72 protein-coding genes (2 of these 72 only partly in view) are annotated in these 53,385 nt (G+C 67.2%); 55 read left to right on the top strand and 17 right to left on the bottom strand.

The annotated features are described in order from the left end of the window. Positions 1-1,510, bottom strand: partial view of an ABC transporter ATP-binding protein gene (locus tag EV192_RS03385; RefSeq protein WP_132110953.1) — the 5' portion only. 239 nt of this gene lie to the left of the window's left edge; the window shows 1,510 of its 1,749 coding nt (coding positions 1-1,510); it begins with the start codon at positions 1,508-1,510; the stop codon falls past the left edge of the window. After that, the gene (locus tag EV192_RS03390) at positions 1,507-2,994 is read right to left on the bottom strand and encodes an ABC transporter transmembrane domain-containing protein (protein ID WP_132110955.1); all 1,488 of its coding nucleotides are present in this window, start codon (positions 2,992-2,994) and stop codon (positions 1,507-1,509) included. The genes EV192_RS03385 and EV192_RS03390 overlap by 4 nt, the downstream gene beginning before the upstream one ends. Positions 2,995-3,141: 147 nt before the next feature. Here EV192_RS03390 and EV192_RS03395 point away from each other — a divergent pair, with 147 nt between their 5' ends. From EV192_RS03395 to EV192_RS03405, 3 genes are all read left to right on the top strand, one after another. Beyond that, complete coding sequence (locus tag EV192_RS03395; protein ID WP_132110957.1) at positions 3,142-4,017, top strand: phosphoribosylaminoimidazolesuccinocarboxamide synthase; 876 nt, start codon at positions 3,142-3,144, stop codon at positions 4,015-4,017. A gap of 72 nt (positions 4,018-4,089) precedes the next feature. Continuing rightward, the gene (locus EV192_RS03400; RefSeq protein ID WP_132110959.1) at positions 4,090-4,785 is read left to right on the top strand and encodes a DUF2334 domain-containing protein; all 696 of its coding nucleotides are present in this window, start codon (positions 4,090-4,092) and stop codon (positions 4,783-4,785) included. Positions 4,786-4,795: 10 nt separating this feature from the next. Then, on the top strand, positions 4,796-5,203 hold the full coding sequence (locus EV192_RS03405) for a VOC family protein (RefSeq protein WP_132110961.1): 408 nt from the start codon (positions 4,796-4,798) through the stop codon (positions 5,201-5,203). Positions 5,204-5,379: 176 nt separating this feature from the next. Here the strand turns inward: EV192_RS03405 and EV192_RS03410 are convergent, their stop codons facing one another. Further along, on the bottom strand, positions 5,380-6,015 hold the full coding sequence (locus EV192_RS03410) for an MBL fold metallo-hydrolase (protein ID WP_132110963.1): 636 nt from the start codon (positions 6,013-6,015) through the stop codon (positions 5,380-5,382). Between the two features lie 15 nt (positions 6,016-6,030). Next, positions 6,031-6,963 carry an ArsR/SmtB family transcription factor gene (locus tag EV192_RS03415; RefSeq protein ID WP_132110965.1) on the bottom strand — a complete coding sequence of 311 codons (933 nt, stop codon included), beginning with the start codon at positions 6,961-6,963 and terminating at the stop codon, positions 6,031-6,033. A gap of 66 nt (positions 6,964-7,029) precedes the next feature. On the opposite strand from EV192_RS03415, the gene EV192_RS03420 reads away from it, so the two are divergent. Beyond that, positions 7,030-8,151 (top strand): MFS transporter, encoded by a 1,122-nt coding sequence (locus EV192_RS03420; protein WP_165960189.1) that lies wholly within the window; start codon positions 7,030-7,032, stop codon positions 8,149-8,151. On the opposite strand, the gene EV192_RS03425 is transcribed toward EV192_RS03420, so the two are convergent. Then, entirely contained in the window at positions 8,126-8,422 is a 297-nt protein-coding gene (locus tag EV192_RS03425; RefSeq protein WP_132110967.1) for a helix-turn-helix domain-containing protein, read from the bottom strand. The two genes, EV192_RS03420 and EV192_RS03425, sit on opposite strands and share 26 nt — an antisense overlap. Positions 8,423-8,554: 132 nt before the next feature. On the opposite strand from EV192_RS03425, the gene EV192_RS03430 reads away from it, so the two are divergent. From EV192_RS03430 to EV192_RS03490, 15 genes are all read left to right on the top strand, one after another. Further along, positions 8,555-8,941, top strand: coding sequence for a hypothetical protein (locus tag EV192_RS03430; protein ID WP_132110969.1), 387 nt, complete (start codon positions 8,555-8,557; stop codon positions 8,939-8,941). Beyond that, positions 8,942-9,109, top strand: coding sequence for a hypothetical protein (locus tag EV192_RS53615; RefSeq protein WP_165960190.1), 168 nt, complete (start codon positions 8,942-8,944; stop codon positions 9,107-9,109). 106 nt (positions 9,110-9,215) lie between these two features. Further along, positions 9,216-9,905: a hypothetical protein gene (locus tag EV192_RS54565; RefSeq protein ID WP_207925868.1), complete on the top strand. Its 690-nt coding sequence runs from the start codon at positions 9,216-9,218 to the stop codon at positions 9,903-9,905. Then, positions 9,902-10,024 carry a hypothetical protein gene (locus EV192_RS56725; protein WP_279492719.1) on the top strand — a complete coding sequence of 41 codons (123 nt, stop codon included), beginning with the start codon at positions 9,902-9,904 and terminating at the stop codon, positions 10,022-10,024. Before EV192_RS54565 ends, EV192_RS56725 begins: the two co-directional genes overlap by 4 nt. Continuing rightward, positions 10,017-10,502 (top strand): hypothetical protein, encoded by a 486-nt coding sequence (locus EV192_RS03440; RefSeq protein WP_132110971.1) that lies wholly within the window; start codon positions 10,017-10,019, stop codon positions 10,500-10,502. The genes EV192_RS56725 and EV192_RS03440 overlap by 8 nt, the downstream gene beginning before the upstream one ends. Continuing rightward, complete coding sequence (locus EV192_RS03445; RefSeq protein WP_132110973.1) at positions 10,499-10,891, top strand: hypothetical protein; 393 nt, start codon at positions 10,499-10,501, stop codon at positions 10,889-10,891. Before EV192_RS03440 ends, EV192_RS03445 begins: the two co-directional genes overlap by 4 nt. Further along, positions 10,888-11,136 (top strand): hypothetical protein, encoded by a 249-nt coding sequence (locus EV192_RS03450; RefSeq protein WP_132110975.1) that lies wholly within the window; start codon positions 10,888-10,890, stop codon positions 11,134-11,136. The genes EV192_RS03445 and EV192_RS03450 overlap by 4 nt, the downstream gene beginning before the upstream one ends. After that, positions 11,136-11,666 (top strand): hypothetical protein, encoded by a 531-nt coding sequence (locus EV192_RS03455; protein ID WP_132110977.1) that lies wholly within the window; start codon positions 11,136-11,138, stop codon positions 11,664-11,666. Before EV192_RS03450 ends, EV192_RS03455 begins: the two co-directional genes overlap by 1 nt. Beyond that, positions 11,667-12,464 carry a hypothetical protein gene (locus EV192_RS03460; RefSeq protein WP_132110979.1) on the top strand — a complete coding sequence of 266 codons (798 nt, stop codon included), beginning with the start codon at positions 11,667-11,669 and terminating at the stop codon, positions 12,462-12,464. It abuts the gene before it with no gap. Next, the gene (locus tag EV192_RS03465; protein ID WP_132110981.1) at positions 12,457-13,071 is read left to right on the top strand and encodes a hypothetical protein; all 615 of its coding nucleotides are present in this window, start codon (positions 12,457-12,459) and stop codon (positions 13,069-13,071) included. The genes EV192_RS03460 and EV192_RS03465 overlap by 8 nt, the downstream gene beginning before the upstream one ends. Beyond that, a complete protein-coding gene (locus EV192_RS03470) occupies positions 13,068-13,403 on the top strand; it encodes a hypothetical protein (RefSeq protein ID WP_132110983.1) in 336 nt (111 codons plus the stop codon). Before EV192_RS03465 ends, EV192_RS03470 begins: the two co-directional genes overlap by 4 nt. Further along, positions 13,390-13,854 (top strand): hypothetical protein, encoded by a 465-nt coding sequence (locus tag EV192_RS03475; RefSeq protein ID WP_132110985.1) that lies wholly within the window; start codon positions 13,390-13,392, stop codon positions 13,852-13,854. Before EV192_RS03470 ends, EV192_RS03475 begins: the two co-directional genes overlap by 14 nt. Before the next feature lie 110 nt (positions 13,855-13,964). Beyond that, positions 13,965-15,056 carry an HNH endonuclease gene (locus tag EV192_RS03480; RefSeq protein ID WP_132110987.1) on the top strand — a complete coding sequence of 364 codons (1,092 nt, stop codon included), beginning with the start codon at positions 13,965-13,967 and terminating at the stop codon, positions 15,054-15,056. A gap of 5 nt (positions 15,057-15,061) precedes the next feature. Beyond that, positions 15,062-15,283 carry a zinc finger domain-containing protein gene (locus EV192_RS03485; RefSeq protein WP_132110989.1) on the top strand — a complete coding sequence of 74 codons (222 nt, stop codon included), beginning with the start codon at positions 15,062-15,064 and terminating at the stop codon, positions 15,281-15,283. 106 nt (positions 15,284-15,389) lie between these two features. After that, positions 15,390-16,367 carry a hypothetical protein gene (locus tag EV192_RS03490; protein WP_132110991.1) on the top strand — a complete coding sequence of 326 codons (978 nt, stop codon included), beginning with the start codon at positions 15,390-15,392 and terminating at the stop codon, positions 16,365-16,367. Positions 16,368-16,528: 161 nt separating this feature from the next. Here the strand turns inward: EV192_RS03490 and EV192_RS03495 are convergent, their stop codons facing one another. Further along, positions 16,529-17,527, bottom strand: a complete 999-nt coding sequence (locus EV192_RS03495) for a pentapeptide repeat-containing protein (protein ID WP_207925869.1) — start codon at positions 17,525-17,527, stop codon at positions 16,529-16,531. A gap of 492 nt (positions 17,528-18,019) precedes the next feature. Between EV192_RS03495 and EV192_RS03500 the strand changes: the two genes are divergently transcribed. The 3 genes from EV192_RS03500 (at position 18,020) to EV192_RS03510 (ending at position 19,288) form a co-directional block, all read left to right on the top strand. After that, positions 18,020-18,367 (top strand): hypothetical protein, encoded by a 348-nt coding sequence (locus EV192_RS03500; RefSeq protein ID WP_132110995.1) that lies wholly within the window; start codon positions 18,020-18,022, stop codon positions 18,365-18,367. A 209-nt stretch (positions 18,368-18,576) separates the two neighbouring features. Beyond that, positions 18,577-18,900, top strand: coding sequence for a hypothetical protein (locus tag EV192_RS03505; RefSeq protein WP_243726604.1), 324 nt, complete (start codon positions 18,577-18,579; stop codon positions 18,898-18,900). Between the two features lie 133 nt (positions 18,901-19,033). Continuing rightward, positions 19,034-19,288, top strand: a complete 255-nt coding sequence (locus tag EV192_RS03510) for a hypothetical protein (RefSeq protein ID WP_132110999.1) — start codon at positions 19,034-19,036, stop codon at positions 19,286-19,288. A gap of 12 nt (positions 19,289-19,300) precedes the next feature. Here the strand turns inward: EV192_RS03510 and EV192_RS03515 are convergent, their stop codons facing one another. From EV192_RS03515 to EV192_RS53620, 3 genes are all read right to left on the bottom strand, one after another. Continuing rightward, positions 19,301-19,537, bottom strand: a complete 237-nt coding sequence (locus EV192_RS03515) for a hypothetical protein (RefSeq protein WP_132111001.1) — start codon at positions 19,535-19,537, stop codon at positions 19,301-19,303. Between the two features lie 71 nt (positions 19,538-19,608). Then, entirely contained in the window at positions 19,609-19,950 is a 342-nt protein-coding gene (locus EV192_RS03520) for a hypothetical protein (RefSeq protein ID WP_132111003.1), read from the bottom strand. A gap of 134 nt (positions 19,951-20,084) precedes the next feature. After that, positions 20,085-20,222: a hypothetical protein gene (locus EV192_RS53620; protein WP_165960192.1), complete on the bottom strand. Its 138-nt coding sequence runs from the start codon at positions 20,220-20,222 to the stop codon at positions 20,085-20,087. A 113-nt stretch (positions 20,223-20,335) separates the two neighbouring features. On the opposite strand from EV192_RS53620, the gene EV192_RS03525 reads away from it, so the two are divergent. The 23 genes from EV192_RS03525 to EV192_RS03635 all read left to right on the top strand — a co-directional run bounded on the left by EV192_RS03525 (position 20,336) and on the right by EV192_RS03635 (position 38,005). Then, entirely contained in the window at positions 20,336-20,704 is a 369-nt protein-coding gene (locus EV192_RS03525) for a PadR family transcriptional regulator (RefSeq protein ID WP_132111005.1), read from the top strand. Further along, complete coding sequence (locus EV192_RS03530) at positions 20,701-21,210, top strand: hypothetical protein (RefSeq protein WP_132111007.1); 510 nt, start codon at positions 20,701-20,703, stop codon at positions 21,208-21,210. The genes EV192_RS03525 and EV192_RS03530 overlap by 4 nt, the downstream gene beginning before the upstream one ends. 131 nt (positions 21,211-21,341) lie before the next feature. Next, entirely contained in the window at positions 21,342-21,581 is a 240-nt protein-coding gene (locus EV192_RS03535; RefSeq protein WP_132111009.1) for a hypothetical protein, read from the top strand. Next, on the top strand, positions 21,572-21,886 hold the full coding sequence (locus EV192_RS55480; RefSeq protein WP_243726605.1) for a hypothetical protein: 315 nt from the start codon (positions 21,572-21,574) through the stop codon (positions 21,884-21,886). Before EV192_RS03535 ends, EV192_RS55480 begins: the two co-directional genes overlap by 10 nt. Positions 21,887-21,990: 104 nt before the next feature. Beyond that, the gene (locus tag EV192_RS54570) at positions 21,991-22,563 is read left to right on the top strand and encodes a hypothetical protein (RefSeq protein WP_207925870.1); all 573 of its coding nucleotides are present in this window, start codon (positions 21,991-21,993) and stop codon (positions 22,561-22,563) included. Next, complete coding sequence (locus EV192_RS03550) at positions 22,547-24,142, top strand: terminase (protein WP_132111011.1); 1,596 nt, start codon at positions 22,547-22,549, stop codon at positions 24,140-24,142. Before EV192_RS54570 ends, EV192_RS03550 begins: the two co-directional genes overlap by 17 nt. A gap of 11 nt (positions 24,143-24,153) precedes the next feature. Next, positions 24,154-24,393, top strand: coding sequence for a hypothetical protein (locus EV192_RS03555; protein ID WP_132111013.1), 240 nt, complete (start codon positions 24,154-24,156; stop codon positions 24,391-24,393). Beyond that, positions 24,390-25,580: a phage portal protein gene (locus EV192_RS03560; RefSeq protein ID WP_132111015.1), complete on the top strand. Its 1,191-nt coding sequence runs from the start codon at positions 24,390-24,392 to the stop codon at positions 25,578-25,580. The genes EV192_RS03555 and EV192_RS03560 overlap by 4 nt, the downstream gene beginning before the upstream one ends. Continuing rightward, entirely contained in the window at positions 25,577-26,440 is an 864-nt protein-coding gene (locus EV192_RS03565) for an HK97 family phage prohead protease (RefSeq protein WP_132111017.1), read from the top strand. Before EV192_RS03560 ends, EV192_RS03565 begins: the two co-directional genes overlap by 4 nt. A 132-nt stretch (positions 26,441-26,572) precedes the next feature. After that, positions 26,573-28,081 (top strand): phage major capsid protein, encoded by a 1,509-nt coding sequence (locus EV192_RS03570; RefSeq protein WP_132111019.1) that lies wholly within the window; start codon positions 26,573-26,575, stop codon positions 28,079-28,081. Between the two features lie 84 nt (positions 28,082-28,165). Continuing rightward, complete coding sequence (locus EV192_RS03575) at positions 28,166-28,585, top strand: hypothetical protein (RefSeq protein WP_132111021.1); 420 nt, start codon at positions 28,166-28,168, stop codon at positions 28,583-28,585. Positions 28,586-28,601: 16 nt separating this feature from the next. Beyond that, on the top strand, positions 28,602-29,192 hold the full coding sequence (locus EV192_RS03580) for a phage gp6-like head-tail connector protein (protein WP_132111023.1): 591 nt from the start codon (positions 28,602-28,604) through the stop codon (positions 29,190-29,192). A gap of 7 nt (positions 29,193-29,199) precedes the next feature. Continuing rightward, positions 29,200-29,613, top strand: coding sequence for a hypothetical protein (locus tag EV192_RS03585; RefSeq protein WP_132111025.1), 414 nt, complete (start codon positions 29,200-29,202; stop codon positions 29,611-29,613). A 1-nt stretch (position 29,614) separates the two neighbouring features. Then, positions 29,615-30,127 carry a hypothetical protein gene (locus EV192_RS03590; protein WP_132111027.1) on the top strand — a complete coding sequence of 171 codons (513 nt, stop codon included), beginning with the start codon at positions 29,615-29,617 and terminating at the stop codon, positions 30,125-30,127. Between the two features lie 15 nt (positions 30,128-30,142). After that, positions 30,143-30,544, top strand: coding sequence for a hypothetical protein (locus tag EV192_RS03595; RefSeq protein WP_132111029.1), 402 nt, complete (start codon positions 30,143-30,145; stop codon positions 30,542-30,544). Positions 30,545-30,556: 12 nt separating this feature from the next. Next, positions 30,557-30,877: a hypothetical protein gene (locus tag EV192_RS03600; protein ID WP_132111031.1), complete on the top strand. Its 321-nt coding sequence runs from the start codon at positions 30,557-30,559 to the stop codon at positions 30,875-30,877. Between the two features lie 162 nt (positions 30,878-31,039). Then, the gene (locus EV192_RS03605; RefSeq protein WP_207925871.1) at positions 31,040-31,453 is read left to right on the top strand and encodes an HK97 gp10 family phage protein; all 414 of its coding nucleotides are present in this window, start codon (positions 31,040-31,042) and stop codon (positions 31,451-31,453) included. Beyond that, positions 31,453-33,411 (top strand): phage tail tape measure protein, encoded by a 1,959-nt coding sequence (locus EV192_RS03610; protein WP_132111033.1) that lies wholly within the window; start codon positions 31,453-31,455, stop codon positions 33,409-33,411. The genes EV192_RS03605 and EV192_RS03610 overlap by 1 nt, the downstream gene beginning before the upstream one ends. Further along, positions 33,411-36,182: a hypothetical protein gene (locus EV192_RS03615; protein ID WP_132111035.1), complete on the top strand. Its 2,772-nt coding sequence runs from the start codon at positions 33,411-33,413 to the stop codon at positions 36,180-36,182. The genes EV192_RS03610 and EV192_RS03615 overlap by 1 nt, the downstream gene beginning before the upstream one ends. Positions 36,183-36,191: 9 nt before the next feature. Next, positions 36,192-36,677, top strand: a complete 486-nt coding sequence (locus tag EV192_RS03620) for a hypothetical protein (protein ID WP_132111037.1) — start codon at positions 36,192-36,194, stop codon at positions 36,675-36,677. A 9-nt stretch (positions 36,678-36,686) separates the two neighbouring features. Continuing rightward, entirely contained in the window at positions 36,687-36,923 is a 237-nt protein-coding gene (locus tag EV192_RS03625; protein WP_132111039.1) for a hypothetical protein, read from the top strand. Positions 36,924-36,926: 3 nt separating this feature from the next. Then, positions 36,927-37,745, top strand: a complete 819-nt coding sequence (locus EV192_RS03630) for a hypothetical protein (protein ID WP_132111041.1) — start codon at positions 36,927-36,929, stop codon at positions 37,743-37,745. Beyond that, positions 37,745-38,005: a hypothetical protein gene (locus EV192_RS03635; RefSeq protein ID WP_132111043.1), complete on the top strand. Its 261-nt coding sequence runs from the start codon at positions 37,745-37,747 to the stop codon at positions 38,003-38,005. The genes EV192_RS03630 and EV192_RS03635 overlap by 1 nt, the downstream gene beginning before the upstream one ends. A gap of 63 nt (positions 38,006-38,068) precedes the next feature. Here the strand turns inward: EV192_RS03635 and EV192_RS03640 are convergent, their stop codons facing one another. The 4 genes from EV192_RS03640 to EV192_RS03655 all read right to left on the bottom strand — a co-directional run bounded on the left by EV192_RS03640 (position 38,069) and on the right by EV192_RS03655 (position 40,648). Continuing rightward, a complete protein-coding gene (locus EV192_RS03640) occupies positions 38,069-38,539 on the bottom strand; it encodes a hypothetical protein (RefSeq protein WP_132111045.1) in 471 nt (156 codons plus the stop codon). A 195-nt stretch (positions 38,540-38,734) separates the two neighbouring features. After that, complete coding sequence (locus EV192_RS03645) at positions 38,735-39,589, bottom strand: phosphotransferase family protein (RefSeq protein WP_132111047.1); 855 nt, start codon at positions 39,587-39,589, stop codon at positions 38,735-38,737. A gap of 22 nt (positions 39,590-39,611) precedes the next feature. Continuing rightward, the gene (locus tag EV192_RS03650) at positions 39,612-40,028 is read right to left on the bottom strand and encodes a glycine-rich domain-containing protein (protein WP_207925872.1); all 417 of its coding nucleotides are present in this window, start codon (positions 40,026-40,028) and stop codon (positions 39,612-39,614) included. Between the two features lie 407 nt (positions 40,029-40,435). Further along, positions 40,436-40,648: a hypothetical protein gene (locus tag EV192_RS03655; RefSeq protein WP_132111051.1), complete on the bottom strand. Its 213-nt coding sequence runs from the start codon at positions 40,646-40,648 to the stop codon at positions 40,436-40,438. Between the two features lie 220 nt (positions 40,649-40,868). Between EV192_RS03655 and EV192_RS03660 the strand changes: the two genes are divergently transcribed. From EV192_RS03660 to EV192_RS03675, 4 genes are all read left to right on the top strand, one after another. Continuing rightward, positions 40,869-41,231, top strand: coding sequence for a hypothetical protein (locus EV192_RS03660; RefSeq protein ID WP_132111053.1), 363 nt, complete (start codon positions 40,869-40,871; stop codon positions 41,229-41,231). A 118-nt stretch (positions 41,232-41,349) separates the two neighbouring features. Beyond that, the gene (locus tag EV192_RS03665; protein WP_132111055.1) at positions 41,350-41,583 is read left to right on the top strand and encodes a hypothetical protein; all 234 of its coding nucleotides are present in this window, start codon (positions 41,350-41,352) and stop codon (positions 41,581-41,583) included. Further along, positions 41,576-42,088, top strand: coding sequence for a DUF6879 family protein (locus tag EV192_RS03670; protein ID WP_132111057.1), 513 nt, complete (start codon positions 41,576-41,578; stop codon positions 42,086-42,088). Before EV192_RS03665 ends, EV192_RS03670 begins: the two co-directional genes overlap by 8 nt. A gap of 8 nt (positions 42,089-42,096) precedes the next feature. Next, positions 42,097-42,936: a helix-turn-helix domain-containing protein gene (locus tag EV192_RS03675; protein WP_243726606.1), complete on the top strand. Its 840-nt coding sequence runs from the start codon at positions 42,097-42,099 to the stop codon at positions 42,934-42,936. 485 nt (positions 42,937-43,421) lie between these two features. Here EV192_RS03675 and EV192_RS03680 read toward each other — a convergent pair whose 3' ends face one another. Then, positions 43,422-44,333 (bottom strand): site-specific integrase, encoded by a 912-nt coding sequence (locus EV192_RS03680; protein WP_165960193.1) that lies wholly within the window; start codon positions 44,331-44,333, stop codon positions 43,422-43,424. Positions 44,334-44,564: 231 nt separating this feature from the next. Between EV192_RS03680 and EV192_RS03685 the strand changes: the two genes are divergently transcribed. Together EV192_RS03685 and EV192_RS03690 are read left to right on the top strand one after the other, a co-directional pair. Continuing rightward, complete coding sequence (locus EV192_RS03685) at positions 44,565-46,079, top strand: aldehyde dehydrogenase family protein (protein ID WP_132111063.1); 1,515 nt, start codon at positions 44,565-44,567, stop codon at positions 46,077-46,079. A 179-nt stretch (positions 46,080-46,258) separates the two neighbouring features. After that, complete coding sequence (locus EV192_RS03690; RefSeq protein WP_132111065.1) at positions 46,259-46,789, top strand: hypothetical protein; 531 nt, start codon at positions 46,259-46,261, stop codon at positions 46,787-46,789. 15 nt (positions 46,790-46,804) lie between these two features. On the opposite strand, the gene EV192_RS03695 is transcribed toward EV192_RS03690, so the two are convergent. The 3 genes from EV192_RS03695 to EV192_RS03705 form a co-directional block, all read right to left on the bottom strand. Beyond that, the gene (locus tag EV192_RS03695; protein ID WP_132111067.1) at positions 46,805-47,188 is read right to left on the bottom strand and encodes a hypothetical protein; all 384 of its coding nucleotides are present in this window, start codon (positions 47,186-47,188) and stop codon (positions 46,805-46,807) included. Positions 47,189-47,254: 66 nt separating this feature from the next. Next, positions 47,255-48,823 carry a GMC family oxidoreductase gene (locus EV192_RS03700; RefSeq protein WP_243726607.1) on the bottom strand — a complete coding sequence of 523 codons (1,569 nt, stop codon included), beginning with the start codon at positions 48,821-48,823 and terminating at the stop codon, positions 47,255-47,257. 45 nt (positions 48,824-48,868) lie between these two features. Then, a complete protein-coding gene (locus EV192_RS03705) occupies positions 48,869-49,825 on the bottom strand; it encodes an NAD-dependent epimerase/dehydratase family protein (protein ID WP_132111071.1) in 957 nt (318 codons plus the stop codon). A 129-nt stretch (positions 49,826-49,954) separates the two neighbouring features. On the opposite strand from EV192_RS03705, the gene purS reads away from it, so the two are divergent. From purS to EV192_RS55485, 4 genes are all read left to right on the top strand, one after another. Then, on the top strand, positions 49,955-50,194 hold the full coding sequence (gene purS / locus EV192_RS03710; protein ID WP_132111073.1) for a phosphoribosylformylglycinamidine synthase subunit PurS: 240 nt from the start codon (positions 49,955-49,957) through the stop codon (positions 50,192-50,194). Continuing rightward, complete coding sequence (gene purQ / locus EV192_RS03715) at positions 50,191-50,871, top strand: phosphoribosylformylglycinamidine synthase subunit PurQ (RefSeq protein ID WP_132111075.1); 681 nt, start codon at positions 50,191-50,193, stop codon at positions 50,869-50,871. The genes purS and purQ overlap by 4 nt, the downstream gene beginning before the upstream one ends. Further along, positions 50,868-53,135 (top strand): phosphoribosylformylglycinamidine synthase subunit PurL, encoded by a 2,268-nt coding sequence (gene purL, locus EV192_RS03720; RefSeq protein WP_132111077.1) that lies wholly within the window; start codon positions 50,868-50,870, stop codon positions 53,133-53,135. Before purQ ends, purL begins: the two co-directional genes overlap by 4 nt. A 200-nt stretch (positions 53,136-53,335) precedes the next feature. Then, positions 53,336-53,385, top strand: the 5' end (the start) of a protein-coding gene (locus tag EV192_RS55485; protein WP_243726608.1) for a transposase family protein. 271 nt of this gene lie beyond the right edge of the window; only the first 50 of its 321 coding nucleotides appear in the window; its start codon is at positions 53,336-53,338; its stop codon lies beyond the right edge, outside the window.

Consider the following 53,385-nt stretch of genomic DNA (forward strand, 5'->3'; position numbering starts at 1 on the left):
TCGCCTCGTCCAGGATCAGCGTGTGCGGGTCGGCCAGCACCAGCCGGGCCAGCGCGATCTGCTGGACCATCGCGGGCGCGACCGTCTCGCCGCCCGATCCCAGCTGGGTGTCCAGGCCGTCCGGCAACGACTTCGCCCAGTCCGCCGCGTCCACCGTGCGCAGTGCGTCCCACAGTTCGTCGTCGGTCGCCGGCCTCGGCAGCGTCAGGTTCTCCCGGAGCGTGCCGGTGAACACATGCTGCTCCTGCGTGACCAGGACGACCTCGCGGCGCCTGCGTTCCAACGGCAAGGCGCTCACTTCGACACCGCCGATGGTGACGTGCCCGGAGTCGGGCGCGTTCACCCCGGCCAGCAGCCGGGCGAGAGTGGACTTGCCGGCGCCGGACGGGCCCACGATCATCAGCCGCTCGCCGGCCACGACGTCCAGGGTGACGCCGTGCAGGATCTCCCGCCCCGGGCTGTACGCGAACCGCGCGTCGTCGATCTTGATGTCCGTGCCGTCCGGGTTGGCCGTACTGTCGCCTTCGTCGGGCTGAACCCGCTGCACGCCAAGGATTCGACGCAGCGCCGCGTTGCCCACCTGCAGCTCGTCCAACCAGCCCAGCACCTCGCCCAACGGCTCCGCCATCGCCCGTGCGTACAGCACGACCGCGGTGATCTCACCGAGGCCGGCCCAGCCCGCGGTGTACGCGAGGCCGCCGATCAGCAGGATCGCCGCGATCGGCAACAGGTACGCCACGTCCAGCCCGGCCTGGAACACCGCCCACAGCTTGCTGCTGCGCCACTCCCGGTCGATGGCCGCGTCCAGCGCCCGGTCGTTGTGTGCGATCCGCCGTTGCCGCAGCCGAAGGGCTTCCACGGTCCGGCCGCCTTCAGCCGTCTCGTGCGTGGTGCTGTGCACGTCCGCCCACCGGGCCAGGGCGTCCTGGTACACGGGCAGCACCCGCGGCCGGTACCAGCGGGTCGCGACGACCAGCACAGGCACCGCGACCAGCATGCCCAACGCCACCAACGGCGACGTGACCAGCATGGCGGCCGCGGTCAGCGCCACGGTCACCGACGCGACAAGGATCTCCGGTGCCGCCTGCCGCAGGCCTTCGTCCAGCTTGTCCACATCGGACGTCGCCCGGCTCAGCAGGTCGCCAGTGCCAGCGGACTCCACAGTGGACAGCGGCAGCCGGACGACGTGCTCGACCATGCCCTCCCGCGCCTCGGCGAGCAGCCGCTCGCCGAAGATCGCGGCCCGGTACCTGGCCAGGCCGTAGAGCGCCGCGTGCAGCACCAGGGCGGCGACCAGCACCAGCACGGTGAAGTCGATCCGCATCCTGGTGGTGCCCTCGGTCACGGCGTCGACCAGGTCACCGAGCAGCTGCGGGCCGACCAGGCCGACGACCGTGGCCACGCCGAACAGCGCCATCATGCCGATGAACGCGCCCCGGCTGGCGGTCGTCACCGACCACATCCACCGGCGCACGTCCCGCTTCTCGGCGAGCGGAAGGGTGGTCTTCATGACGGGTACACCTTGTCTGCCACGTTTGTCCACAACGGACTCTGACTGAACACGACCGTGGTCCGGCCCTGACGGAGTTCCGCGACCCGCCGGACGATCCGCGCCTCGGTGTGCGCGTCCACCGCGGATGTCGGCTCGTCGAGCACCAGCACGTCCGCGTCCGCGGACAGCGCGCGGGCCAACATCATCCGCTGCCGCTGGCCGCCCGACAGGGTGCGGCCACGTTCGGCCAGCTCCTCGTCGAGCCCGTCCGCCAGGCCGTCGACCACGTCCATCGCGTCCGCGGCCCACAACGCGGTGCGGACGTCGACCGTGCCGCCCATGTCGACCTCGTCGGCCAACCGGCCGGAGAACAGCATGTCCTGGTTGTGCGCCACCAGGATCCGGCCGCGGATCTCGGCCAGGTCGGCATCCCGCAACGGCACGTCACCCGCGAGGACGGGGGCGTCGACGTACCGGCCGAGCCGGTCCGCCAGGTCGTCCGCCTGGCCGGTGATCACGGTCAACTGGCCCGCCGCGCAGGTGATCCCGCTGGTCTCGTCCCGCAGGCCGAACGCGCCGTGCGGCAGCGGGACCGGCGACTCCGGCGACGTCAGGGCGGGGGTCAGCCGCAGGATCGTGCACGCCCGACGCGCGGCCACCACGGCCTCGTTGAACTTGTGCACGGCCTCGCCCACCGACCCGACCGGCATGATCAGGAACGCCGAGACACCGTAGAACGCGACCAGTTCGCCGATGGTGATGGTGCCGTCCAGCGCCAGCCGGGCACCGAGCCAGGTGACCAGGGCGATCACCAGACTGGGCAGCAGCAGCGCCAGCGCCGCGACCCACGACTCGACCCGGCTCGCCGCCACCCCGGCGTGCCGGACCCGCTGGCTGGTCTCCGCGAACCGCCGGGTGAACTGCCGCTCACCGCCGATCCCGCGCAGCACCCGCAGGCCGGAGACGATGTCGGCGGCCACCGCCGTGGCCGTCCCGACCTCCTCCCGGTGCGCCTCGGTCCGGTTCTGCAGCGGCTTGAGCAGCGGCATGAACCCGAGCGTGGCCAACGGCATGCCCAGTAGCACGACCAGGCCCAGCACCGGGGTGTGGCTGGTCAGCAGCGTGGCGACCAGGCCGAACGCGACCACCGAACCGGTCAGCCGGCCGATGATCTCCAGCAGCCCGGCGATGCTGTACAGGTCGGACGCGCCGACCGCGACGATCTCGCCGGTCTTGATCTTCTGTGGGAGGGCGGCGCCGATGCTCGTGGCGTGCCTGATGACCGTCTGCTGCATGAGCCTGGCGCTGTTCAGCCACGCACGGTCCCCGTTGAGGGTGAGCATGAACGTGCTGGCCGCGAGGACGACGCCGAGCGCGAGGATGATCCCGATCCAGGTCAGCAGCGCGGCCGTGTCACGCGCGGCGATGCCCTGGTCGACGGCTTCACCGATGGCCAACGGCAGCAACGCGAGCGGAACCATCCACAGCGTGCCGAACACCATGGCCAGAATCAGCGGCCGTCTCGTGCCGCGGACCAGCCACCACAGGAACCGAAGTGGTGTCCGAGGAGCGGTGTTGAGTCAATAGTGGTGCATAGCCGCGAAGCTACCCGGCGAATCGGACGGACGCCACGCAATTAAGCTCGACCCGTGCCGACCTTGACTGAGTATCCGCAGGTAGCCGCCGGGAAGGTGCGCGAGCTGTACGCGGTGGACGACGACCACCTGCTGCTGCTCGCCTCGGACCGGATCTCGGCCTACGACTACGTGCTGCCGACCACGATCCCGGACAAGGGACGCGTGCTCACCGCGATGAGCGTGTTCTGGTTCGACCTGCTCGGCGGCGCGAACCACCTGGTGTCATCGGACGACCCGCGGATCCCCGACGAGGTCAGGGGCCGGGCGTTGCTGGTCCGGCGGCTGAGGATGCTCCCGGTCGAGTGTGTGGCGCGTGGGTACCTCACTGGCTCCGGCCTCGCCGACTACGTCCGGACCGGCTCGGTCTGCGGGGTCCCGCTGCCGTCGGGTCTGGTGGAGGCGTCGAAGCTGCCGGCGCCGATCTTCACCCCGACCACCAAGGCTGAGGTCGGCCAGCACGACGAGGCGATGGACTTCGCCGCGGTCGAGGCGACGGTCGGTGCCGACCTGGCGGCCCGGCTGCGGGACACGACGTTGTCGATCTACAGGCGGGCGGCCGAGCACGCCGAGTCGCGCGGGATGATCCTCGCGGACACCAAGTTCGAGTTCGGCGTGGACAGTGCCGGGGAGATTGTGCTCGCCGACGAGGTGTTGACGCCGGACTCCTCCCGGTACTGGGCGATGGACGGCTATTCGGCCGGTCGGGTTCAGCCCGCGTTCGACAAGCAGGTCGTCCGGGACTGGCTGGTGTCGTCGGCGTCGGGCTGGGACCGGTCGTCCGGCGAGCAGCCGCCTGAGCTGCCCGCGGACGTCGTCGAGTACACCCGGGCCCGGTACGTGGAAGCCTACGAGCGGGTGTCCGGCCGGAAATTCGCCGACTGGGCGTGAGTTCCCTGGTTCGTTACCCGGACGACAGGCTTGCGCCATTCGGCTGCTTTGTCGCGGTGCTGTCATGTAGTTGTGTCCGCGTGTCTGGTGGTTTCGCTGTCCGGGATCGGGATCCGGACCTTGCACCGCTGCGTCGAACTGGCTGACGAGCTCGACCATCGAGGGGTCGCGCTCTCGCTGTTGTTCACGCCGCGGGTCGCGGGTTCAGGGCAGCCCTCAGTGGTGGTGGACTGGGTGCGGCGGCGGCGCGACCATGGGGACGCGCTGCTGCTGCACGGCTTCGACCACGTGCCCGCGCCCCGGCGCCGGGCCGAGTTCGGCTCGCTGCCCGCGCACGAAGCGGGCCTGCGGCTCACCGCGGCCAACAGGTCGATGGAACGTCTCGGCTTCGAGGTCGACAGCTTCGCCCCGGCGCGGTGGGCGCTGTCGCCGGGAACCTTGACCGCGTTGCGGCGCAAGGGCTTCGTGCTGGGCGCGGACGCCACCAAGGTGCACGACCTGCGCACCGGAGTCGTCCACAAGGGACGTGTCCACGGCATGGCCTACGGGGAACGGGTCGAACCGTGGTCCTGCTTCGCGCTCGTCCTGGGGGTGGCCCGTGCCGCCCGTCGCGGCGGTCTGGTCCGGCTCGCCGTCGAAGCCGCGGACCTGTCGCGACCTGGGCCCCGACGGGCGATCCTGGACGCCGTCGACATCGCGGCGCACCACGGCGCGGAGTCCACCACATATAGTGGGGTTACCCAACGATTGGCGGTCCCCATGAGTTAGGGTCACTCCCATGGATGTGACCCAGATCCGGCTGATCGTGTCCGACTTCCCGGTTGTCTACCGGTTCTATCGGGACGTGATCGGCCTGAAACCCCAGTTCGAGACCGAGAACGGTCCCTACGTGGCCTTCAAGCCCGACCTCGGCAGCACACTGGCCCTGCACTCCCGGGCCGAACTGGCCACGATCATCCCCGACCTCAAACCCGGCGACGGCGACAACACCCTTGTAGCCCTGCGCGTGGACGACGTCGACGAGTACCTGGCCGAGTTGACCTCCCGCGGCGCGTCCTGCACGGATCCCGTGGTGCTCGACGGCCGAATAAAGGTGTCCTACCTGCGCGACCCCGAAGGCCACCTGCTCGAGATCCAGCAATGGCTGGCCACCCGCACCGGTGCGGCCGTCCCACCCGCGTCCTAACACGTTCCCTGGGGGTGAACGATGACAGGAGCGCGAGTCGACCCAACACCTTGGGCGCAGCGCCAACCACGCAGCCCAAAGGGAGGGGAGGCTGAGGTCCCCCGGATCAACGTTATCGCGGGGGACCGACAAAACCGGGTCGGCCGGGACCGGGTGCCGAGGTAGGCGGTGGGCCGCTAGACCGTCGTAGCTTCGCCCGGGGTGAGGAGTTTGACCTCGGTTTCCTTGTGGCTCAGCTCTTCGAAGCGGCCGTACCAGATCTGTGGCGTGGCCAGGACCGCCTGGTGGATCGGGATCGCCACCCTCGGCCGGACCACTCGCAGGAAGTCCACCGTCTCCGACAGCTTCGACCACGGCGCGCCGGTGGGCAGGCCGAGGACGTCGACGCTCTGCGCCGGACGGAAGAACGAGTCGCCCGGGTGGTAGAACGCGCCGTCGTCCAGCACGTACCCGTTGTTCGGCGGCACCGGGAGTTCGGGGTGGATGATCGCGTGGTTGCCGTTCACGGTGTCCACGGTCGTGTCACCCACCTTGAGGGTGTCGCCGGGGCGGGCCGTTTCCGCGGTGAGGCCAAGGGCGGCAACGTTTTCCGCTGACGCCGGGTCGACGATCAGCCGGACGCCCGGGTTGGCGGCCACCAGCGCGGGCAGGCGCTTCTCGTCCAGGTGGTCGAAGTGCTGGTGCGTGATCAGGATCGCGGTCAGGTCCGTGACGTCCTCGAAGCCCTGGGAGAACACGCCCGGGTCGAACAGCAGTCGGGTGGACGCCGTCTCGGCCAGCACGCATGAGTGTCCGAAGTGGACGAACTGCATCGGTGGATTCCCTCCCTATGTCGCGTTCGACACGATTTCGTCGCCGAGCGAACTGCGTCGGTACTGGACACTACGCCCCACCCGCCGGCTGGTCAGCAGGCCGGCCGCGACCAAGGCCGTCAGGTGCTCGCTGATCGTGCTCGGCGCCACGCCGAACCGGGTGGCCAGCGCCGTGGTGCTCGCCGGGGACGCCAGTGTGCGCAACAACCGGGCCTTGGTCCGGCCGACCACGCCGGCCAACGCGTCCCTCGCCGGCGGCGGCGCGTCCTCCCACAAGGTCGCCGACCCGCGCGCCGGATACACCAGGCACGGCTGCCATGGCGGCACCATCATCACGCCCAACCGAGGTGCGAACACGCTGGGGATCAGTTGCAGTCCCCGCGAATCCAACTCTAAACGTCCACTGTAGACAGTCGGCAGCAGGATGCTCGGGCCGGCCACGACGATGCCGGGATGGATGCCGGTCAGCACGGCCACCAGGCCGCCTTCGCGGAACTGTCGGGTCCGGTGGTCGACGTCGGTGTCGAGCACGTCCTGAAGCCGAGGCCAGATCGGCTGGAGGAGTGCCGTCCAGCACTCCCGCATCTGCGCGGCGAGCAGGTCCCGCGCGGCGGCCGGGTCGGCGAACATGTCCGGTGGCACGTCCCGGCCGGCGACGGACATCTCGATCTCCCGCCGGACCTGGTCCGGCGGTGTCCGGACGATCGCCTCGAACTGGGCTTCGAGCGAGCCGGCCGGCGGGCTGAGGAAGTCCGGGAAGTAGACGTCGCCACTGATCAACGTGACCAGTTCGGGCACGTCCACGGCTGTCCGGTTGGCCGCGGCCCACCGGGCGTGTACCGGACCTGGCCGGGCCAGGGCGCGCACCGCGTTGAGTACCTCTTCCAGCGGGGAGATGGCCAGCCGGACGTGCTGTGCGCCGACGTCGCCCGGCACCACCTCAAGCATGGCTGTCCTTTCGGAAATAACCGAATCATTGTCGCATGGACGGCTCTGACCGGCAGGTTCTCCGGCATGGATCGGCGATATTGGCGATGGTCGGCTGGGGCGCAACTGGTGCGGTTGCCGTCGATGATGGCGCCGCTCGCGTTCGCCGTGCTCGCCACCCAGGTGACCGGCTCCTATCGGCTCGGCGGACTGATGATGGCGGTGTTCGTCGCCGCCGAGGTGATCGCCGCCGGACCCGTCGGGCGTCTGCTCGACCGGATCGGAGTCGCACGGGGGTTACGGCTGCTCCTCGTGTTGTGCGCGGTGAGCCTCGTGGCGTTGGCCCTGGTGAGTGCTGTTCCGGCGGTGATGGTCGCGTGTGTCGTGGTCACGGGCGCGCTCGGCGGCGGGTTGGCCGGAGGCGTCCGGGCGTTGCTGGGTTCTGTTGTGAAGCCCACGTCGTTGGAACGCGCCACGTCCATCGACGCGGTGATCGTGGAGATCGTGGTGGTGGGCGGGCCGCTGGTGGTCGCGCTGCTCACGCCGTTCGGCGGGGTTGTGCCGGTGCTGGGGATGGCGGGTTCGTACCTGTTCGCGGCACTGCTTGTCCCTCAGGTAGCGGTGTCCCGCTCACGCGGTGGCTCGTGGCCGCGGATCGGACCGTGGCTGTTCTGCGCGTTCGGGTTCGGGCACCTGCTGAGCACGATCGAGGTCGCTTCGTTGCCGTTGGGGCAGCGCGTCGGCGGTGGACCGGCGACAGCTGTGCTGGTCGTCGCCTTGCTGACCGGGGCAAGCGTCCTCGGCGGGATCTGTTACGCCTGGTGGGGGCCCCGGCTCCGGCTGGACCGCCGGGTGCGCGCGGTACTGCTGCTGGTGGGCATGGCTGTCGGGGCGGTGCTGGTGGCGTTCGGGTGGAACTGGCCGATGTTGGCCGCCGGCCTGGTCACGGTCGGTGTCTGGACGGGGCCGTTGAACACCGCCATGTCCGTGCATCTGCAGACGACCCTGCCGGCGGATCGCCGGGCCGAGGGGTTCGGGCTGGTGTTCACGGCACAGGCGGCCGGGTTCGCCCTCGGGTCACTGTCCGTGTCGGTGCTGCCGTTGACGGCCGCGCCACTGCTCGGCGCGTTCTCCGCGTTGATCGCCGCGGCCTGTATTGCGGCGACGCCCGTCGCCAAGCCGGTTACTGTCGAGTATCCGCCTCGGTAACCTGCCTGTTCACGGTCGCGACCGGGGCGATCGCACCGACCACCTCAGTGACCGGCCGCGTGAGCAAAAACGGATCATCGAGCCTGAACGCCTCACCGACCGTGACGATGTCGCTGAGCGTCCATTCCTGTTTCCCCTGTAGGAGCCGCGTAATCTTCGCGGCCTCCCAGCCGAGCCCCCTCGCGAGCGCGGCCTGCGTACGAATGCCGGTGATCGCGAGCAACACCTTGATGTTCTCGGCGATCCGAGCTTGCAGGTCTCTCATCTCCATGCGCACAGCATGGCAGAGCAACAACATTGTTGACAACTCTCCACCGTAGTGTGCCCGCTACGTTGAGATCATTGATCCAGTCGTTACATCTGACGGTTGCTCGTTGAGAATTTCGCAACTACGTTGATGGTCATGCAACAGACCGCCAGCACCCGGCTCGCGTCGATCCTGCTGGGCGTCGACCTCAAGCGGTGGGTCGCCGAGCGCCGTGACCGCGACCGCCCGGCGTCCTGGCTCAACATCTCGCGCGAGCTGGCCGAGGCCACGAACGGACAGGTCTCGCTCAGTCATGAGGCGCTGCGCATGCGCTACGGCCAGACCCACATCACTGACTTCGACGCGGCCGACCTGTTGGCCGCGGTCGATGCGGTGAAACGGGGGAACAACGGGCCGGGTCGGTCGGACTCGGAGAACGACGCGGGTGCGGGTCCGGAGAGCCGGCATCCGTTCGAACAGAAGCGTCCAGGTGGCCCGCAGTGGCTGCAGGACGGCGGGGACGAAGAGCAGGGCGGCGAGTAGATGGGCAGGCACAACAAGCCGCCGACTAGGGCCGAATTGCAGGCGATGGTGGCGAACGAGTTCGCCAATGCTGCCTCCGATCCGGCCGTCCGCGCGGAACTGCTTGGCAACGCGGTGCAGAACGCCCGCGAACTGCGCGAGTCCCTGCGAGATGAGAGCGGCGCGTGATGTTCACGAGCGTCACATCGGCCGGGCGTGCGTCCGGCCGGTCGCTTCCTGCCCATTTCGTCGTGATCGCGGCGAGCACCTGTGTGGACCGAAAGGCAGGCACCTGATGGGCCAGAGCAAGGTTCGATACGAGGTTTGTTGGGACGAAAGCGACTTCCCGCAGATCGTGCGTGCCACCGATGGTGACGGCAAGTCGTTCATGGAGGCGAAACGCGAGATTCTCGGCTTCTACACAGACCTACGTGACACGGCGCGCGAGATGATCACACGGTTTCGTGCGTTGAAGGCTGAGGACATCGAAGCCCCCAGGGCATCGGATGACGAACCGAAGACGTCCGATGTGGACAAGGTCGGGAAGCCCGGCGCCAGCGCGTTGGCGTGCACGGTCAGCGCAACCACGGTTACAGCAGCCGCGCCGAGCGGGGTGAGTCCTGAGGGACCCGTCGACGGCGCCGTGTTGATCGCCACTGAACGGCGGCGACAGATCGACCAGGGCTATACGCCGGAGCACGACGAGGTCGAGCACGGCAGCGGTGAGCTGGCAGCGGCGGCGGTGTCGTACGCGATGCCGCAGCCGGATGCTCCGATGCGAATGGTGTTCGCCCCGGACGATCAGGTGTGCGTGCCGTACTGGTGGCCCTGGGCAGCGGACCAATGGAAGCCGACAAACGATCGCGTCGGCGACTTGGTGCGAGCAGGCGCGCTGATCGCAGCCGAGATCGATCGGTTGCTTGCCGACCACCCACCGGACGAGAACGCGCCGGACCGGACGACCTTCGAGGGTGGTGTGTCGTGATGCTCCTGTACGAATCCGAGTTCCTCGGGCTGCTGCTGTGCATAACCCTGCTGGCGCTGGCCCTGGTTCTGGCCTGTGCCCCAGAGCCTGACGAGATCTGGTGGAAATCGAATGCCTGACGTAATGGAGCGAGCACGGCGCTTTGGCATGCTGATGGAACTGTCCGATGAGGAGCTGTGCGCGCAGCATCCGGACACCAGCCGGTTGTCCGCTCCGGACGTGTGCCGGATCCCGAGGTGGGTGAACGAGAAGCCCACCGATTGCCTTCACGAGGCGTGGTGGGTGCTGAGTAACGACCGGTTCGGTTACCCGGTCACGCACGGCTGCACGGCCGGGACCGCTGAGTATCTGCGGCATCGGTTGTGGCTGGACCAGCGGCAGACGATGCGAGACATGGCGTGCAGTGGCGCGGCCATCGTCCTGACGCCGGACATTCTGGTTGAGTTCGCGCGCCAGGTGGCCGTGGCCAAGCCTTGCTCTGCGTGCAAGGGCGACCCGTTTCTGGTGATCCGGCCCCGTTTCCTGCGGATCTACACAGCACACAAACCCGGATGCGCGGTGCTGTGTCAGTCGACCGTGAGGGGTGGCCGGCCGTGAGTACGCACCACGCGAAGCCCGCGCCACACCCGGTACTACGCAACATCACCCAGCTCGCCGGCGACGCGGCGGCCGCCGTGTGGCGGCACATCTTCGGACTAGGAATCGCCGCGACGGCCGTGATGTTCGTAGTCGCGGTCGTGCTGTACCTGGCCCATCACGAGGCGACGCTCGCGGCGGTGCTCGTGCTGCTGGTCGGCGTGCCGGTGATCGCCGGTGTGTACGCCTACGTGACCGCAGACAGTTTCAGTGACCCGCCGGCACAGCACCACGTTCGAGGAGACCTGAATGAACCATGTCCGTACCCGCATTGCCGCCGCCGACGCGCGGCCGATGTCGCGGTCGCGCCGTCGCCGGCCGGCCTTGCCCTCCGGAGGAGGTCACGATGACTGGGCCTGAGCACTACCAGGAAGCCGAGCGACTGGCCGTGATGTGCGTCGACAGCCACGGGAATCCGCCGCCGCATCTCGCGCCCGAGTTGGGCGCGTACCTGAGCCTGGCCAATGTTCACGCGGTCCTGGCGTTGGCGGCCGCCACCGCCATGAACGACGGTGAGGCCGGTATGGACCTTGAGGATCTGCAGGCGTGGGAGAAAGCCGTCAGCGCTCGACTGTCCGGATCGGACGGCTCCTGATGGCCACCGGACAGAACAGCACAAACTCGTCCGACACGGCGCGCGAGGAAGACGTGATCACCGAGCCACGGGAGTGGCTGTCCGAGCCGTTCGCGATGCTCGAACGCGAGATCGCCGAGGAGATCCGCCAGTACTGGGAGGGGCGTCCGCGCAAGGACATCGCTTCAGTGGCGTCGTTCCTGGCCCGTCAGGTGTGGGCGAAGGTGAAGCCTGTGATCGATTCGTACGAGCACGGCGGAGATCAGTACGCTGCGGCCGTACGGGAGGCGAACCGCCAGCGAGACAACGCCTGGAACGCCATCAGCGACTACTGGATGCCCGAGGTGCGCACAACTCGCGAGCAGTTGGAACGCGAACTGCGTCGGGCGAACAGGTTTCAGCGTCAGCTGATGACGTCCCGGCGCAAGGCCACCCGCGCTACCTCGCACGCCGTCGATCTGGCTGGCCGACTCGCCAAGACGCGGGCCGAGTTGGACCGACTGCAAACCGAGGCGGCGGCTGGCGTTCGCTGGGTGAACGGCGGCGACTGAATGGCACTCCGGATCGAGACCAAGTACCTGGTCGAGCTGCTGGGCACGCTCGCCTACACGGCCGGGTCCGGGATCCTGCTGCACACCACCCGCGGCTACCCGGACGGCGGCGAACCCGGCACGTCGGATCTACTCGTCGGGACGTCGACCACTGGCCGCGCCGTAGGGCACACCTTCGTGGTCGCCTACGGCCTGCTGCCGCAGGCCGCGTTGTGGCCGATCGAGGACGTCGGCGCGGTGCTGGCGTCGTTTCGGCCGCGGTTGAAGGACAACAAGGACCACGCGCTGGAAGTCGAACTCGCCGACGGCCTGGTGGTTGTGCGCGAGGACCCGGACCTGTTCGGCAACGGCCTGAAGCTCGAATTCGCCGCCGGCGACCTGCAGGACTACCCGCGCGAGATCTGGTCGCTGCTGACCGACGAGCACCTGCACCCGCGAGTCGAGACGCCCGAATCGGTGCTCGTGCCGCGCTCGCCGCGCACCGACTACACGCCGGCGGACCTGGCGCCGTTCGTGGCGATTGCCAAGCACATCAAATGCGAGCTGCAGCTGTTCAACTACCACCAGCGGCTGCCCACCCTGGTGCAGATCGGACACAAGTTCCGTGGCCTGATCCGTCCCGTGGTGTGGCCGGACGACCGTTCACCCACCCTCGGCGAGGGCCCGGCCAGCGACGTCTACCCGGCCACCCTTCCGCCCCGCACGAAGGACGCGGTGGTGGACCTGCGCACAGCAACCGGCATTCGAACGAGCACCGCCAACGAGCTGCACACCGAGGAGGCGGCCAGCAATGCCTGACGTGCACGTGATCGAGATCGCCGAGGACGGCGCCTGGCAGATTCAGCACACCTCAGCCTGCCCGCTGCACCTGCGGGACTGCCCGGTGTCCCGGGCGGCCGAGCAGATCGTCGGCCCGACCGCGGTGATCGGTCGGTTCGAGTGCGAGCTGGGCCCGCTCGACCAGTTGCTCATCGGTCGGCCCGTCGTCCTGCAGAACGACCAAGCGGCACCCGAGCAGGACATCGCGGCGCAGCGGCATGTCGCCAAGCTCGCGCTTGGGCTCGCCGGCCGACTGCTCCAACTGTTCGCCACCGGCCAGCAAGGCCACCCCGGGGAGCCGTGCGTTCGCACCGGTTGGGTCCAGCACGGCGCCGTCGCGCGGTGGCGTGAGCTGCACGAGACGCTCGTCGCCGACTACGTCGCCCTGGATCCGGAGCACGATCCTACGGCCCCAGGAGCGCCCACACGGGAGCACGGCACTGCTCGCGGCATTCGCTTCCATGGCGCGGCCGACGAGCCGTTGTGCGACGAATGCGCGGCCTTTTTCGACGAGTTGAAGCGAGCCGGTCTGGTCCGCGAGACATCGGGAGGTTGGGCGATGAAGCATGGCGAGATCGAGCCATGACCGTGTTGCCGTGGCCACGGACGGGCAGATGCGGCGCGTGCGGACGTTCGGCCCTCGAATTCCCCTCCGGCCGGTGGACGCACCTGGGCCGACCGTGCCGGACCCGCTACCAAACCATGTGGACGGTCGACGACGTCCGCATCCGAGCGGCGTGCCGGTTTGTGGCGGACGGCGAACCGTTGCCGACCGAGCCGGACAAGTACCTGGTGGAGCAGCCCACCGGACGCGTCGCGGAGTTCGAGTTCGGTATCAGCCGGGCCAACCGTCTGGAGACCGTGCGCGAGTTCCTTGCGCGACAGGCCGAGGCGGGAGTGCGGCATGGCGGCCGGTAACGCGCGGCACGTGATCGGTCAGCACGAGATGGACATTCTCGCGATGATCGCTTCGGGCCTGACGGTCGACAACATGCTCGCCACAGGGCCATGGTCCGCGAGCGAAATCGGTGCGGTGATCCGGCGGCACGGCCTGGTGGTCGACGAGGACGGCCGCGTCACGGCGGCAGCGTCGCCCGTGGACCAGGACGTGCGGGACGCCCTGGCATCGCCGAGTCCGCTGGTGCGTCAACAGGCCCGGCGTGCCTATGCCCAGCTGGTGAAGCTCCGCAAGGTTCAGGGCATGCAGGCCGCCCGGGACATCTCGGACGACCTGCGTCGGCTACAGCGCAAAGCCCTGCAGGACTGGCTGGGCTGGCTGCAGGCGGCAACCGCTGGCGCCCGGGACGAACTTGCCCGACTGCGCGGCAGTTCACCCCGCTCGACTCGTACCAAGGCGGCCGCGTCATGAGCTGACCTGGCGCGTCTGGCCGATTGACCTGGCGGTCGGTGCCTCCTTCCCCGAGGCACCGGCCGCCGACCCACATCCACGATCGACCGTCCAGAAAGGATGACAATCCGGTGCCCTACTCGCTGCACGAGGACAACCTCGGCAGGGATCCGCGGTGGGCTGTGTTGGCCCGGCACGGCGATCCGGACAGCCCGGACCTACTGGAACTCAGCGAGAGCCGCCGCCGCACACACCTGGCGCGGCTGGAAGCACGCCGGCGGATGCTGATTGCCTCCTACTACCTGATGACCTTGGAAACCTCCGCACACAAGGACGACGGTTACCTCACGCTGGAGGCCGCGCTGGTCTGCTGCGGCGGTGAGGTGTGGCAGCTGGAGGCGTTGGCCACCGCCGTGTGCGGGCGGCCGCCGTTCCTGCATCGGCAGGGCGATCGGTGCTCGGCCAAGAACTGCGTCGACTCCAGTCCACCATGGCGGAACAACTACGAGTACCGCATTTGCAGTTTCTTGAAACGCAATCCCAGCAAGGTCGAACAGGACCGCAACAAGGCCCAGAAGGACGACGCACGCGACCCTCAGCTGCGTGCGCTGCTGCTCAAACGCGACGGCCGGTTCTGCCGCTACTGCCGTTCCGGACCGCTGTCGGAGAAGGCCGGCAAGGCCGCCGAGCGCCGCAAGGTGCTGCAGCGCGACCACGTCGACCCGGACCTGCCGGCCGGGCCGGACGCCGAGAACTACGTGACCACGTGCGCCAGCTGCAACGAGCACAAGGCCCGGCGCACCCCGTTCGAGGCCGACATGACGCTGCTCGACCCGCCCACCGAAGCCCAGATCCAGGAGTGGACCGAGGCCGGCCTGACGCTGTTCGACCCACCATGGATCACATCCGCGATCACCAACCGGATCACCGACGAATCACGGCCGGATCATCGACATATCAGTGATCACGACGGTGATCAACACGGTGATCCGGTTGGTGATTCGTCCACACCAGACGACCGCCCAGCACGCCCTGAAACGCTGGACAACCAGCAAGATCACGTGCCGGATCACCGCCCGGAAGGGTTCGGCTCGGGTCGGGTCGGGGACCGCCCTGATGGCCATCTCGGAGCCCTCGGCCAACCCGTCCGGGGTCTCGACAGCCCCGACATCTACCACCGCCGGTCCCGCAGTCCTGCCCCGCCAGACACACCAAGTGGGTGAGCCCCGTGTCCATGACTCCGCGTCAACGCGAGGAGTACCGACTCAGCACCTACGCCGAGCGGGAGCAGTTGCGCGAGATCGCCCAGACCGTTCCCTGCCCCGAGCCGCCTCTCGGATGCGGCCGCCCCGCCGACGAGCCGTGCGTCAACCGCATCGGCGAACCGCTCAAGCACATGGACCACACCAGCCGGCTACGCCGAGCCCAAGCCGCAAAGGATCCGTCGTGATCGCTATCGACCGAGCCGAACCGCCTGAGGTCGCTCAAGCCACCCGGCGGGCTATCAGAGCCGCGTACGGCGGCTCGCTGGCGTGGTTGACGGCGAGGTTGTTCGGGTGACCAGCACCTGTGTGATCGCGTCGTGCCAGCGACCGAGCGAGACCACGATGTGCTTGGCCTGCTGGACACAGCTGCGCGGGGCGTTGACCGACGTCGCTGACTGGCTCGCCGAGGACCTTGAGCTCACCCGCACCGGCCGGACGAAGTTCACTGGCGCGCCGATCGGCAGGGTGAAGGGTTGGTCCGAGCGGGCATTGCCGATCCGTCCAGCGGCGGCCGCGATCGCCGATCAGTTGCCCACCGTGCTCTACTCCTGGGTGCGTGAACTGTGGGACATGCACGCGGCCCGGTGGCTCGCGTGCGAGACGTGCGACGCCCAGTGGTTCGGCGGCGAACAACAACACGCCGTCCCCGAGTGCACCGGCCGGTGGGACTTGCGCGTCGAGCAACTCGGCGACATCGATACCACCACGGCCGGACTGGCGCGGTGGCTGCTGGGACACACAACATGGATCCGCACCCACCCGGCCGCCGAGGATCTGCACGGCCAGGTGATCAACGCCTACCGGGCGGCCATGAAAGTGATCGACCGCCCGCCGGCCCGCGAGTACATCGGGATGTGCTCGGCCGAACTCGAAGGCCAACTGTGCGAGGTTGACCTGTTCGCGTCGGAGGATCAGGACTCGGTCAGCTGTCGCGGCTGCGGTGCGAACTGGTCGGTACGGGATCGGCGGGCCTGGCTTTCCGACGCCGTCGATCACCAGTACCTGCCGCCCGCCCTGGTGATCGCCGCAGTGGCTCGACACGGATACCGGTTGACCATGTCAATGTTGCGCAACTACCGGGCCCGCGGCCGGCTGACCGCATACGTGGTCGACCCGGAGTTCATCGGTCCGTTGCGTGAGCAGGACGACCGGTACGGCTGGCGGGTTCGGCCTATGGTCGAACAGGACTATCCGAGCCCGCTGTACCTGGTGGCCGATGTGGTCGACGTCCTGAACAGCAAACACCGTCGAACCCGGCTGGACAAATGAGCACCTCGTCCGATGCTTACTTTGACATCAACGCATTCTGCATCATGACCTTCGGTCAACGCGAGCGTCTGTTTCATTTCTGACCCATCGTGCGACTGTGTCGTTAATAAGGAGTCAGTGGCGTTCGGCCCACAATCAACTGTCTGCATTTTTGGGCGGACCTAATCTTCGTGCGGGAACCGCGCCCCGGCGAACTGCGGCTCTTCCGCGAACGTCGAGTGCTTGAGCGCGTGGATCCCCCCGGTGAACGTCGCCTGCCTGAACGACGCGTATCCGCTGAACGTCGCGTCGACGAACCCAGCGAATCCGGTGAACCTTGCTCGATTGAACAACGCGTGTCCGGTGAACGTCGCTCTGCGGAACCCTGCGTGCTTGGTGAAGTTCGCCTCCGTGAAATCCGCGCTCCTCTTGAACTTAGCTGCGGCGAAGTTGGCGTCCCCGGTGAATGTCGTGCCGCGAAAGGAAGCATCGCCCGCGAACACTGCCTCCTTAAATATGACTCTGTTCACCCTGCAGAGATGGAGATCGAAGTCAATGAGGAGGGTTCCATTCAAGTCGAGGTCGATGTCCTTCCAGAATGTGCCGAATATATCCCGCTCGTCGCCGGGTGTGAGATGCGCTGCGAGAAGCTTCTGGACGGTCAGCCGAACCTCACGCTCTTGGACTCCCATCCGATAGTCCTTGACCACGGCGTCGTGAGCGGTCGACCGGTCTGGCGGTTCGCCTGGTCGCTCGTAGGGCATACGCAAATAGGCGCACAACACGTTTACAATCGTCTGTCGCTGTCCAGGATTATTCTGCCCGACTCGCTCAAGGGCATAAAGGCCACCGAGACGCACAGGGGCCTTGTCGGAGCCTAGTTGTTCAACGGCCTTGGTGTACAACTCGGTGACACGCTTCTCAGCGGCATCCAGTTCGGTGGCCGCCGCAGAAACTTCCTGGTGCCATTGCCGGCGTACCGCGAGCAACAGCGCGAAAACCCCACCGGTGCCCGCACCGATACCCAACCCGGTCTTGACTGCCTCCACTCGAGCAGCAGCAGGGTCTTTGGCCTGGTTAGCTTCCTCTAGCAGCCACGCCGTGGCACCCCACGTGACCCCGGCAACGACCGCTCCTCCCAGCGCAACTATCCACCAACTCAACGCCTGGGACGTACGCATGTGTTTTGGCCGGATTTTCCGGACCAGTGCAGTGGTAAGCAGGCCACACGCCAGTGCGAAAACCAACTGCCGCCAGCCCACACGATGCCATAGCCACTGCGAAAGGCCCGGCCAGTCCACCCAACCGGTCGTGGCCAGCAAGCCACCCGCTAGCAGCAGTACGCCAATAGCTGCCGGCGCAACTACACCACGTCGCATTTACCGATAGTCGCGGCTTGGAACCACTTCGTCACGCTTCGCTTGGCATACGTTCCGTAACGTTTCACAGAAACGGACATCCAGGCACTCGTGGTCTCGGGTCGATCCGACGTGTGTCTGGTTCTAACGTGGCCAGTTGCTGTCGGCGGCTGGTCTCACCGCAGCGCGTGCGTTCTCAGGCTATGGAAAGGTGGCGCGGTGACCAGCGAGATGTGGGCCGTTGTGCGTGTTGGCCCGGAAGGCGTAGCAGAGACCCTTGTCGTGATCCCCAACCGTGATGTTGCGCTAGGGGTGGTGGCTGAACTCGGGGACGGGCATCACGCCGAGCCTGTGTTGGTTCTCGGGCCGGACGACGGTTGCACCGTGGTGCACACCTGGACGTGTCGCGCGGTGGTGGTCGACGGACGTGTGGACCGGGTTGAGCAGCCGGTCCGGCTGGCTGGCGCGTCGCGGCTGTTGTTGCCCGGTGATGAATCACCGGCCGACCGGGTGGTGGTCGACGAGGAGGCCGCGGCCCTGGAGGCGTCGGTGCTCGGGGTGTCGGTGCGGTACGTGTCCGCATACTCCGTGACAGGCGACGGTGCGCGGGCATTGGCGGAGCGTCGTGCCCGGGAGTTGGCTGACGGCAACGGAACCCAGTAACCAAAGTGTGATGCGCGTATCCCAGAAAACATCTTGCGTTTGCGGGATGTCACATCCCATGATAGAGGGGTCCCGCCGGGACGGCCCCGAACATCAATCGGGCGCTAGCACCGCCCCCGTTCGGGGATCAACTCCATAGAGGAAGGAACTCCGGAATGGACGAGTCCATATCGGATAACCGCTGGTACGGGGTCCGATACCACGAAAGCGTGGGCGAAGATCTCTACCGTGTGGCCGGTCGGATCCTGTCGGATCTCAAGACCGACCAACACGAAGGGCGGATGCCGAAGGAAGCCGTCCTGATGGTCGCGATCATGGACCACCACATGATCGTCCAGGTGCACCTGCAGTCAGACATGGTGCGTGAGAACTGGGGATCGGAAACGATCCGCGCTCGCGTCTACACCGTGATGGCTCGGTACAACTGGAAAGGCCGGCGCAACCGGGCAGACGTGCGCTACACCACCGTCTGCAAGGTCCGCACCGTCCGAGACCGGCTGGACGCGCTGACTCTCGGCGCGATCATCGGGTAACCACCCCTGGGGCGGCACCAGCCAGGTGCCGCTCCGGCCGGAGTCCCCTCCATGGAGAAGCCCCGACGCGCTAGCACCGCGCCGGGGCCAAGGAAGAAACTCCAGACCGTCAGAATACCGCAGGAGCGTCCCCATGCCTCGCAAGCCGACCCCGCCCCCTCGGGCCGAACTGGCCAAGGTTCGCGCTGCCGCGAAACGTCTCGCGGACCTGGAAACCAAGGTCGAACAGGCTCGCGCCGAGCGCAACGCCCTTATGGCGGCCGCACGCCAGGCCGGCGCGACCGGCGACCAGCTCGCCGATGCGGCAGGCATCGCCCGGCGCAACGTCCTGGCCGCCATCAGCGCGGCACCCGATGCGTCAGATCAAGAACACGAGAACTCACGGTGAGACCGCGATCGCTCATTCCTCGTTCGCGGGCCGGCGTCCGGTCGGGATCCTGTCGACTCGGGCCCAGGGCTGGCCGCTGTTGTGCTCCTGCGCGAGCCGGCCGGCGTGGGCACGAAGGGCGTCTTCGACGAACGTGCGCAGTGAGTAGCCCGAGCTGACTTGCTGCTGCATCCCGGCTACCGCGTTGCGTGCCAGGTCGCGGGCCTCTGCCGAGATGTGCGTTTGGAACAGCACGCGATCCTCGGACATACTTGACTCTCTCCCCATCGTGGGAGGCACGGGAGCGGGCAGGTACACACTGCCCGCTCCCTGCTATCCGACTAGCCCTGTTCCTCGTCGGCGATCTCCGCCCGAGCGGCCTCCACCATATCGTCCACGAGACTGACGACTGTGTGAGGTGACGCGCCTAGGGCGTAGAGGTCTACCAACGTGTGCTTGGGCAGTACCGCCTCGTGGTAGCCGAGCGAAAAGAGTGCTCGGTCCACAACCGCCAGCCAGAGGGGCAAACGAGGATCGGTCTCGCCAGGGAGCAATGCCTCGGCGAAGTTCTCGCACGCCTTCCGAAACGCTGGAGGAGATTCGTCGTACCACGCAACGAGTTGCGCGAGCCTCTCCGGCGGTAACGTGTCCAGCCATGTGTATGGCCGGTCGTCGTCGGACACTCAGTGCCTCCACTCTGTAATTGTGCTGTCCGGCCAACCCGGACAAGAAAGATATTACATAGCTTTCATGTGGAGATCAAGTCCTTGCGGCACAAAAGGTTTCGCGTTCTCGGCGCAGGTTCCCGTGTGGACGGTTACTTGTCGAGAAGGTCTATCGGCAGTGACTCGAACCAGTCCGCGACATCCACGAGCTCGGTACGGGACGCGCCGTTGTCGAGATTGATCATGGTGACTTCGCCGTCGTGCTCGACACGCTTGACCTTGTCTGACATGTTCCTGCTCCTGACGGGCTGGCGCGTCACGTGTGGTCGTCCATGGTACTGCGGGCCTGCTCGTGGGCAGGGGGTGAGTGACAGTCTTATCTGACATATGTAAGATAAGGGTCATGGACAAGCTCCGAAGGGTCACCGAGCCCTTGCTCGATGTCCTCGAAGTGCTGGTAGAAGCCACGTGCGAGGGTCGAGGAGTGCACGGCTACGAGATCATGCACGTGACCAAACGACTCGGCCCGACTGTCTACGGTGTGCTAGACAAGCTGGAAGACATGAAGTGGATCACCGGCCAGTTCGAGGACCGCAATCTCGACAACCCTGGGAAACCGGCCCGCCGCTTCTACCGGTTGACGGGCGAGGGGGCTTTGGATGCCGAGCAATTGCTTCACGCGCGTCGCCCTGTCCGATCCGCCGCCCTACCGCGTAAGCTCGGTTGGGTTCAACTGGTCATTGGCGTGTGCAAACTGGGCGGTGCTCGGTGACCTTTTGGCAGATTGTGGTCGCAGTCGTTCTCGGCCTGATCGCCAACGAAGTGTCTGACGTGTCCTCGTGGTGTGCGGAACGTGTCGTTCGGGCAGCGGCGCGGCTCCGCTATCCGGATGGAGAGCGGCGTGAAGTGCGTCTCGCCGAGCTCGTGGGACTCATCGGGACGCGTCCTGGCAAGTTGTTCAAGCTGCTCACGGCATTGATCTTCCTTGTGGCCGCGATGCCAGCAGGCGTGAAACGACTTGCTAAGAGCAGGCGAATCGTTTTGCCTTGGAAATGGTCGGACCGTTCCGTCGCTCTCCTTAGCGGTTTCGGCGTGTTGATTTCACTGGCGGGTGTCGTCCTGTCCGCCAATATTGACCGCCAGGCTGTAGTGCTTAGGCCCCCCGGCTTCATAGGCTTTGCCCTCTTCTTCGTCGTCTGGGGTTTCACAGTCAAGCTCGTGCGACGGCGGCGCAAGCGGGCGTATCTGAAACGGAGGGGTGATCGTCCTCGTACGTGAGCCGACCGGTGGCGACTTGCGGTGATCGAAGTCGGACGCTATGGTCGGTCAACCTAGTTGACTTGTCTCCAGCGAACCCCCGCACCACCCCTTCGGGTGCGGGGGTTCGTCGTGTTCGGGGAGGAGACGCCATGGATTGGGATCTGGTGTGGGGGATCTTCGTATCTGCCGCGACGGTCGGGTTCGGCACGCTGGAGATCACCTCGTTGGTGACCGAGCATCCGGGCCAGGGTGAGCGCGCGACCTTGTCGGCGACGCTGCGCAAGTGGCTGGGGATCCAGCCGCCGGCGCCGCGCCGGTGGTGGGCTCGCGCGTTGTTCGCCGGGCTGCTCGGGTGGTTCGGGCTGCACATCCTGACGCCGTGGCTGTGAGCGGCGGTCGGGTGCGGCGGTCGGGCAGCAGATGGCGGCGGTTTCGGCGGTTGGTGTTGGAGACCTACGGCCCGGTGTGTTGCTTCGGTACGGCGTGCAAGTTCGGCAAACTGGCGATTGATCTTGGCCTGCCGGTCAACCATCCGGCCGGGTTCACGGTGCATCACCTGGATCCGCTGTCGCTGGGTGGGTCGCTGCTGGATCTGGAGCGGGCCCGGCCGGCGCACCGGCGGTGCAACTCTTCGCAGGGCAACCGGCCGATGGCGTTGTCAGCGTGGACCTCGCACGACTGGCCGACAAGTTGATCACGAACGGGATGGATTTTTAGAGGTCAGGCGCCGGATACCCCGCTGTCAGGCTCCAAAATTTTCTCTCCCCGAGAGGCCGGGAACCGCTGGAGGTGATCACGGTGACGACCGATCGGATCACGGTGATGACCAGCGTGGCAAGCGCTGCGATCACTGCGTTCCGCAAGCGCGAAGGCATCACCCGGGCGGAGTTCGCCGAGGCCGCGTGGGAGCACGGCGCGCCGGCCACGTTCACCGCGACCGTGGTCGGCGCGCTGGAGACCGGTCGACGCTCGGCCGGCGGCCGGCGCCGGGAGATCACCCTGGACGAGCTGGTGTTCCTGGCCGCCACGATCGGTGTGCCGCCGGTGGCGCTGCTGGGCGAGCAGGCCGTCGTGTTCACCGGCGACACCCCGGCCCAGTGTCCGCGCTGTACGGCCCGTACGGGCACCCTGCAGCGGCGTGTGCGCGAGGACATCGACGCGTTGGGAGATCTGGCCGGGGTGGACCCGTCGCTGGCGGAAACGGCCTACGTGCTGGCCGAGGCGATCGACTCCGGCGGCGGTGAGGGCGGGCGGATGCTGCCGCGGCTGACCCGGGAGCTGCGCGCGACGCTCGAGCAGATCCTGGCCAGCGCACCGGCCGGCGACCTGCCGGACGACGACGAAGACGACGACCTTGCCGAACCCGAATGACCGCGCGGCGGTGTATGCCCACTACGGACTGACCTGCCCGCCCAGGTTCGCCACCCTGCGCAACGTCGAGAACCCCACGCTCGGCCCGAAGGTCGCCCGGATCTCAGCGCGGCTCGGCGCGCCGTTCATGCCCTGGCAGCGGTACGTGTTCGACACCGCGCTGGAGATCGACCGGTACACCGGCCTGTTCGTCTACCGCGACATCGGCTGCACCGTGCCGCGCCAGTCCGGTAAGACCACCGGGATTCTGTCGCTCGCCACTCATCGCGGGTTGGCGTGGCAGCGGCAGAAGATCGTGTACGCGGCCCAGAACGGCACCGCGGCGCGGCAGAAGTGGGAGGACGACCAGCTGCCGATCCTGGCCGCGGCCGGCTACCTGCCGGCCGAGGGCGAGAAGCTGTTGCCCAGCCACAAGGGCCGGGTGCGCAAGGCCAACGGCCGTGAGGCGATCATCTGGCGCAAGACCCAGAGCCTGTTCACGTTGCACGCCAACACCGAACGGGCCGGGCACGGCAACACCCTGCACCTGGCGGTGGCCGATGAGTACTTCGCCCAGGTCGACTACCGGATCTCGGCGGCCTGGTCGCCGGCCATGATCACCGTGCCGGACGCCCAGCAGTACTGGTTTTCCACCATGGGGACCAGCAAGTCGGTCCCGATGAACGAAGCGGTCAAAGCCGGTCGGGAGATGGTCGAGTCCGGCGCGCATACGCGGGTGGCCTACTTCGACTGGTCGGCCCCGCACGATTCCGACCGGGCCGATCCAACGGCCTGGTTGGCGTGCATGCCGGCGCTGTGTCCGGACCTGGTGTGCCGGTGCTCGCCGGACTGGCGACACACGGTCACCATCCCGATCATCGAGACCGAGCTGACCAAGGCCACCACGCCGGCCCAGCTGGCCGAGTTCGACCGCGCGTACCGCAACATCGTCCGCGAGGACGACGAGATCGAGACCGACCCGAACGTCCCGACCGCGGCCGAGTGGGAGCTGCTGGCCGACGCCCAAGCCAAGGCCGCCGGGGACGCGATCGCCATCGCGATCGACACCACCCCGATGGCCAGCCACACCGCCATCGTCGCGGTCGGCGACGGCCCGGACGGTCATCCGCTGGTGGTCCTGCTCAAGCACGGACCGGGAACCAGCTGGGTGCCCGCCTACTGCGAGGAGTTGGCGAAGTCGCTCAGCCCGGTGGCCTGGATCCTGGACGCGGCCTCCCGCACGGGCGAGCTGATCGAGCCGCTCAAGCGAGCCGGGATCGTGCGGCACGCGCCGGACGAGAAGTTCCCGCGCGGCGGCCTGTGGATCCCGACCACACAAGACGTCGGCGCCGCGTGCGGCGCGCTGACCACCCGGGTGCGCACCGGCGGCCTGGTCCATCTCGGGCAGCCACCGATGGCGGCCGCGGTCGCCGGCGCGAAGACCCGGCCACTGGGCGACGGCGCGATCGCCTTCGGCCGCAAGGTGTCCAGCGCGGACATCTCCCCACTGTGCGGGACCGCGTTGGCGTTGGCGGCCTACCTGAAGTTTCAGCACCTGGCGGCCGTCGAGGACTACGACCCGCTGGACAACATCTGGTGAAAGGGGGTCGCGTGGACCGGTTGCCTTCGGCAGGCCAGCGCGCCCAACGGTTGGCGTTGGCGTGTGCGCGGCCGGCCGGGCTGCTGCTGCGCGCGGCCCCGGCGCTGATCGGGCTGCTGCTGGTGTCCTACGGCGCCGGCCTGGTCTACGTCCCGGCCGGGTTCATCACCGCCGGCACCCTGGTGCTGGTGGACGTGATCGCCGGTCGGGTGGCCGACGAGCGGCGGACACGGGCAGGTGATCGCGAGTGAGCTACGTACTCGGCCGACGCGAACAGCGCCAGTTTCAGTTCATCAACCCGCCGATCCCGCCCAACTCACAGGCCGGCGGCACTTACGGCGGGTCGCTGGATTTGTCGCGTACCGAGGCGAGCCTGCAGAAGATCGCCGTGTGGTCGTGCGTGAACCTGGTCGCGACGATCGCGGAGATCCTGCCGGTCGACGTCTACACCGGACAGGACGCCGACCGCAAACCGGTCCCGATGCCCGCGTGGATGGCCGATCTGGACGGCACAGGGCACGGCCTGGGCGACTGGCTCTACCAGTACGTGTTCTCGGCCATGCTGCGCGGCAACGACTTCGGCACCGTGCTGGACCGCGACCCGATCCGGGGCACACCGACACAGATCGTGCTGCAGCACCCGGACGAGGTCCGGCTGCGACGTGACCCGGTGGACGGCACGCTCACCTGGTACGTCAACAACCAGGAAGTCAAGGCCGACCGGATGTGGCATCGGCGAGTACACCCGATGCCCGGCCGGACGCTCGGGCTCTCCCCGATCGAGCTGCACGCGCTGACCATCGGGTTGGGCATCAGCAGCCTGCAGTTCGGATCGCAGTGGTTCCGCGACGGCGCGCACCCATCCGGCATCCTGTCCAACGACGAACTGGACCTGAAGAACAAGGCCCAGGCCGACACCGCGAAAGCCCGGTTCCTCGCGGCCGTGCGCGGCACCCGCGAACCGGTGGTGTTGGGCAAGGGCTGGAAGTTCGACGCTATCCAGGTCGCGCCGAACGAGTCACAGTTCCTGGAGACCAACAACTACACCTCGGCCGAGTGCTGCAACATCTTCGGACCCGGCTTCGCCCAGGTGTTCGGCTACAGCACCGGGAACAACTCGCTGACCTACCAGAACATTGAGCAGCGCAGCCTGGACCTGCTCACCTACGCGGCCGACCCGTGGCTGGTGCGGGTCGAACGCGTGCTGTCCGCGCTGCTGCCCAAGCCGCGCGAGGTGAAGTTCAACCGCGGCGCGCTGCTGAAGACCGACCTGCTCACCCGCTTCCGGGCGCACGAGATCGCGCTGCGCAACCGGTTCGAGACCGTCAACGAAGTCCGCGCGCTGGAGGAACTCGGCCCGGTGCCCTGGGGCGAGGAACCCAACCCGCCGAGCGCCGCCCCGGCCCCGGACATGAGTGAGGGAGGGCACCAGTCGTGAAGACGAAACAGGACCGCGCCGCGCTCACGGGTGGCACGGAGCGGCGCGCCTACCCGGTCCAGCTCGAAGTTCGCCAGCAGGCCGGCGGAACGGTCAAGCTGGACGGCTATGCCTCGGTCACCGAGCAGGTCTACGAGATGTGGGACTGGCTCGGCCCGTACGGCGAGATTGTCCGCCTGGGCGCGTTCACCAAGACCCTGTCGGAAAACCCGGCCACTCAGCTGCTGCTCAACCACGGCGGCCTGTCCATGGCCTACACCCGGGCCGGCACGCTGCGCCTGGCCGAGGACTCTACCGGGCTGCACATGACCGCCGAGGTGAACACCGCCCGCACCGACGTGCGCGACATGGTCACCGCGATCGAGGACGGCAACGTCGACGAGATGTCCTTCGCGTTCCGGGTGCTGCGTCAGCAGTGGTCGCCGGACTACGACCAGCGCGACATCCTCGAAGTCGACATCCACCGCGGCGACGTGTCCGTGGTGAACTTCGGCGCCAACCCGGCCACCTCGGTGCAGGCCATGCGCGCCCTGCAGGTGCCGGCGCTGTCGCGGTCCAGCCGGTTCGCCGAGGTCGCCCGCTCGGTGCTGCTGCAGCGCGCCGGCACCACCCTCACGGCCGCGACGATCGGGCAGCTGTACCGGGTGCTCGGCCTGGTCGCCACCGCCGACGACGCGGACACCGAGGCCAAGGCCGCGCTCGCCGAGCTGCTCGGCCTCGCCCAGCCTGACGACACCGCCCCCGAGCCGGCCGAGTCGTCGGTGTACTCGCTGCTCGCGCAGCCGCAACGTCCCGCCCAGCAGCGGGAAACGGCGCCGCTGGCGCTGTACCTGGCCCAGGCGCAAGCCCTGGACCGGTAACCACCCTGCAGCACCGCACGCGCCGGAGCCCCGCGCCGGAGCGCACCCCCGTTGTGCGCCGCCACCCGGGAGCCGCCACCCGACGGCACGCAGGCGTGACCCCACCCGTCACTCATCAGGAGGGAGAACTCCGTGTTGGAGTTCCTTCGCCAGCAGCTGCAGCAGCTGCTGGAGGCACGGGCCACGCTGAAGTCCGACCTGGACCAGATCCTCGTGGCCCCCACCACCGACAAGCGCAACCTGACCGCCGAGGAAGACACGGCGTTCAGCGAGAAGCGCGACGCGATCAAAGCCAAGGACACCGAGATCCAGGCCCTGGATGCCCGCATCGCCGAGGTGACCGAGATCGAGGAACGCAGCCAGCGCGTCGACCAGCTGCGCGCCGAGCTTGGCCAGACCGGCGAGCAGCGCAACCCGGCCGTGTCAGCCCGGGTTACCTCCGAGCCGACCACCTACCACCGCGGCAGCAAGCACTCCTATTTCCTGGATCTGGCTCGCGTCGACCTGCGCCGCGGCGACGCCGACGGCGGTGTCACGGCCGCCCAGGAACGGCTGCAGCGGCACGGCAAGGAGATGGACGTCGAGCTGCCGGCCAGGGAGAAGCGGCGGGCAGACCGCGCCCGCAAGCAGCTGGAGAACCTGGACAGTGAGGAGAAGAACCTCCGCGCGGAGTCCGGGTTCGAAAAGCGCGTCAACCCCAACCGGGTCGACGGCCAGGGCGGCTACTTCGTTCCGCCCCTGTGGCTGGTGGATGAGTATGTCGACCTGCCCCGCTTCGGCCGCGCGTTCATGAACACGGTCCGCAACATGGACCTGCCGTCCGGCACGGACTCGGTGAACGTGCCGAAGATCGCGACCGGCACGGCCACCGGGATGCAGACCGCCGACGCCGCGGCCGTGACCTCCCAGGACGCCACCGACACGTTCATCACCGCACCGGTCCGCACCATCGCCGGCCAACAGGACGTCGCCCTGCAGCTGCTGGACCAGTCGCCGGTCGGGTTCGACGAGATCCTGTTCACCGACCTGATCTCGGACCTGAACATGCGCCTGGACATCCAGGGCATCAACGGCAGCGGCGCCGCCGGACAGCTCAAGGGCCTGTTCCAGGTCGCCGGGGTCAACACGGTGACTTACACCGACGCGACGCCGACACTGGCCGAGCTATGGCCCTTCCTCATGCAAGGACTGTCGCTCTCGGCGAAGAACCGCAAGATGATGCCCTCGGCGATGTTCCTCACCCCGTCGCGGTGGTTCTGGATGGCGTCCTACCTGGACTCGCAGAACCGGCCGCTGATCACCCCGGAGACCAACGCCCCGTTCAACCCGATGGCGCTGCAGACCGGCGGCGACGTGGAAGGCCCGGTCGGCCGAATCCTGCAGTTCCCGCTGATCGCCGACGGCAACATCCCGAACAACCTCGGCGCCGGCACCAACGAGGAATGGATGTTCAACGCTCGCACCTCGGACATGTACCTGTGGGAAGGCGCCAAGCGGACCCGCGTGCTGCAGGAAGTCCTGTCCGGCACGCTGCAGGTCCGGTTCCAGGTCTACGAGTACGTCGCGTTCATGGCGGACCGGCGACCGGAGCAGATCTCCATCCTCAAGGGCACCGGCCTGCTCGCCCCGGCCGGCTATTGATCTACCCCAGTTGATACCGGGCCGGCGATCCACCAGGGTCGCCGGCCCACCAACCCCTGTCTGTCCCTATTGGAGGTCAACGTGGTGTACCCACCCACACAGCTCGTCGATGAACTGCGCGCACTGCACACCGAGCTGCACAACTACGAAACTCGCGGCCGCTCCGACCGCGCCGATCAAGTCCGGCACGAGATCGCTGGCCGGGTCGCCGTCGCTCGCGACACCATCGCCCGCCTGGACCAGGCGGCAGCCCAACACGACCAGACCGGAGCGCACACCGAAGCGGCCGCCACGCGCGTCCGCGCGAACGAGCTGCGCGCCGGCCTGGCGGACCTCGACATCCCGGAGAGCGGCGAGGCCGACCAGACCACCACCGCGGCCGCCGACACAACGCAAGATCCGCCCGGCGAGGACACGGCCGTACTGGCGGCCGACGGCCAGGCGCACGCAGAGACGGCCGCCGACACAACGCCGCGCCAGCGCGCGGTTCCGCGCAAGAAGTAACGACCGGGGTGTCTCGATGGCGGTCACCATCTACGCCGAGCAGGACACGCTCAAGCAGTCGTTGGGCATCAACGACACCAACGACGACCTGCTGCTGGGCAAGGCACTCAGCGGTTCCTCGCGAGCGATCGACCGGGTCACCGGCCGGCGGTTCTGGCTCGACGAGGCACCCGTAGCGCGGATCTACCGCCCCGGCCGCCGGGTCACCTGGGACCGCGACGGCATGCTGCTGATGACTGACGACATCGGCGACGCCGCCGGGCTGACCGTCGAGACCGGCACCGCCGGCTCGTGGACGCCGATCAACGACTACGAAACCCATCCGGAGAACGCGCTCGCCACCGGCGAACCGATCACCGGACTGTTGCGGCTGGCGTGGTGGTTCGGCGGATTCGGGCTACGGGTTCGCATCACCGCCAGGTGGGGCTGGCCGGCCGTACCCAACGACGTCGAACAAGCCTGCCTGATCCTGGCCCGCCGGCTGTTTCACCGCAAGGACTCGCCGGCCGGGATCATGGGCTCGCAGGACTGGGTGGTGAACCTGGCCCGCAAGGACCCGGACGTCCAAGCGCTGCTCGACCCGGTCAGTCTGCCGGGGATCGGGTGATGCCGTCATGAACCTGGCGGCTGTGATGGACGAAGTCGGCTCCAAATTGGAGAAGGTTCCGGGGCTTCGGGTACGTGCCTACAACGCGGATTCGGTCGCCCCGCCAGCGGCGATCGTGCTCTTGCCCGAAGAGATCACCTATGACGAGACCTATGCCCGCGGTTCGGACTCGATGACTCTCATCGTGGACGTGTTGGTGGGCAAGGCATCCGACCGAGCAAGTCGCACCACGCTGGCCGAGTACGCCGACGGGTCCGGCGTGAAGTCCATCAAGCGGACGGTGGACAACAGCGACAGCAACAGATACCGCTCGTGCGACACCGTCACCGTGCGCAAATGCGAGTTCCCGGTAGCGAGCATGGGCGGCATCGAGTACCTGATGGCGAGTTTCCACGTGGACATCACAGGACCGGGAGCCTGACATGCCTTTGATTTCCAGCATTTCCCTCGCGGTGAACGCGGAGTTGACCACGGCCGCGGACCTGAAAGCGATCCCGAAGTGCACCCTGGCCTACTCCAAGCTCGCGGAGTTGGCCACCGGCACCGGCGTTGGCCAGGCCGACAAGCTGTGGTTCGACCAGCGCACGCTCGCTGCAGGTGCGAACGAGGATCTGGACCTGGCCGGGGTGCTCGCGGACATCTACGGCCAGGCCGTGACCTTCGCCCGAATCAAGGCTCTGGTGGTCGCCGCGGTCGTCGCCAACACCAACAACGTCGTCATCGGCGCGGCCGCATCCAACCAGTGGGCCACGCTGCTGGGCACTACCGGCACGGTAACTCTGCGCCCAGGTGCGTTCTTCGCCGCGGTGGCCGGCTCGACTGACGCCACCGGCTACGCGGTCACGGCCGGTACCGGCGACCTGCTGCGGGTAACCAACTCCGCCGGCGGAAGCACGGTCGACTACGAGATCACCATCATCGGCGCCAGCGCGTAGATTCGGGAGCTGACAATGACTTTCGTCCATGGCAAGAACACGTTTGTGTCCCTCAATGGGTCTGACATCTCGCCGTTCTCCAAGACGACGGACTGGGAACAGAACGCCGACGAGCACGATGTCACCTGCTACGGCAAGAACAGTCATGTGTTCGCCGGTGGCCTCAAGGGTGGCAAGTGCACCGTCGGCGGGAACTACGGCAACGGGACCACCGGGCCGCACGATGTGATCCAGCCGCTGATCGGGGCGGTTGTGGCCCTCGTACACCGGCCGGAGGGCACCGGCACCGGCAAGCCGCAGGACACCGTGAACGTGCTCGTCAAGTCCTACAAGGAATCCAGCCCGGTCGCCGACATGGTGTCCTGGACTGTCGACCTGACCTTCTCCGACGACGTCACCAGCGTCAACCAGCCATGAGAAAGGTCCGTTATGGACAAAGAGAAACTGTTCACGCCTCAACTCGACGAGCAGGACGTCGAGGTCCGAGGCGGCACGGTACGGGTGCGAGCGGTGAGTCGCCGAGAAATGCTCGACCTCCGCGCGAAGGTCAACGACCCGGTGCAGGTCGAGCAGCACATCGTAGCCACAGCCATGCTTGACCCGGTGCTCACACCCGATGAAGTGGGCCGCTGGCAGGAGGCCGCGACCCCCGGCGACCTGGAGAAGGTCACCGCGGCGATCGCGCGGCTCAGCGGATTGGACGAGCTGGCCGGGAAGGCCGCGTACAAAAGCGTTCGACGCCGATCCTGACCTCGAATTCGACTTCTTCCTGGCCGAGCAGCTGCACATGACCGTGGCGCAGTTGCGCACGGTCATTAGCAACCAGGAATGGCTCGAATGGTCCATCTACTTCGGACGCAAGGCACAGCGCCTGGAGCTGGCCGGCCACAAGTAAACAGGGAGGACACGGACGTGATTACCGAGCCGATCAAGATCGACGGTCTGGCCCAGTTCTCCCGCAACCTCCGCAAGCTGGACAACGACCTGCCCAAGGCCCTACGGCTGGCCGCCAACGCGGCCGCCGACGTCGTGGTAGCCGACACCGTATCCGCAGTGCCACGGCGCACCGGCAGAGCACAGTCCAGCGTGAAGGCCCGCAGCACGCGCACCGAGGCCCGCGTGCAGGCCGGCGGCACCAAGGCGCCGTACTTCGCGTGGCTGGACTGGGGCGGAAAGGTCGGCCGCAAGCACCACACCGCCCGCCCGTGGATCAAGACCGGCCGGTACCTCTACCCCGCGTACACCAAGAACCGCGACAAGGTCCGGGAGATCTTCGTCCAGGCCCTCCTCCAGGTGGCCGAGCAAGCCGGGATCGAGGTGGACTGATGGCAAACAAGAACACCGCCACCTTGGTACTCGCCGGCGACGAGAAGAAGCTCACCGACGCCATGGACCGGGTCGGCTCAGCAACCAAGCGAATGACCGACCAGGTGGACAAGTCCTCCTCGGACATGGAGCGGCTCACCGGCCAGTCGACCGAGAAGTCCGCCAAGTCCTACACCGGATTCATCGGCAAGATCGGTGAGGTCGGCCTAGCCATCCAGGGCCTGTCAACCGTGGGCGACGTCCTGGGCAACATCATCGGCGGCCAGGACATCGCCGGCAAGCTCGGGGCCCAATTGGGCACCACCACCGAGGAGGCCGGCAAGCTGGGTGGCCTGGCGGGAAAGATCTACGCGGACAACTTCGGCGAGTCCCTGGATGACGTCGGCGCCGCGGTGTCCCAGGTGGTCCGCAACATCGGCGGCATGGACCAGCTGGGCGCCGATGGCCTCAAACAGGTCAGCGAGTCCGCGCTGGCCCTGCGGGACACGTTCGACATCGACGTCACCGAATCCACCAACGCTGTTGGCCACCTGCTCAAAACTGGTCTGGTCAAGGACGCCCAGCAGGGCATGGACCTGGTCGCAGTCGCGTTCCAGAAGATCCCCAACGCGGCCGAGGACGCGACCGACACCCTGAGTGAGTATTCGGTCCAGTTCCAGAAGCTCGGCCTGGACGGCCCGCACGCGCTCGGCCTGATCGCACAGGGCATGCAGGCAGGTGCCCGCAACACTGACGTGCTGGCCGACGCGCTCAAAGAGTTCTCCATCCGCGCGGTGGACGGATCGGCCACCAGCATCGACGGCTTCAAGCAGCTCGGCCTGAACGCCACCACCACCGCCGAGATGATCGCGCGGGGTGGGGATTCCGCCTCCCAGGGGCTGAACCTGGTTTTGGAAAAGTTGAGGGGCATCAAGGATCCGGTGAAGCAGGGCCAGATCGCCGTCGAGCTGTTCGGCACGAAGGCCGAAGACCTCGGCAAGGCCCTGTATGCGTTGGATCCGTCCAAGGCCACGCAAGCGTTGGGCTCGTTCGAGGGAGCGGCCAAGCGCACCGGCGACAGCCTCTCGTCCGGGCCGACGGCGAAGATCGAGGCGGCGAAACGCGCGTTCGAGGGATGGGCCACCGACACCATCGCCAACGTCGTCATCCCAGTGGTGAGCGGCTTCGTCGACCTGCTCAACGCCACCCTGGTCCCGGCCCTGTCCAGTGTGGTCGGTTGGGTCAAGGAAAACTGGTCCTGGCTGTCGATCGTGCTCGCCGTGATCGCCGCCATGGCCGCCCCGATCGTCGCGGTCCAGGTCGCGATGGCCGCGTGGGAAGCGGCCACCAAGCTGGTGACCATCGCCCAAACGGCGCTCAACGCGGTCATGGACGCCAACCCGATCCTGCTGATCATCTCCGTGCTCGCCGGCTTGGTCGCGGCGTTCGTGATGCTCTGGGAGAAGTCTGCCGGCTTCCGCCAGTTCTGGATCGACCTCTGGGAACAGGTACAGAACGTTGTCGGTGTAGCGGTGCACTGGGTTGTCGACCGCTGGCACGACCTGATAGACGCATTCAACGCCACCGTTGCCTTCTTCCAACGCGTCGGCTCGGCCATCGGTGACGCCATCTCCGGCGGTATCCGCGGCGCGATCAACTGGGTGATCGGTGTCGTCAACGGATTCCTGCACGGGATCAACTGGGTGATCGATGGCCTGAACCACCTGCCGGGGGTGAACATCGGGCACATCCCGGACATCCCGAGACTACACACAGGCGGTCAGGTGGGTGGCGCGTCTGGCAGCGAACAACTCCGCGTCCTCCAAGCCGGTGAAACCGTGTTCCCAGCCGACAAACCACTGCCCTCGGGTGGCGGCGCGACGGCCACCGTACGGGTCGCCGGCGACGTCGATTCCGGATTCGCCACCTGGTTTCAGAACATGGTGCGCACCGGTGTGATCACCATCGAGGTGACGTGATGGGTCTGGATCTATCGTTTCCCCGCCGACCGGTCGCCGAGCTGTGGCTCGGCGGCCAGTGGCGTACGATCACCACCGACGTTCGACAGTCGCCGGCGGTCACCATCACCCGCGGCCGCAAGGACGAGTCGGCGAAACCATCCCCGTCCCTGTGTAAGTTCACCCTGGACGATGCGAGCCACAACTACAGCCCGCATGACCCCATGGGCGTCTACTACGGGCAGGAGTTCCTGAACGCGCCGTTCCGGCTCGCGTTGGAGGTCGGAGTCGACAACTTCGCCCGGACGACAGCGTCCGGGTGGGGAAGCAGCCCGCAGAACGGGGCGTGGACCACCACCACCGCGGGGACTGCCGGTACATCGGTGTCCAGCGGCGAGGGCAGACACTCGGTCACCACCACGCTGTCCTACGCGTTGACCACGTTGCAAACTATCACCGTCCGGGACGTCGAAGTCCGCACCACGGTGATCATCGATAGTGTGTCCTCGGTGACCGGTGGCTCCTTGGAGCCGGCCAACATCGCCTTGCGGATGTCCAACAGCGGCGCGGACTACTACCTGTGCCGCATGCTGGTCAATGCTTCCAACCAGGTTCAGCTGTCCATCATGGAACGGGACACCACGACCTTGGCTGGACCGGTGACCCTTACTACTGCCTACAGTGGACAGCAATGGAGCGTGGCGGCGTCGATCGAGGCCAGCACGATCAGGTTCAAGGCATGGCCTACCAGCGGTACCGAGCCACAGTCCTGGACTGTGTCCACCGTCCAGGACGGGCCGTTCGGTGCCGGTTGGGTCGGCATCCGTTCGGGTGTCGGGTCCGGCAACACCACCACCAAACCCGTTGTGTTCCGATACGACCGGATGGAGATTCGGCTCCCTCGGTTCGCCGGCGAGGTGTCGAAATGGACCCCGGACCGCAAGCTCGGCGAGGCCGATCGGACCATCGCCGTGGAAGCTTCCGGGCTGTCCCGGCGGCTGTCACAGTTCAAGAACCCCTTGCGCAGCAGCGCCTACCGATACATGACCGGCCCTGCCAAACCATTCACGCCCGTCGAGTACTGGCCGCTGGATCTACCCAAGGACGCCACCGACCCCGGCGCCAACGCAGTGCCCGGCGGCGTTTCCGCATTCCTGCAGCAGTATCTGGACGCCAACAATCAGCCGGCGGGCGCGATGACGTGGGGCAGCGGTACCGGCCTGGTCGGCGTCGGTCGCACCGCCCAGGTCACCAACAACGGGTCATTGATCCTCCCGGTCACCCGGCAGGCCCTGATCGGCAACTCCTACACCGTGTCCTGGGTAATGCGACTCACCCAGGACTCCGGCGGCCGGATCATCTTCCACAACAACACACTCTCGAACGACGCCAGCATCACGTACTTCACCGACGGCAGCTACGAAGCGCGGATCGGGGCTGGGCCGTCCACTGTCATCTTCGCCGGACAACTCCCGTTGGCCGGCTATGACGACACCTGGCACACCTACAGCTTCAGCATGTACGCCGACAGCGGCCATATCGTGTGCTCGTTCTCCATCGACGGAGTGTTCCCCTCTGGAGTCGCGGTCAGCCCCGCCACCTATACGCCCCTCAATATGATCGAATTCGAGGGCGGCGACATCCAGACCAGCGGGCCGGGCGCATTCGGCAACGTCGCCGTGTTCCCGCAGATCAACGCCAACAGCTTGATCTACGGCCTCCTCGATGACGCCTACCGCGGCCACTCGGGCGAGGCCCCGGCGAACCGGTTCGTGCGCATCGCGGCCGAGGAAGGCGTCGCGACAGACTCCTACGGCGACTACAACCCGCTGAGGCCCCTGACGCTGATGGGGCCACAGTCGGAGAAGACCCTGCTGGACCTGCTCGACGAATGCGTGACCGTTGACCGAGGTTCCCGCTACGAGCCGAAAAGCTCGGTCGCGGTCGCCCTGCGCACCGTGGGGTCCGCGCTCAACCAGACCCCGGCGGTGTCCCTGGACTACTCGGCCGGCTATGTCGGCGACCCGTTCCAACCCATCCTGGACGACCAGGGACGTCTCAACGACGTCACCACGACACGCCCAGGTGGCGGCACGTACACCGTCGCCCGGACTGTTGGACCGAAGAACACCCACGATCCCGGCACCGTAGCGGGCGCTGTGGGCCGCTATGACGGGTCGTTCGAGGTGAACGTCGCCGCGGACGCGATGCTGCCCGAGCAGGCCGGCTGGCGGCTGAACAACGGCACTGTGAGCGCACCCCGCTACCCGGTCGTGGTCGTGGATCTCCGCGCGCCTTCAGTGACCCAAGCCGTCGCCGTCGGGGTGCTGGACACCGGCATCGACGACTTGATCGAGGTCACCCATGCCACCAAGGCCGGCGTGTACTACCCCGCGCGCCTGCTCGTGCGCGGCTATACCGAGACGTTTGACACCGCGTTCCGGCACACCATCACGTTCACCGGTTCCCCGGCCGAACCGTACGACGTGTTCGTCCTGGGCGGTTCCGTGTTGGCCGGCCAGAGCGACAGCGGCAACCCGTCCACCTTGACCACAGGGGTCAACACCACCGCTACCAGTCTCACCGTGGCCAGCACCGGATACCTGTGGAAGACCGGCGCCCAAACCACTCAGGCCAACCTGGACGGTGAACAGGTCACCATCACCAACATCGCCGGCTCGGCCAGCCCGCAGACGTTCACCGTCACCCGAAGCGTCAACGGCGTGGTCAAACCCCACACGGCCGGAGCCCCGATCGAAGTCCTCAACCCGCGCCGACTGGCACCAGCCTAGGGAGTCGCCATGACGTTCTTCGCTGGACAGTTCCCTACAGCGGCCGACCTGAACGCGGCAGTCGCTCTCGGGCAGTTGGAGATGACCGTAGCCATCACCTCCAACAGCTCAACGTGGAGTAGCGGAACGAAGGTCCTTGGCCCTGGTGGCACGTTCACTGCGGTTGTCGGTGCGAACTACGCGGTCACCTTGGACTGCGCGCTGGCCACCGGCGCAGGCGTGGCCAACCCCTCGTTCGTGGTCGCCCTGGTGTCCAAGGCCGGCGGCGCGGCCGTCGCCACCGACCCCGTGTTCGCCGCCAAACCGATCACTTGCGTGACCAGCTCCGCGTTCTACGCCTTCCACGTCGGCGGCCTGTTCACCGCCACAGCAAGCGGAATCTACGGCGTGGCCGCCGTCGGGTGGCTGCTCCTCGGCACCGGCTCCGGCTACATCAGCGGCGACGGCACCAACTCGATCGGCCGGCTGAACATCTACCGAGTCACGAACCCGTGAGGTGAACCAGTGGACATCCCACCCGGATCGGTCGTCATCACCCCCACCGAGCTATACGCGGAGGTAAAGGGCATCGGTACAGCAGTGGCCGAAATCAAGGGCGACGTCCAGGAACTCCGAAAAGCCTTGCCGGACCACGAATCCCGCATCCGCGCCCTGGAACGCCGGATGTGGTGGGCCACCGGCGTAGCCGCGACGTTCGCGGCCGGCATCACCGAACTCGTCCAGCTGCTTGGAAAAGGATGAACCATGGCGCGCACGATGTACGACTCGGTGAACTGGAAGGCAATCCCGGCCACCGCGGCCATAGTCGCTGGCTACCTCCCGCCGAGCCCGTACGCGTGGCCAGCCGAAGCCTGGGAGAGGTTCCCCGACGCCGTGAAGGTGCGAATCGCCGTCCGGGCCTACACCGACGCCGGACACGTGCTCGACGTTGAGAAGGGTGATGCCACCCCGGACGAAGCTCCTGACTGGGTGACGATGCGTCGCGCGGCTGGCGCAGACCCCACCGTCTACTGCTCGGCTTCGCAGTGGCCCATAGTTCGGGCAGCGTTCGCCGCGGCTCGCGTAGCCGAGCCTCATTGGTGGCCCGCAAAGTACGACGGCGTGGCAGTGATCCCCGCCGGTGCGGTCGCCAAGCAGTACGCCAACCCGCCCGGCTCTGGCGGGCAATACGACCTGTCCATCGTGGCCGATCACTGGCCGGGTGTTGATGAAGGAGAAGACATGGCCGCAGTAACCGAGGAAACCCAGTCATACAAAGACATGGTCGCCCGCGTTGGCGCGCTGGCACACGCACAGGAGCGCGCTGGTTCGGAAGCCATCTTGATGGTTACGCTCCTACTGGACGCGTGTTTCCGAATCGAAGCGCTGTTGAAGGGCACAGACCAGGAGGGCGGCCCCAGTAAGGGCACCGCGAACCAGTTGACGGTGTCCTTGGCCAACATCCAGACCAAGATCAGCACGCTGTCGGCCGGGCTCACGGCGGACCAGGTTCGCCAGATCTTCCGCGAGGAACTCGGCAAGCACATCCAGATCACCGGCGACATCAAGATCGGCGGTGCCTGATGTCCGATTGGCTGCGTTCCGTCGTCCGTACCGTCGTCCCGGCCGCCTGGGCGGCGCTCGTCGTGTGGCTCACGCATCTGGGCCTGCCCCCGGCCATCCTGGACGCCGTGTCCGGCCTCGGCGGACAAGTGACCGACCTCGTGGCCCTGGCCGTCGTGTACGCCGCGGTCCGGCGGGCCGAACCTCACGTGCCCCCGTGGCTGGCGCGCTTGCTGCTCGGCTCGGCCCAGCCGCCGACGTACGCACCGCCCGCCGGCTGACTGGCTCTCTCCACAGACAGGCCCCCGCACCGCTTGCCGCGGTCGCGGGGGCCTTTCGCGCGTCTACGCTTGGCCGACGAAGAAGACCTTCTCAGCACCGAAGCTCGGTTGGAACGCGAGCTGCAGCTCCCCCGGAGTTGCGTCAACCGCGTATGACTCGGTGTATGTGAGTGTTTTGCCTGGTAGCACCGTGCCAGCCACGAAGGTGCCGGCCTTGCACGGTCCACCCGAGTCTCCCACCGAGTCGGCGGGGTGCCCGGCGAACTGGCGGTCGGAACCCATGCCGAGCATGCCCGCGTCGAACGCCTGCTTGGTGCCGTTGATGACGGTGATCGACACGATCACACCACGCTTGACGCCAGGCGGGTAGGCGTTCTTGCTGGGTGTGCACGACTTGGGTTGCGCCACTTCGATCGCGAGCCCGTCCGGCCAGGTGTACCGCTTCCCCCAGGTAGCCGTAGCCGGCGAGGCCGGACTGCTCGTGCTCACAGTGGTCGGGCCAGCCGCAGCCTGAGAGCCGCTGGCGTCGGTCACGCTCCCGCCCTTGCTCGTGTTACTACAGCCTGCCAATACGACCAGGACGGCAACAATGACCACACGACCGATCATGCTCTCTCCCCATTGAGCGGCGATTTGTCGGTGTTGTCAGTGTGGATCTTGTGAGCGTTACTCGCAGTAGGTAACAGTCACTGACACGGGTGCCGGATGCGGTCACGGCTAGTTCTACTGTTACTGGTGCACTCGGTACTGTGTCCACGCGCGGGCTGCGTTGGTGGCTGGCGTGTTCGCGAATCGACGTTCCCACAAGCGGAGCACGGACGCGGAGTAGGCGGTCAGGGCGTCAGGTGGAGCTGCCGCGAAGCTGTCGAACTGCAGAGCCCACTTCTCCGCGGCGCCGGCATCGTGGCCTTCAGCGATGAGCCGAATAACCAGGTACGCGGGGTCGATCCAGGCGGCCCCAGTGCGCCACCACGCCCAGTCGATCACCCACGCGCGCTTGGCGACCAGGAAGTTCGCGGGGTTCAGGTCCGAGTGGACCAGACTGTCCCCGTCCATGTGGTCAGGCGCTCGGGAAGCCCATGCGACAAGCCGGTCGGCGTTCGCTACGGACCACGGATCGGTGTCGGCTGGCGGCGGGGACTCAAGCTCTGGTTTCAGGGCCCGTGCCCACTGGGCGGCCATCGGGCGGCCCGATGGCGCGGGCACCTGCCTGATCTCCTGTACCGCTTCGGCGACGGCGGGCAGGTCAGGCGACCCAGGGGACAGATTGGCGTGGTACCCGGAGACGTACTCGAACCCGAGCAGCAGCCAACCGTCCACATCGAGATGCCACAGCAGGCGCGGGGCGAGCCGTTCGGGAAGGACCGGGCTCACCGCGATTTCGTTGCGGTGCATCACCGCCAAGGACGAACCCGTCGTGACCCCCTTGCAGAACACGCGACCGGAGTCTGTGGACAGCGTCGCCGCCAACTCGGAGTTTCGGCCTCCGGCTGGTGACTCCGCCTCCCGCACGGTCCCGGTCCGGTGCTCCACGGCTCGCCGCACACCGTCCGGCAAGTCGTGCCAGTCACGACGGGTCGTCATCACACTTCCTGTTCTGGGGCTGTTACCCCGTTGCCGCCACCGTCAGGTGGCGCACCGCTGCAGCTAGGGGACCATCGTCGCCCTGGCCGCAGTTCGTGCATCCTGAGTGGCACTGGGAGCACCGGCCTGAAGCGGTCGCCCACAGTTCAGAGTCAACCTCGAACCCGGCTTCCTCCAACGCTGCCACCGTAGGGGCCAGCGCGGCCACCGTGTCGGCATGGTCTGCGCGCGGCGGGGTGAATTCGTCCGGTACGTGGTGCAGGAACCGGCCGGCGACCCGCTCGCAGAACTCCGCGTAGTCGACGGTGTTCAGGATGAACTGGTGCCATCCCTTGTCGACTTCCTGGCTCGGGCGGAAGTGCCCGTCCGGGTTGTCGGCGCACACCTTCAGGAAGGCCACGGTCGCGTCAACGATCCGAACCGCCTTGTCGCCTGTCATCCCCGCATGTTCACTGATCAGTTGTCCACTCAGTCGACGGTGCAACTCACGCGACACAAGCGAATCGGGACCTGACTGGGCCTGGGCGAGTGATGTCATCTCTCCTCCTGTTCTCAGCGGAATCGTGCGAGCGTTACGCGCCAGGGGCCTGCAGAGCCCTGGCGTGCTCGTGTTCGAGTTCGTGCCGGGTGGCTTCTGCGGCAGTCGGGAACGGCGCGATCGAGCAGTAGTAACAACTCCTCGCGGTGCGTGTGAGCCAGTCGTCGCGGCTCTCATCGCGGCGTTGTTGGAGCCAGGGCCGAGCCCGGTGAACCATCAGATCCAGTGGTGGTTGCTTGGGCACCATGGCTCGTGTCCGTTGCCGGCGGCGCGGCCACAGAATGAGCAGTAGGTGGTCGTGAACATTGCTATCTCCAAGCCAGGTTGACGGGCATGGTGTCGCCGACGGCGATGAGGCAGTCGACGCAGAACGGGCACCCTCCGCGATACGGGTCCAGGGCACGGGGTGGCGCCGTGAACTTGCAGGCTGCCTCGACGTACGGCAGGGGCGTCCAGTCCTCCTCGACGTTGGAGGCGTGGGCCTGAGGGCTGTCGTCGCGGACCATCCATGCCCAGGGCATCAGGCCACGCTGCGGGCGGCTGTGCCCGCTCGGTAGACAGACTTGGCGCAAGCGTGGAGTTCGACGCCGGCCGACGCCACATCGGGGGCTGTGACGTCGACCGACTGCTGGGCCAGGTCGTCACTGGGGAGGCGGTCACGACGCCGGGGGATGGAGTCGTCGGCCGCGGTGACGACCTGGTGCTTGAAGGCAGCATCCGGACGGACCGCCGGCGGGTTGGGTGCGGGCGGGTGGGCTGGACGCGTTCGGTGATGCCAGTCTTGAGCAGGATCCAGTCGACGCCGAGGGCGACAACGATCAGCGTCACAGCGAAAAGAATGTAGAGCGGGCTGCCGAACCAGGACATCACGAACCCCCGCTCTCTGCGGCGGCCGAGGTGAGTGCAGTCGCCATGCGTCGCGCCGTGTCTGGCGTGACCAACACCATGCGTGGCACCCAGACGGAGACCATCCCGGTGCCGGTGCCGCCGACGATGAGCAGAACTTCGCCGTTGCCGTCGGGGCTGTGGGTCACCCGCCACCGGGTCATCGTCGCCTCCCGTGTCGTTGCTGTGCGCGAACAGCCTGCACTTGAGCGTGCGTAATCAACAAGAATTTCGCGAAATTCTTATCTAACTCCACTCGATTGGGGCAATCGCTGCCGGTGTGGCTCCGGGTTGGATCAAGTTCGTAGACGTTGGACGACAGAACGAGGAGACGATCATGAAACTGACGTTCCTGGGCACCACCTCGGGTGGCGGCAACTGCCCGAACTTGTACGCGACGGACCGCGATACGTACGTCGTGCAGGGCGTCAAGATCACCGACCCTGCAGCGCTGCAGACCCTCCGAGACCGTGGTCTGCCGGACCATGAGACCGTTGTTGAGATTCCCAAGCAGCTGTTGAAGTTCGCCAAACGTCGCCGCTGGTTCGGCAGGAAAGGCCGCCGTGGGTGAGGTGCTGTCCGGCGGCGCCTGGTGGCAGGCGCTGACCGAGTTCCACGCGTCCGCGTGGCGGTGGGAGTGCCAGGGTGTCTACAACGAACCGTCCGAGCGGGAACCGTTCCGTCAGTATCTGCTCGGCCAGCAGCCGGACACGGCCTTCATGGACGACTGGTACGCGGCGGTCCGTCGGAACGTGGCCGCTGGCAAGACCTACGGCCGAATCAGGGTCCTCACAGAGCCACTCACCGACTACCTGCGGTTCGAGCTGTCGTTCACCCACCTCAACGTCCAGGCCGGCGAGGAAGTCCGCGTCATGCACCAGAGCCGGGCGCGCGAGCTGGGTCTCCCAGAGCAAGACTTCTGGCTCTGGGACGACGAACGGGTCGCCGCGATGCACTTCGATGAGAACGGCTTCGACTACGCCGAAGTGGTGACCGACCCGGCGCAGGTTCGCGAATTTCGCGAAATTCGAGCCCGAGCATGGGAGGATGCGGTTCCGTTCAGCGACATGACCTGAGAGGGACCGTGGCGACCAGCTTCGACCGTGCCCGAGCCGAGTTCGGCGAGGAGCTACGCCGACTCCGCGAATCGACGACGCTCAACGGCAAGGAGTTCGCCAACCGGCTGGGCTGGAACGCGCCGAAGGTCAGCAAGCTGGAGACCGGCAAGCAAACGGCGAGCCAGGACGACCTCAATGCCTGGCTCGCCGCCTGCAGTGTGAGCGAAGAAACCGCTGCGCACCTCACCGTTCGACTGTCCGCACTGAACGAGCAGTACGTCACCTGGAAGGCGAAGGTCCGCGCCGGCCACGCCAGCCGTCAACAGGAATCTGTCGAACGCGAGGCCGCCGCACGCCTGATCCGCGCCGTGGACGTCGGGGTCGTGCCCGGCCTGCTTCAGACTCCGGAGTACGCACGGCATGTCCTGCTTGCACACGCGAACATCCATGGGGGCGGGCAGGACATCACCGCGGCTATCCGCGCTCGGATGCGCCGGCAGGAGATCCTCTACGAGCCCGGCCGCACGATCGAGCTGTTGATGACTGAGTCGGCGCTGCTGCATCCGGTGGCGCCGCAGGAGGTGATGGCCGGGCAGGTCCATCGGTTGATGGCTGCGATCGGCACACCGAATGTCCGTGTCGGGATCCTGCCGGTCCGCGTCCGGCTGCCGTACATGCTCATGCACGGGTATTGGATCGTGGACGACGTGGTGATGATCGAGACCGTGACAGGCGAGTTGAGCATGATCGACCCGGATGAGGTGGCTACGTACAACAAGGTCACAGACATGCTGTGGGCGGCTGCCGCAGAGTCGGACGCGGCGCGGGAGCTGCTCGTCCGCCAGCTGCCTGCCGCCGGCTCGTGACGGACCTCGATGGGGCGGGAGCCGGCTCGATCTCCCATGTCTGGCCCTGTAACGCCTCGGTCTGTAGCGCGCGGAGATACATGATCAAGCGGGAGACCGCACGTGGCGTCAAGATCATTACTCCGCCGTTCGAGCATCGGGTGGCGATCAGCCGATCGCGGGTGAGCCCGAACTTCAAGACCATGCTCTGACCATTTTCGTCCTCACCACGGACGACGTAATCGCTGCTCACGGCCCCTCCTCAGCGGTAAAACGTAGTGGTTCTCCGTCTAAGCGCACCACCTTTACGGGTGATGTGTCCTTTAGCTACGTCGCTCTACGATCTTTCACTCGGACGGAGTAGCGCAGCTCACCCCGTCCGTTGGCCTGGGCTTTTCCGCTCCCATAAGACATGCTGAAACGGCGAGGACCGCGCACCCATGTAGTGCGCGGTCCTCGTCTCGTGTGGACTTGGGATGGTGGCCCTCTGCTCCGTGGTGCGATGGTCATGCTGACCTTCCCCGCACCTCTTCTGACTGTATCCAGCCCGGCTGACGGTGCAGCTTCAGCCGCCGTACGGTCAGCGACTCGACGTATCGGGCGGCTTCGATCGGATCCACCTCGGTGTAGAGCTGCGTGGTGTGTACCGAGGCGTGTCCCATGACCTTCGCCTGCCGGAACAGGTCTGCATCCAGCGCGTGGTAGTCAGTGCCGAATCGATGACGCATGGTGTGAGCTGTCTCCGAGAGGCCGATCCCGCGGAGAAAGTTGTTTACTCGTTTCGACACTTGGTCAGGCTTCCACGGATGCCCGTCGGGGCGCGTGAATAGGGAACCTCGCCCGAGGAGGAACGGCCGCATCGTCAGCATGAGCATCTGACCGATCGGAATCGCGCGGACCTTGCCGCCCTTGCCTTCGATGCGGGCGATGCCGCCGCCGTCATCCCGCTCTTCCACCTCATGGGTCTTCGCCCACGCGATCTCGCAGCAGCGCAAACCGCTGCAGCCCATGAGACCAAGCCAGATGTACAGCTCCGGCTCGCTCAGTGCGCAGGCCAGGGCGAGTTCGTAGTGCCTGGGGAGCATCGGCCGCGGCAACCGGACCGGGACCTTGGGTCTCTTGAGGACTTGCGCGGGGTTGTCGTCGCGGAGCTTGCGGATGACGACCATCCAGTAGTACAGGCCCGAGATGACACTGACGTACTGAGCGGTCGTTTCGGCCGAACCGCGTAGCCGGTCACGCCAACGGAGCAAGTCATCCTCACTTGCTGTAATCAGACTAGGAAGGTCTTTGGCCACTCGTCCAAGCTGGAAGCGCCGAGTACGACGCGTCTTCTCGCGCGGCCATTCGTCTCTCTTGTAACGCTGGTATTCGGTGATCAATTTACCGTTGTCCCAGGTAGAGGCGTCGCTTGTCATGTGTAACGACTTACGTCCCTGGGTCGATTCGGATCTACGCGGTGTCGGCATGTCGACGCCTCCAGCTCGCATCCATCCGGGTGACGGGCGCTGGCCCATTGGAGGCGCCGGTGGTAACGGTTTGGTAACTCGCCCGAAGTGGGATGACCTGCGCCAACCCGTCCACTACGGGCGATGTTGCCGTTGGATACTGTCGAGTAGCCTCCTGGGTAGGCAACCAGGAGGACGCACATGACGACCGTGCAGACCACTGAGCAAGCTGCCGACCAGGGCGCCGGCGGCTCCACGTTCGACTCCGTGAACCCGGCGACCGACGAGGTGGTCGGCACCCATCCCATCCACACCGAGACGGACGTCGCGGCCGCGGTCGCCCAGGCGCGGACCGCGTCGGCCTGGTGGCACCAGCTCGGGTTCGCCGGCCGCACCGACCGGCTGCAACGCTGGAAGGGCGTGATCACCCGGCGGGCCGCCCAGCTCGCCGAGGTCGTCCACCAGGAGACCGGGAAGCCGCACTCGGACGCGATGATCGAGATCATCCTCGCCATCGACCACACCGCCTGGGTCGCCAAGCACGCCCGCAAGGTCCTCGGCCCGCAACGCCGCGCCGCCGGCCTGCTGATGGCCAACCAGTCGGCCACCGTGGAGTACCAGCCGCTCGGCGTCATCGGCGTGATCGGCCCGTGGAACTACCCGGTGTTCACCCCGATGGGGTCGATCGTGTACGCGCTCGCGGCCGGCAACGCCGTGGTGTTCAAGCCGAGCGAGTACACCCCCGGGGTGGGCAGGTGGCTGGTCGACTCGTTCGCCGAGATCGTCCCCGAGCAGCCGGTGTTCCAGCTGCTGACCGGATACGGCGTGACCGGCGCGGCACTGTGCCGGTCCGGTGTGGACAAACTCGCCTTCACCGGCTCGGCGGCCACCGGGCGCAAGATCATGGCCGCGTGCGCGGAGAACCTGACACCGGTGCTGATCGAGGCCGGCGGCAAGGACGCGCTGTTGGTCGACGCGGACGCCGACGTCGAAGCCGCGGCCGACGCGGCCGTCTGGGGCGGCATGTCCAACGCCGGCCAGACATGCGTCGGCGTCGAACGGGTCTACGTGCACGAAAAGGTGTACGACGAGTTCGTGGCCAAGACCGTCGCCAAGGCCCGTGACGTCCGCGCGGGCTACGACGCCGGCGCGCAGATCGGCCCGATCACCATGCCCGCCCAACTCGGCATCATCCGCCGGCACATCGAGGACGCCCTGGCCCGCGGCGGCAAAGCCCTGGTCGGCGGCGTGGACGCGGTCGGCGAACGCTTCGTCCAGCCGACAGTCCTGGTGGACGTGCCCGAGGACTCCGTGGCCGTGAAAGACGAGACCTTCGGCCCGACCCTGACCATCGCCAAGGTCAAGGACATGGACGAAGCCATCACCCTGGCCAACAACTCCCGCTACGGCCTGGGCGCGACCGTGTTCGCCAAACGCCGCGGCATGGAACTCGCCCGCAGGCTCCGCTCCGGCATGACCGCCGTGAACTCGGTGATCAGCTTCGCGGCGATCCCCACCCTGCCGTTCGGCGGCGTCGGCGACTCAGGCTTCGGCCGCATCCACGGCCCGGACGGCCTCAAAGAGTTCACCCGCGCCAAAGCCATAGCGCGGCAACGATTCCGTCCCCCACTCGCACTGACCACGTTCGCCCGAACCGCGAAAACCGACGCGAGGGTGGCCAAACTGATCACGGTCCTGCACGGCAAGCGCAAGTAGATCCAGCCGATCGGCTGAAATGCGGGCAGGTCTCCCCGGACCTGCCCGCTGATCTGTGTTCAGCGGGTGCTCAGGCCAGTCGGCACACCGAGGCTGCGGCAGAGCCGGCGGAACGGTGTTGGCAATTCCCGCGACCGGGGCGAGAATGATGGCAGAGTCGACGTGGGAGGTCGTCAACCGTGAGTGAGTTGGAGCCGACTTCAGAGAGTGCTGAGCCCACAGGTTCCCTGTCGCCGCAGTGCAGCATAGATGTCGACCCGCAGGGGCATGTCAAGATCAAGGGCCGGGTCGCGGACGAGGTTATCCGGGCTTACGAAGCCGTGCACCGAGCCCACCAGGAAGGCAGCGGCACGGATGCCTCGCGGGAGGTGACTCGTGATCATCGGGAACGTAAAGTCCTCCAGCAGTCCCCGTGGGTTTCGGGGTCGTTCTATTTGGTCCTCTTCGTCGTTGTGACCGCGATTCTGCTCATCGGTGCCAGCTTGCTGGCGTTGTGGGCGTTACCGATTTTCGTGGTGGGCGGATTGTTGTCCATCGCCATTGTGGGTGCCTTCCAGCTTCGTCAAGATGACAAGCTGAGTGAACAAGGGTTTCTGCGTCTCATGGTCACGACAGTGGAGAAGCTTCCGGCGGCCCTGACCCCGCGTGCGACAACATCGGCGGCCGACAGCTCTGGCGGGGACGACGGGGGATCGTCACAGCCGTCTTGAGCACGGAACCGGGTCTCACCGCTGTGCACCCCCATCGGCGATTCCTGGCGTCGTGGCTACCGCCCAGTCGCCCGAGTGGGCCAGCCAGCGGGCGACGGGGACTTTCTTGCGCGTGCCGTCGTCGCGGACCGCGACCAGCTTGCCGCCGTTGACCTCCAGGGTCTGGAACGGGAACTCGCGCCGGATCGGGCCGATCAGGGCGGGGATCGCCACGGATGTGGGATTCACCCAGAAGTACGGCCGCACCAGGTAGAGGATGCCGATCAGCATCGGCACCATGCCGGCGATAACCGCCGGGTTGAACTCGCCGAGCACGGCGAGCCACAGCCCGAGGAACACGCACACGGCGCCGAGCACCAGGAGCACGACGCCGACGACCAGGTTGTAGCGAACCTTCATCTCTGCCTCTCGATGTGCCGGTTTCGGCAACTATGGCGGGGCGATGGCGGGACCGGTCCCGAGGAGCTATCGGCTGGCTTTGATGAGGTCGGCCGCTTTCTCGCCGACCATGATGGTGGGCGCGTTGGTGTTCCCGCGGGGAACCATCGGCATCACCGAGGCGTCCGCGATCCGGAGCCCGGACACGCCGTTGACCTTCAGGTCCTCGTCCACCACCGTGCCGATCGAGCACGTGCCCACCGGGTGGTAGAGGGTCTGCGTCTGCTCGCGGACGTGCTGGGCCAGTTCCGCGTCGGTGCGGTCCAGGCTCTCCGGCAGGAACGGTTTGTCCAGGTACCGGGCCAGGGCTGGGCGTTCGCCGATCTCCATCAGCACCCGCAGGCCGGCGACCATGGTGTCCATGTCCTGTGGGTCGTCGTAGTACGCCGGGTCGATCAGGGGCCGCCATTCCGGGTTGGCCGAGCGGAGCCGGAGGCGGCCTCGACTGGCCGGGTTGATCAGCGTGGCCGCCGACGTGAAGCCCTGGGCAGTCGGCTCGTGGATTCCGTTGTCGTAGAACAAGGTTGGCGCCACGATGATCTGCAGGTCCGGGACTTCGACGCTGTCGCCGCTGGTCAGGAACGCGCCGGCTTCGCCCACGTTGGACGCCATCGGGCCGCGGCCGGTGAGCTGCCACTGGATCATCCGGGTGGGGGTGGCGAAGTCCACCAGGTCCGTGGTCTTCCTGGTGCTCCACAGGATTCCGGCGGCCGGGTGGTCGTGCAGGTTCGCGCCGACCTCGGCCAGCCCCACCACCACGTCGATGTCGAGGTCACGCAGGTGCTCGGCCGGGCCGATCCCGGACAGCATCAGCAGTTGTGGCGAGTTGATCGCGCCGCCGGACAGGATGACCTCGCCGTTGACGCGGGACGTCCGCGGCGAACCGTCGTGCGTGTAGTCGACGCCGACCGCGCGCCCCGACTCGATGACGATCTTCGTGGCCAGCGCGTTGGTCCGGACCGTCAGGTTCGGCCGCGTCATCGCGGGGCGCAGGTACGCGTCCGCTGTGGACCACCGACGGCCGTTGTGGCACGTCACCTGGTACTGGCCCGCGCCTTCCTGGTCATGGCCGTTGAAGTCGTCCGTGGGTTTGAGACCCCACGTGACCGCCGCGTCCACCCACGCCCGGGACAGTTCATGGGTGTAGCGGCGGTCCTCCACCCAGAGCGGCCCACCGGTGCCGTGCAGCGGGCCGGCCAGCCGGGTGTTGTGCTCCGCCTTGACGAAGTACGGCAGGACGTCGTCCCAGCCCCAACCGGTGGCGTTGTGCGAGTCCCGCCAGGTGTCGTAGTCCGCCTTGTTGCCGCGGATGTAGATCATCGCGTTCATCGAGGAACAGCCGCCCAGGGCTTTCATCCGCGGCCAGTAGGCCGTGCGGTCGCCCATGTGCTTCTGCTCGACCGTCTCGTAGTTCCAGTCCCACTTGGTCTTGAACAGGGTGGAGAACGCGGCCGGGATGTGGATCTCGTCCGCGTCGTCCGGCCCGCCCGCCTCCAGCAACAGCACGGTGACGGACGGGTCCTCGGTCAACCGGTTCGCCAGCACGCACCCCGCGCTTCCGGCACCCACCACGATGTAGTCGAACGCGTCGCTCACGAGAGCCTCCATTGGGTCCAGGACCCTTGATCCTGCCCCAGAGGATCAATTCAGTGAAAGCACTTCAGCCTCCTCCGTCCGGGTCAAACCCGCGTTCCGCGGCCGGTCCAGGCCCAGCGAACGCTCGTACGCGAGGGCACTCGCGATCGCGTCCACGGCCGGGCGGTACCGCAGGCCCGCGTCGATCGCGGGTCGCACGTCCCAGTTCGCGCCGATGATGTGCCCAGGCGGCGGCCACAGCGGCAACGACTTCGGCCCAGCCCAGTACTGCACACCGAGTTCGACGAGCTTGTCCGGTGCGACAGGCACCAGTTCCCCGTCACCGCCGGCGACCGACGCGATCTCGGCCAGTAGCGAACCGAGTGGCGTCGGCAGGCCGGCCGCGTTGAACGTCCCGCCGAGGCGCTGTTCGGCGCCGGCGAGGATCCACGTCGCCAGGTCCGCCACGTCGATGTAGTGCGCGGGCTGGTCCAGCGCGTCCGGCACGACGACCTGGCCGGTGTCCGCCAGCCGGGCCGGCCAGTAGCCGAACCGGTCGGACACGTCCCCGTGCCCGGTGATCAGTCCGGCGCGGACGATGAAGGCGTCCGAGCCCCAGACCGTGCGGACCGCGTTCTCGCTGGCGACCTTGATCGCCCCGTAGTTCTCCGGGTCGTTCGCCGACTCGACCGGTTCGAAGACCGGGTCGTCGACGCGACCGGTGACGTGCTCGGCGTACACGCTGATCGACGACACGAACGACCAGTGGTCGGTCCTGATCGTCTCCACCGCGCGCCGCACGTGCGGGTAGGACATCTTCGCCAGGTCGATCACCGCGTCGAAGTGTTCGCCCGCCAGCGGCGCCAGGCCGTCCGGATCGTCCCGGTCGATCCGGATCAGCGGGGCGGGTGCCCCGTTCGTGCTACCCCGCGCCACGCAGGTCACGTCATGACCGCGCCGGACGGCCTCGGCCGCGATCGCGTGCCCGAGAAACACCGTTCCGCCCAGAATGAGTAGTCGCATGTCAACTATCCTTACTGTGACGCCGCTCGCTTCGCCACCGTGCTCGCGCAGGGCGAAACTCCCAGGTCAGGTACGCTTCGCCGGTAGCGCCGTCACCCGCCGTGATCATTGACATGGGAGCGACCAACAGTGGCTCGAGTCGTCGTCGACGTAATGCCCAAGCCCGAGATCCTCGACCCGCAGGGACAGGCGGTGGCCAAAGCGCTACCCCGTCTTGGCTTCCAGGGCGTCACCGAGGTACGCCAGGGCAAGCGGTTCGAACTGGAGGTCGACGACTCCGTCGACGACGAGGAGCTCGCCAAGATCGCCAGCAGCCTCCTGGCGAACACCGTGATCGAGGACTTCACCGTCCGGCGGGTCGAGCCATGAACGCCGCCAAGATCGGTGTGATCACGTTCCCCGGAACGCTTGACGACCATGACGCGGCCCGCGCGGTGCGGCAAGCGGGCGGCGAAGCCGTCTCGCTGTGGCACGCCGACGCCGACCTGCGCGGGGTCGACGCCGTGATCGTCCCCGGCGGGTTCTCGTACGGCGACTACCTGCGTTGTGGCGCGATCGCGCGGTTCGCGCCCGTGATGGGGCCCGTGGTCGAGGCCGCCGGCAAGGGGATGCCTGTTCTGGGGATCTGCAACGGCTTCCAGATCCTGTGCGAGGCCGGCCTGCTGCCCGGCGCGCTGGTGCGCAACTCGGCCATGCACTTCGTCTGCCGCGACCAGTGGCTCAAGGTGGAGAACACGTCGACCGCCTGGACCACCCGGTACGACCAGGGCGCGGAGGTGCTCATCCCGCTGAAGTCCGGCGAGGGCGGCTATGTGGCCGACAAGTCGACGCTGGCCGAGTTGGAGGGCGAGGGGCGGGTGGTGTTGCGGTACGTCGGCCTGAACCCCAACGGCTCGCTCAACGGCATCGCCGGCATCGCCGACAGCTCCGGCCGGGTGCTCGGCCTGATGCCGCACCCGGAGCACGCGATCGACGCCCTCACCGGGCCGTCCGACGACGGCCTCGGCATGTTCTTTTCCGCCCTCGACGCACTGGTGAAGGCATGACACTCGACACCGTCAAGCATGCTGAGTCCACTCCGGACACCGAGCAGCCCTACCGTGAACTGGGTCTGAAGGACGACGAGTACCAGCGGATCCGGCAGATCCTCGGCCGCCGGCCGACCGACGCCGAGCTGGCCATGTACTCGGTGATGTGGAGCGAGCACTGCTCGTACAAGTCCTCCAAGGTGCACCTCGGCTACTTCGGCCGGACGACCACCGAACAGATGCGCTCGAAGATGCTCGCGGGCATCGGCGAGAACGCCGGTGTGGTGGACATCGGCGACGGCTGGGCGGTCACGTTCAAGGCCGAGTCGCACAACCATCCGTCCTATGTGGAGCCTTATCAGGGCGCCGCGACGGGTGTCGGCGGCATCGTCCGCGACATCATGGCCATGGGTGCCCGGCCGCTCGCGGTGATGGACTCGCTGCGGTTCGGCGCGGCCGACGCCCTGGACACCCGGCGGGTGCTGCCCGGCGTGGTCGCGGGGGTCGGCGGCTACGGCAACTGCCTCGGCCTGCCGAACGTCGGCGGCGAGGTGGTGTTCGACCCGAGCTACCTGGGAAACCCGCTGGTGAACGCGTTGTGCGTAGGTGCGATGCGGGTCGAGGACCTGCACCTGGCGCACGCGTCCGGCACCGGCAATAAGATCATCCTGTTCGGCGCGCGGACCGGGCTGGACGGCATCGGCGGTGTGTCGGTGCTGGCCTCGGACACGTTCTCCGGCGACGAGACCACGGCCGGCCGCAAGAAGCTGCCGTCGGTCCAGGTCGGCGACCCGTTCACCGAGAAGGTGCTGATCGAGTGCTGCCTTGAGCTGTTCCGCTCCAAGCTCGTGGTGGGCATCCAGGACCTCGGCGGCGCCGGACTGTCCTGCGCGACCAGTGAGCTGGCCAGCGCCGGCGACGGCGGCATGGCCATCGTGCTCGACCGGGTTCCGTTGCGCGCCAAAGGAATGACACCGGCGGAGATCCTCTCCAGCGAGTCGCAGGAACGGATGTGCGCGGTCGTCCGGCCCGAGGACGTCGACGCCTTCATGCTGGTCTGCGCCAAGTGGGACGTGACCGCGACCGAGATCGGCGAGGTCACCGACAGCGACCGGCTCGTGATCACGTGGCACGGCGAGGTCGTGGTGGACGTGCCACCGCGGACCGTCGCACATGAGGGCCCGGTATACCACCGCCCGCTGGAGCGCCCGGCCTGGCAGGACACCGTACAGGCGCCCACCGCGCTGACCCGTCCGTCCACTGTGGAGCTCCGGGACCTGGTGCTGCGGATGGCGGCGTCCCCCAACCTGGCCTCCCGCCGATGGGTCACCGACCAGTACGACCGGTACGTCCGCGGCGGAACCGTGCTCGCGCAGCCGGCCGACTCGGGCATGATCCGGATCGACGAGGAGACCGGCCGAGGCGTCGCGGTGTCCCTGGACAGCAACGGTCGCTACTGCAAACTCGACCCCTACCAGGGCGCGAAGCTGGCGTTGGCCGAGGCGTACCGGAACGTGGCGGTGAGCGGCGCCACCCCCATCGCGGTCACCAACTGCCTCAATTTCGGCTCACCCGAGGACCCCGGCGTGATGTGGCAGTTCGAGCAGGCCGTGCGCGGTCTCGCCGACGGCTGCGTCGAACTGGGCATCCCGGTCACCGGCGGGAACGTGAGCTTCTACAACCAGACCGGGACCACGGCGATCCTGCCCACCCCGGTAGTGGGCGTGCTCGGCGTGATCGACGACGTCCGCCGCCGGATCCCCACCGGAATAGGTGCCGAAGCCGGCGAAACCCTGCTGCTGTTGGGAACCACCGACGACGAGCTCGGCGGCTCCGAATGGGCCCACGTCGTGCACGGCGACCTCAGCGGCCTGCCCCCACGTGTCGACCTGGCCGGCGAGAAACTGCTGGCCGAGATCCTCCGGTCCGGCTCACGCGACGGCATGGTGTCCGCCGCGCACGACCTGTCCGAAGGCGGCCTGGCCCAGGCCCTGGTGGAAGCGTGCCTGATCGGCCAGGTGGGCGCCCGGATCTTCCTGGACCCGGACCAGGACCCGTTCGTCCAGCTCTTCGCCGAGTCGACCGGCCGGGCCATCGTGGCCGTCCCGCGAACCGAAGAACTGCGCTTCACCGACATGTGCACAGCCCGCGGCCTGCCATGGCGCAAGCTCGGCGTGGTCGACCCGGAGTCAGCTGCGTTGGAGATCCAGGACATCGGCACGTTCACCCTCGACGAACTGCGAACAGCCTGGGAGGGCACCCTACCGGCACTGTTCGACTGACCCGTCCGAGTGAAGTCCGTGCGAGCGGCCCACTCGCACGGACTCACTGTTGCCAAAGCCCCTTTCCATGCGCCCCAACGGATAGACTGGCCCCGGGGTCGCCCCCCGGAGAGGGTGGGGGTTCCGTCAAAGTCGATCATCCGTGTGAGAGCAGGCGCGGCCTCTAGTTGATCATGTGAGTGTCTAGGTCCCATGATCATGTGAGAGAACCGTGCCTGCTGTTGTATTCCCCGGTCACTGACGTGCTGGA

The sequence above is a fragment of the Actinocrispum wychmicini genome (assembly GCF_004345645.1).
Classification (GTDB): domain Bacteria; phylum Actinomycetota; class Actinomycetes; order Mycobacteriales; family Pseudonocardiaceae; genus Kibdelosporangium; species Kibdelosporangium wychmicini.

What these genes read in the sequence shown, in the direction of transcription:
- EV192_RS03390 (WP_132110955.1), bottom strand. Translation starts at nt 2,994, where the DNA reads ATGGTGTTCGGCACGCTGTGGATGGTTCCGCTCGCGTTGCTGCCGTTG.
- EV192_RS03620 (WP_132111037.1), top strand. Translation starts at nt 36,192, where the DNA reads ATGACGTTCTTCGCTGGACAGTTCCCTACAGCGGCCGACCTGAACGCG.
- EV192_RS03685 (WP_132111063.1), top strand. Translation starts at nt 44,565, where the DNA reads ATGACGACCGTGCAGACCACTGAGCAAGCTGCCGACCAGGGCGCCGGC.
- EV192_RS03470 (WP_132110983.1), top strand. Translation starts at nt 13,068, where the DNA reads ATGACCGTGTTGCCGTGGCCACGGACGGGCAGATGCGGCGCGTGCGGA.
- EV192_RS03655 (WP_132111051.1), bottom strand. Translation starts at nt 40,648, where the DNA reads ATGCCCTGGGCATGGATGGTCCGCGACGACAGCCCTCAGGCCCACGCC.
- EV192_RS03415 (WP_132110965.1), bottom strand. Translation starts at nt 6,963, where the DNA reads ATGCTTGAGGTGGTGCCGGGCGACGTCGGCGCACAGCACGTCCGGCTG.
- EV192_RS03450 (WP_132110975.1), top strand. Translation starts at nt 10,888, where the DNA reads ATGACTGGGCCTGAGCACTACCAGGAAGCCGAGCGACTGGCCGTGATG.
- EV192_RS03590 (WP_132111027.1), top strand. Translation starts at nt 29,615, where the DNA reads ATGCCTTTGATTTCCAGCATTTCCCTCGCGGTGAACGCGGAGTTGACC.
- EV192_RS03455 (WP_132110977.1), top strand. Translation starts at nt 11,136, where the DNA reads ATGGCCACCGGACAGAACAGCACAAACTCGTCCGACACGGCGCGCGAG.
- EV192_RS03495 (WP_207925869.1), bottom strand. Translation starts at nt 17,527, where the DNA reads ATGCGTACGTCCCAGGCGTTGAGTTGGTGGATAGTTGCGCTGGGAGGA.
- EV192_RS03465 (WP_132110981.1), top strand. Translation starts at nt 12,457, where the DNA reads ATGCCTGACGTGCACGTGATCGAGATCGCCGAGGACGGCGCCTGGCAG.
- purQ (WP_132111075.1), top strand. Translation starts at nt 50,191, where the DNA reads ATGAACGCCGCCAAGATCGGTGTGATCACGTTCCCCGGAACGCTTGAC.
- EV192_RS03515 (WP_132111001.1), bottom strand. Translation starts at nt 19,537, where the DNA reads ATGTCCGAGGATCGCGTGCTGTTCCAAACGCACATCTCGGCAGAGGCC.
- EV192_RS03410 (WP_132110963.1), bottom strand. Translation starts at nt 6,015, where the DNA reads ATGCAGTTCGTCCACTTCGGACACTCATGCGTGCTGGCCGAGACGGCG.
- EV192_RS03695 (WP_132111067.1), bottom strand. Translation starts at nt 47,188, where the DNA reads ATGAAGGTTCGCTACAACCTGGTCGTCGGCGTCGTGCTCCTGGTGCTC.
- EV192_RS03580 (WP_132111023.1), top strand. Translation starts at nt 28,602, where the DNA reads ATGGCGGTCACCATCTACGCCGAGCAGGACACGCTCAAGCAGTCGTTG.
- EV192_RS03635 (WP_132111043.1), top strand. Translation starts at nt 37,745, where the DNA reads ATGTCCGATTGGCTGCGTTCCGTCGTCCGTACCGTCGTCCCGGCCGCC.
- EV192_RS03440 (WP_132110971.1), top strand. Translation starts at nt 10,017, where the DNA reads ATGCCTGACGTAATGGAGCGAGCACGGCGCTTTGGCATGCTGATGGAA.
- EV192_RS54565 (WP_207925868.1), top strand. Translation starts at nt 9,216, where the DNA reads ATGGGCCAGAGCAAGGTTCGATACGAGGTTTGTTGGGACGAAAGCGAC.
- EV192_RS03430 (WP_132110969.1), top strand. Translation starts at nt 8,555, where the DNA reads ATGCAACAGACCGCCAGCACCCGGCTCGCGTCGATCCTGCTGGGCGTC.
- EV192_RS03460 (WP_132110979.1), top strand. Translation starts at nt 11,667, where the DNA reads ATGGCACTCCGGATCGAGACCAAGTACCTGGTCGAGCTGCTGGGCACG.
- EV192_RS03630 (WP_132111041.1), top strand. Translation starts at nt 36,927, where the DNA reads ATGGCGCGCACGATGTACGACTCGGTGAACTGGAAGGCAATCCCGGCC.
- EV192_RS03425 (WP_132110967.1), bottom strand. Translation starts at nt 8,422, where the DNA reads ATGGAGATGAGAGACCTGCAAGCTCGGATCGCCGAGAACATCAAGGTG.
- EV192_RS53620 (WP_165960192.1), bottom strand. Translation starts at nt 20,222, where the DNA reads ATGTCAGACAAGGTCAAGCGTGTCGAGCACGACGGCGAAGTCACCATG.
- EV192_RS03680 (WP_165960193.1), bottom strand. Translation starts at nt 44,333, where the DNA reads ATGACAAGCGACGCCTCTACCTGGGACAACGGTAAATTGATCACCGAA.
- EV192_RS03610 (WP_132111033.1), top strand. Translation starts at nt 31,453, where the DNA reads ATGGCAAACAAGAACACCGCCACCTTGGTACTCGCCGGCGACGAGAAG.
- EV192_RS03615 (WP_132111035.1), top strand. Translation starts at nt 33,411, where the DNA reads ATGGGTCTGGATCTATCGTTTCCCCGCCGACCGGTCGCCGAGCTGTGG.
- EV192_RS03475 (WP_132110985.1), top strand. Translation starts at nt 13,390, where the DNA reads ATGGCGGCCGGTAACGCGCGGCACGTGATCGGTCAGCACGAGATGGAC.
- EV192_RS03595 (WP_132111029.1), top strand. Translation starts at nt 30,143, where the DNA reads ATGACTTTCGTCCATGGCAAGAACACGTTTGTGTCCCTCAATGGGTCT.
- EV192_RS03645 (WP_132111047.1), bottom strand. Translation starts at nt 39,589, where the DNA reads ATGACGACCCGTCGTGACTGGCACGACTTGCCGGACGGTGTGCGGCGA.
- EV192_RS03650 (WP_207925872.1), bottom strand. Translation starts at nt 40,028, where the DNA reads ATGACAGGCGACAAGGCGGTTCGGATCGTTGACGCGACCGTGGCCTTC.
- EV192_RS03510 (WP_132110999.1), top strand. Translation starts at nt 19,034, where the DNA reads ATGCCTCGCAAGCCGACCCCGCCCCCTCGGGCCGAACTGGCCAAGGTT.
- EV192_RS03585 (WP_132111025.1), top strand. Translation starts at nt 29,200, where the DNA reads ATGAACCTGGCGGCTGTGATGGACGAAGTCGGCTCCAAATTGGAGAAG.
- purL (WP_132111077.1), top strand. Translation starts at nt 50,868, where the DNA reads ATGACACTCGACACCGTCAAGCATGCTGAGTCCACTCCGGACACCGAG.
- EV192_RS03705 (WP_132111071.1), bottom strand. Translation starts at nt 49,825, where the DNA reads ATGCGACTACTCATTCTGGGCGGAACGGTGTTTCTCGGGCACGCGATC.
- EV192_RS03420 (WP_165960189.1), top strand. Translation starts at nt 7,030, where the DNA reads ATGGATCGGCGATATTGGCGATGGTCGGCTGGGGCGCAACTGGTGCGG.
- EV192_RS53615 (WP_165960190.1), top strand. Translation starts at nt 8,942, where the DNA reads ATGGGCAGGCACAACAAGCCGCCGACTAGGGCCGAATTGCAGGCGATG.
- EV192_RS03535 (WP_132111009.1), top strand. Translation starts at nt 21,342, where the DNA reads ATGGATTGGGATCTGGTGTGGGGGATCTTCGTATCTGCCGCGACGGTC.
- EV192_RS03600 (WP_132111031.1), top strand. Translation starts at nt 30,557, where the DNA reads ATGGACAAAGAGAAACTGTTCACGCCTCAACTCGACGAGCAGGACGTC.
- EV192_RS03405 (WP_132110961.1), top strand. Translation starts at nt 4,796, where the DNA reads ATGGATGTGACCCAGATCCGGCTGATCGTGTCCGACTTCCCGGTTGTC.
- EV192_RS03525 (WP_132111005.1), top strand. Translation starts at nt 20,336, where the DNA reads ATGGACAAGCTCCGAAGGGTCACCGAGCCCTTGCTCGATGTCCTCGAA.
- EV192_RS03665 (WP_132111055.1), top strand. Translation starts at nt 41,350, where the DNA reads ATGAAACTGACGTTCCTGGGCACCACCTCGGGTGGCGGCAACTGCCCG.